The 47442-nt window shown below is 74.5% G+C and carries 25 protein-coding genes and 1 pseudogene; 12 read left to right on the forward strand and 14 right to left on the reverse strand.

The window, feature by feature from the left end:
* Positions 1 to 98 precede the first annotated feature (98 nt).
* Together ACZ38L_RS25600 and ACZ38L_RS25605 are read right to left on the reverse strand one after the other, a co-directional pair.
* Positions 99 to 1001 (reverse strand): hypothetical protein, encoded by a 903-nt coding sequence (locus ACZ38L_RS25600; protein ID WP_465697499.1) that lies wholly within the window; start codon positions 999 to 1001, stop codon positions 99 to 101.
* Between the two features lie 197 nt (positions 1002 to 1198).
* Positions 1199 to 1768 (reverse strand): TetR/AcrR family transcriptional regulator C-terminal domain-containing protein, encoded by a 570-nt coding sequence (locus tag ACZ38L_RS25605; RefSeq protein ID WP_465697538.1) that lies wholly within the window; start codon positions 1766 to 1768, stop codon positions 1199 to 1201.
* 22 nt (positions 1769 to 1790) lie between these two features.
* Here ACZ38L_RS25605 and ACZ38L_RS25610 point away from each other — a divergent pair.
* Positions 1791 to 2948: pseudogene (locus tag ACZ38L_RS25610) on the forward strand (FAD-dependent monooxygenase); the annotation flags it as partial.
* 71 nt (positions 2949 to 3019) lie between these two features.
* Here the strand turns inward: ACZ38L_RS25610 and ACZ38L_RS25615 are convergent.
* The 8 genes from ACZ38L_RS25615 to ACZ38L_RS25650 all read right to left on the reverse strand — a co-directional run bounded on the left by ACZ38L_RS25615 (position 3020) and on the right by ACZ38L_RS25650 (position 11401).
* Complete coding sequence (locus ACZ38L_RS25615) at positions 3020 to 3424, reverse strand: YciI family protein (RefSeq protein WP_465697540.1); 405 nt, start codon at positions 3422 to 3424, stop codon at positions 3020 to 3022.
* A gap of 91 nt (positions 3425 to 3515) precedes the next feature.
* Positions 3516 to 4430, reverse strand: a complete 915-nt coding sequence (locus ACZ38L_RS25620) for a DMT family transporter (RefSeq protein ID WP_465697501.1) — start codon at positions 4428 to 4430, stop codon at positions 3516 to 3518.
* Positions 4431 to 4729: 299 nt separating this feature from the next.
* Positions 4730 to 6013, reverse strand: coding sequence for a hypothetical protein (locus ACZ38L_RS25625; protein ID WP_465697503.1), 1284 nt, complete (start codon positions 6011 to 6013; stop codon positions 4730 to 4732).
* Positions 6014 to 6040: 27 nt separating this feature from the next.
* Entirely contained in the window at positions 6041 to 6280 is a 240-nt protein-coding gene (locus ACZ38L_RS25630) for a hypothetical protein (protein WP_465697505.1), read from the reverse strand.
* Positions 6277 to 8091, reverse strand: coding sequence for an FAD-dependent oxidoreductase (locus ACZ38L_RS25635; protein WP_465697542.1), 1815 nt, complete (start codon positions 8089 to 8091; stop codon positions 6277 to 6279). Before ACZ38L_RS25635 ends, ACZ38L_RS25630 begins: the two co-directional genes overlap by 4 nt.
* Positions 8092 to 8096: 5 nt before the next feature.
* Positions 8097 to 8915 carry a ferric reductase-like transmembrane domain-containing protein gene (locus ACZ38L_RS25640; RefSeq protein ID WP_465697507.1) on the reverse strand — a complete coding sequence of 273 codons (819 nt, stop codon included), beginning with the start codon at positions 8913 to 8915 and terminating at the stop codon, positions 8097 to 8099.
* A 318-nt stretch (positions 8916 to 9233) separates the two neighbouring features.
* The gene (locus ACZ38L_RS25645) at positions 9234 to 10670 is read right to left on the reverse strand and encodes a sensor histidine kinase (protein WP_465697509.1); all 1437 of its coding nucleotides are present in this window, start codon (positions 10668 to 10670) and stop codon (positions 9234 to 9236) included.
* Positions 10667 to 11401, reverse strand: a complete 735-nt coding sequence (locus ACZ38L_RS25650; RefSeq protein ID WP_465697511.1) for a response regulator transcription factor — start codon at positions 11399 to 11401, stop codon at positions 10667 to 10669. The genes ACZ38L_RS25645 and ACZ38L_RS25650 overlap by 4 nt, the downstream gene beginning before the upstream one ends.
* Before the next feature lie 35 nt (positions 11402 to 11436).
* Here ACZ38L_RS25650 and ACZ38L_RS25655 point away from each other — a divergent pair, with 35 nt between their 5' ends.
* Positions 11437 to 12030: a hypothetical protein gene (locus ACZ38L_RS25655; protein ID WP_465697513.1), complete on the forward strand. Its 594-nt coding sequence runs from the start codon at positions 11437 to 11439 to the stop codon at positions 12028 to 12030.
* Positions 12031 to 12046: 16 nt separating this feature from the next.
* Here ACZ38L_RS25655 and ACZ38L_RS25660 read toward each other — a convergent pair whose 3' ends face one another.
* Positions 12047 to 14872, reverse strand: coding sequence for a SpoIIE family protein phosphatase (locus ACZ38L_RS25660; protein ID WP_465697515.1), 2826 nt, complete (start codon positions 14870 to 14872; stop codon positions 12047 to 12049).
* Positions 14873 to 14935: 63 nt separating this feature from the next.
* Positions 14936 to 16138, reverse strand: a complete 1203-nt coding sequence (locus ACZ38L_RS25665; RefSeq protein ID WP_465697517.1) for an AI-2E family transporter — start codon at positions 16136 to 16138, stop codon at positions 14936 to 14938.
* A 156-nt stretch (positions 16139 to 16294) separates the two neighbouring features.
* Between ACZ38L_RS25665 and ACZ38L_RS25670 the strand changes: the two genes are divergently transcribed.
* Positions 16295 to 16726 (forward strand): PPOX class F420-dependent oxidoreductase, encoded by a 432-nt coding sequence (locus ACZ38L_RS25670; RefSeq protein WP_465697519.1) that lies wholly within the window; start codon positions 16295 to 16297, stop codon positions 16724 to 16726.
* 266 nt (positions 16727 to 16992) lie between these two features.
* Here ACZ38L_RS25670 and ACZ38L_RS25675 read toward each other — a convergent pair whose 3' ends face one another.
* Entirely contained in the window at positions 16993 to 17322 is a 330-nt protein-coding gene (locus ACZ38L_RS25675; RefSeq protein ID WP_465697520.1) for a beta/gamma crystallin domain-containing protein, read from the reverse strand.
* Between the two features lie 484 nt (positions 17323 to 17806).
* On the opposite strand from ACZ38L_RS25675, the gene ACZ38L_RS25680 reads away from it, so the two are divergent.
* Positions 17807 to 18520, forward strand: a complete 714-nt coding sequence (locus ACZ38L_RS25680; RefSeq protein ID WP_465697522.1) for a hypothetical protein — start codon at positions 17807 to 17809, stop codon at positions 18518 to 18520.
* A 278-nt stretch (positions 18521 to 18798) separates the two neighbouring features.
* Here ACZ38L_RS25680 and ACZ38L_RS25685 read toward each other — a convergent pair whose 3' ends face one another.
* Positions 18799 to 20232, reverse strand: a complete 1434-nt coding sequence (locus ACZ38L_RS25685) for a PTS transporter subunit EIIC (protein ID WP_465697524.1) — start codon at positions 20230 to 20232, stop codon at positions 18799 to 18801.
* A 433-nt stretch (positions 20233 to 20665) separates the two neighbouring features.
* Here ACZ38L_RS25685 and ACZ38L_RS25690 point away from each other — a divergent pair, with 433 nt between their 5' ends.
* The 8 genes from ACZ38L_RS25690 to ACZ38L_RS25725 all read left to right on the forward strand — a co-directional run.
* A complete protein-coding gene (locus ACZ38L_RS25690) occupies positions 20666 to 21919 on the forward strand; it encodes a protein kinase domain-containing protein (protein ID WP_465697526.1) in 1254 nt (417 codons plus the stop codon).
* A gap of 503 nt (positions 21920 to 22422) precedes the next feature.
* Entirely contained in the window at positions 22423 to 25287 is a 2865-nt protein-coding gene (locus ACZ38L_RS25695; RefSeq protein ID WP_465697528.1) for a helix-turn-helix transcriptional regulator, read from the forward strand.
* A 10-nt stretch (positions 25288 to 25297) separates the two neighbouring features.
* Positions 25298 to 28213, forward strand: a complete 2916-nt coding sequence (locus tag ACZ38L_RS25700) for a helix-turn-helix transcriptional regulator (protein WP_465697530.1) — start codon at positions 25298 to 25300, stop codon at positions 28211 to 28213.
* Positions 28185 to 30923, forward strand: coding sequence for an AAA family ATPase (locus ACZ38L_RS25705; protein ID WP_465697532.1), 2739 nt, complete (start codon positions 28185 to 28187; stop codon positions 30921 to 30923). Before ACZ38L_RS25700 ends, ACZ38L_RS25705 begins: the two co-directional genes overlap by 29 nt.
* 278 nt (positions 30924 to 31201) lie before the next feature.
* A complete protein-coding gene (locus ACZ38L_RS25710; RefSeq protein ID WP_465697534.1) occupies positions 31202 to 32398 on the forward strand; it encodes a cytochrome P450 in 1197 nt (398 codons plus the stop codon).
* A gap of 8 nt (positions 32399 to 32406) precedes the next feature.
* Positions 32407 to 32607: a ferredoxin gene (locus ACZ38L_RS25715; protein WP_396568210.1), complete on the forward strand. Its 201-nt coding sequence runs from the start codon at positions 32407 to 32409 to the stop codon at positions 32605 to 32607.
* A gap of 129 nt (positions 32608 to 32736) precedes the next feature.
* The gene (locus ACZ38L_RS25720) at positions 32737 to 34332 is read left to right on the forward strand and encodes a GMC oxidoreductase (RefSeq protein WP_465697544.1); all 1596 of its coding nucleotides are present in this window, start codon (positions 32737 to 32739) and stop codon (positions 34330 to 34332) included.
* A gap of 103 nt (positions 34333 to 34435) precedes the next feature.
* Positions 34436 to 47442: type I polyketide synthase (locus ACZ38L_RS25725; RefSeq protein ID WP_465697536.1), on the forward strand; the 13007-nt coding region annotated here is incomplete at its 3' end.

Raw genomic sequence — 47442 nt, forward strand, 5'->3', positions numbered from 1 at the left:
CCCCCTCCCCCCCCCCCCCCCCCCCCCCCCCCCCCCCCCCCCCCCCCCCCCCCCCGCCTCCCCCCCCCCCCCCCCCCCCCCCCCACGACTCCTGCCGGCTACTGAAGGGTGACGACCTTGTGCATGCCGAGGACGGCCTGTGACATGCCCGTGGTCTCGTCGGGCACCTCGCTCAGCACCACGTAGTCGCCCGGTGTCAGGCCGTGGGCCTGGACCGCGGCCTGACGGTCGGGCGACAGGCCACCGAGCCCGACACCCGGGCCGGTGAACGGCGACGCCGGGTTCTCGCCGTCGGCGACCTCGTCCAGGTACTGCTGCACCTGGTCGTCGGTGGTCCCCGCGACGACCGGCCGCAGCTCCATCTCCTGGATCTGGCCCGAGCTGTTGTGCACCAGGTAGGCCAGGTGCGCGTGGTCCATGGTCCCGGTCTGGAACCGCGGGCCCTCCTCGGTGCTCTGCTGGATCACCATGCCGTCGGGGTAGCGGATCTGGTTGGCGTTCTGGCCGCTGGTGCCGGCCAGGTTCAGGGTCTTCACCACGGGGTGGGCCGGGTCGGCCCGGAGTGCGGTGAGGTCCACCAGGTAGACCGCGCCGGGGGAGACCTCCTCGGTGAACTGTTCGTGTACCTGCCGGGTGACCATGGCACCGCCCAGCGCCTCGGCCTCGCCGTGGACCGCCCGGATCCCGGAGGCCGCGGTGGACGGCGTGGAGCTGACCGAGTCGGCCAGGTCCCGCAGCACCTGGTCCATGCTGACGCCGTCGTGCGGGCGCAACAGCTGGAGCTGGCGGCCGTTCGGGTCGTCGGTCTGGACCCGGAAGCTGACCAGGCCGCCCTGGTGGCTGTCCGGCGCCTGGATTCCCGCACGGTTGACGCTCAGCAGGACCGGGTGGTCCTCGGGGGAGGCGGCGGTCGCCGTCCCGGCGCCGCTGATGGTGCTCGTGACGGCGAGGGCGGCGATGGCCGCGACCCGGGTTGCGCGGCAGAGCGGATGAGCTGACATGAAGATCCTTTCGATGGGTTACCCCCGGCGCGAAGGATCCCCAGCCGCACGCGTGGCACAGCCGTTCGCGGCAGAACCGATCCGAACGGCCTAGCGCGTGGTGCGCGGCCGGCGCCGTCCGGCTATGGGGGCCTGTCCGGCGGATCCCCTCGGGCCCGCGACGCCGGGCTGATCCGAACGGATCCGCCGGACGGGCCCTAGCGGTGTGCGAGGCCGTCGATCATCAGGGCGAGGGCGAACTCGAACCGGTCGTGGCCCTCGCCGGCGGTGAGCTCGGCGGCGTGGCGGGTGGTGTGGGGGAAGGTCTCGGCGGGCAGGGCGGTGAACCGGCGGAGCAGCTCGTCGCGGTCGACGACCCAGGCGGCGTCATCACGTGCTGACCGCTGGCGCGCGATCGATGTCTCGAGGCAGTAGGCGGCCACGTACAACAGGAGGGCGTCGGCGGCCCAGGCGGCGGCCTGCGGAGCGACGCCACCGGCGAGCAGGATCGCGAGCATTCCTTCGGTGACGCGCACGGTCTCGAGGTCGGTGGGGGCCATGGCGAGCGCGGCGCGGGAGATTCCGGGGTACTTCAGGTACTGGTCGCGTACCTGGGCGCACACGCCGCGGATCTGCTCCCGCCAGGTGGCGGGGTCAGGCTCGGGTAGGACGAGCCCGGCGCACAGCCGCCCGATGAGCAGCTCGTCGAGGTCGGCCTTGTTGACCACGTGGGCGTAGAGCGAGGCGGGGCCGGTGTCGAGCGCGCCGGCCAGCCGGCGCATGGTCAGCGCCTCGTAACCCTCCGTGGCTGAGGAGCTGCTGGCCGGCCATGTCGCGCGGCTCGGCGTACCGGTGCGTCGCGGGGTGGAGGTCACCGCGCTCGAGGACACCGGCGACGCCGTGCTCGTCGGCACCACTGCCGGCACGGTGCGCACCGGGTGGCTGGTCGGGTGCGACGGCGGGCGCAGCACCGTGCGCCGCCTCGCGGGCATCGACTTCCCCGGCACCGACCCCGAACTCACCGGACACCTGCCGGTCGTGGACCTCGCCGATCCCTCGGTGTTCGTGAACGGGTGGGCATGGTCGACCCGGGGGGCGTACCGCTACGGGCCACAGCCCGGGCGGGTGGTGACCGTGGAGTTCGGCGGCGCTCCCGCCGACCGCTGGGCGCCGGTGACCCTCGAGGAGGTGCAGGCCAGTCTGCGCCGGGTCTCGGGCACCGACGTCACGCTGACCGCGCTGCGCGGCACCGCGACCCGCTGGACGGACAACGCCCGCCAGGCCGCGACCTACTGGTCGGGGCGGGTGCTGCTGGCCGGCGACGCCGCGCACGTGCACTCGCCGTTCGGCGGGCAGGGGCTCAACCTCGGGGTCGGCGACGCGATGAACCTCGGTTGGAAGCTCGGTGCCGTGGTCACCGGATGGGCTCCCGAAGGGCTGCTCGACACCTACGACGCCGAGCGTCGTCCCCTCGGTGCCTGGGTGCTGGACTGGACGCGGGCCCAGATCGGGGTGATGCGCGGGGACGCCAAGTCGGCCGCGCTCCGGGAGGTCGTCGCCGACCTGCTGGGTACCCGGGCCGGCACGACCTACGCGGTCAAGAAGATCTCCGGTGTCACGCAGCGCATCGACCTGCCCGGTGACCATCCCCTGGTCGGCCGGTTCGTCCCCGACCTGTGGCTGAGGGACGGCTCCCGTCTGGTCGACCACGGTCACGGCGGCGGGTTCCTGCTGCTAGACCGCACGCCGGACGGCGCGTTCGCCCGCCTCGCCGCGGCCTGGCCCGGGCGGGTGCGCAGCGTGACCGACGACCACGCGACGCCGACCGGGGTGCTGGTGCGCCCGGACGGGGTGGTCGCCTGGGCCTCCGACAGCACCGGCACCGCCGCCGTCACCGGTCTCGAAGCCGCCCTGCACCGGTGGGCCGGCGCGCCGTCGTGCTCACCCGGGCACGAGCCGGTGGGCTGAACCCCGGTCCGCGTCGACCTCAGCGGGGGTACCGCCGGGTGGCGACGAGCATCCGGGTGACGCCGACACGGTTAGTGGCCCCGGCCCTGCTCGGCGGGCGGCACGGCGAACACCTCGCGCACCTCGATCGGCATGTTCAGCGGCCGTCCGCCGGGGCCGGGCGCCGCCGAGATCCGGGCGGCGATCTCGGCCGCCCGTTCGGGGCCCGCGCAGTCCGTGATCCAGTAGCCGGCCAGGAACTCCTTGGTCTCGGGGAACGGGCCTTCGGTGATCCGCGGCCTGCCGTCGGCCCCGGCGCGGACGATCCGGGTGGTGTCCGGCATGGCCAGGCCCTGCGCGTGCAGCAGCTCACCGGAGGCGGTCAGCTCGCGGTTGGTGGCCTGCATGAACGCGACGTGCGCCCGGACGTCCTGCTCGGGCCACTCGGTGATCACCGGGAAGTCGGTGCTCCGGGCGCTGAACTGCATCAGCAACATGTACTTCACGGCCTGCTCCTCGCGCTCTCGGCCCGGTCGCGCCCCGATCGGCGCAGCCGCCCGCTCGGGGACGAGGCCGCTCGAGGACAAGCTAGCGAGCCGTGGGCCGATGCACGCGCGGAGCGGGCCCCTCGTCGGCCGACTGGGCCACCATCCGGGCCAGCGGAGTGCGGGCCAGCGCGACCGCGCCGACCGCGACCAGCGCGGCACCCAGCAGCTCCGGGAGGATCCACCAGCCGCCGCGCACCCGTTCGTCGTACAGGGTCATCCCGAGGGTCAGGCTGACCAGCGCGTCACCCAGGGTGAGCGCGGGCTGCGAGGCGACCAGCGGGCCGGACTGCAGCGCGTTCTCCAGCAGGAACAGCGCGCCCGCCCCGGCCATCGCGAAGGCGTAGGTCTGCCAGGTCAGGAAGAACGAGGTCACCCCGCGGTCGGCCAGGGTGTGCGTCGCGGACTTCATCAGCGCGGCGGTCAGCGCGTAGCAGATCGCCGCGGCGGCGGCCAGGCTGCCGGCCCGGAACCGGCCCGGCGGGCGCTTGATCCCCGCGCCGGTGAGCAGCACCACCGCCCCGCCGCAACCGATCAGCACCGGGATCCAGCGCACCAGCGGCGCGCTGCTGGCCCCGCCGGAGGGCGCGGCGGCCGCCATCGCCGTCCCGAGGCCGACCACCACGCAGGCCACCGCCAGCCAGCCGCGCGGCGGCAGCCGGCGGCGCAGCACCCGGGAGCCGATCACCAGGGCCAGCGGCAGCTCGACCACGAAGAGCGGCTGGACCACCGTCATCTCGCCACTGGCCAGCGCCGCCGCCTGGAAGATCGCCGCACCGATCACCGCCACCATGCCGACCAGCCAGACCGGCCGGTGCAGCAGGTCCAGCAGCAGGCTCGCGCGCAGCCCGGCCGACTGCGGTACGGACAGCGTCGCGAGCCGTTGCAGCACCGTGGCCACGGCGTTGCTGAGGGCTGCGCAGAGCGCGAGTCCGATCGGCAGCATGACCTGCCGCATGGGCTGGGCCTCCGTCCGGTCACCGGCAACACGGCCGCCCGCCCCGTACGCCCGCGCCGGCAGCCCGCCGGCGACGCACCGGCCACGATCATTCCTACCCCATCGGCGGCCGGGGACCACCTGTGGATGATCGGCGGGCCGGGGCCGGCCGCACCGTGTGCGGTGCGGCCGACCAGGACGCCTGCCGGAGCGTGCCGCGGCGCCCGGGGGCCGGTCGGGACGGCCACCACCCGGGTGGCCGGGCGGCCCGACCGGCCGGGTGCGGCGGGGTCCGCGCCCGCCGCACCCGCCCGGGGCGCTCAGGTGTGCACCTGCGCGTCGTCGCCCTGGCCCGGTGCGGGCGGGACGCCGGTCGGGCAGCCCAGGTTGGTGAGCGAGGCGGTGAGCCGCTGGCTGAGGAAGGTGAAGAGGCTCTGGCCGGCCTGCGGGGAGGGTGCCTGGGCGGTGAAGCGGTGGTCGAGCCGGATCCGGCGGGCGCCGATCGAGGCGATCCGCGAGCAGTACGTCCGCGGGTCGCCGTTGTCCGCGTTGTTCAGCTGCGGCTGGTCCACTCCGGCCCGGTAGAGATTGGTCTTGGTCCGGCTCAGCTGGTTGTCCACCAGCACCATCGGGTCGTTGAGCGGGACCAACGCGACCGGGGCCGCCTGGTCGGCGGCGGCCTGGAGCTCGTCGAGCCCGAGTGAGGTGGTCCGGGCGCCGGGGTCGGCCAGGTCGGGCGCGGTCCACGGGGTGCACCCAAGGGCCGGGTCCTCGAAGTTGGTCAGCAGCAGGTTGTCGCTCCCGTTGACCAGTGAAGTGCTGTTCTGCACGCCCGAGTTGGCTGCGGTCTTCTGCGCGGTCCGGCCGCGCCGGTCGACCAGGTACTCGGTGGTGACGTTGTCGCTCTGGTCCTGGTCGACCAGGCCGAAGTCCCTGGTGGTCAGGCAGGGTTGACCGTCCTTGCCGGTGCCGATCGGTGGTACCGGGAGCTTTCCGGCCCGCTCGGCGGCGTTCGCGGTGGCGAAGAAGGCCGGGGCGTTGCAGTAGGCGAACTGGCCGAACGGCTGGCCCGGGGTGCCGTTGACGCAGTCGCCGGCGGCGAGTTGGCCGTTCAGGGTGAGCACGGTGCCGTTGAAACCGAACCAGATCCCGACCACGGCGTGCGCCGGCAGGGTCGGCAGCACCGGGGCGACCGCGGGCTGCCGGCCCGCGTCGGTGACCAGCGGGTCGTAGACCGAGACCGCGCCGGTGTCCCGGTCGACGATGGTGGCCTGGACGAACGCCGACTGGTTGGCGTCGGCCTCGTGGCACGGGCCCTGCCGCGGGTCGGTGGCGGTGAGGGTGTACGGGGTGGCCAGACCGGCCGCGGTGAGCGGCGCGGCCGGCACGGTGAGGGTGCAGTTGGGGTTGGGCTGCGCGGTCGGCGCCGGGGTGGGGCCGCCGGCTCGGGCGGCCGGCGTGGTGGCGGCGAAGGAGACGCCGAGCACCGAGGCGGCGGCGGCCAGCGTGCCGCCGAGGGCCAGCGCGAGGGCGGCGGCCCGGCGACCCCGGAAGTGGGTGCGGTGGCGGCCGGGGCGGGGATCCGGTCGCTGGTGGGAGGCCATCTGACAGTCCTTTACGGGGGAGGGGGATCAGTGCGGGGCGGGGGCCGCCTGGGCGATGCCCGGGCCGGAGTTCGGGGCCTGCTCGGGCGGCATCGGCGGCGCGGTCAGCAGGACGTGCAGGTAGGCGCCCATCGCGAGGGTCATCACGGTGGCGATCAGCAGCCAGCGCACGTGCAGCCGGGCGGGCAGGCCGAGCAGCCAGGGCAGCATCCCGGCGTACGGGGGACGGGGGGAGCGCCGCGTCCGGCGGCTCCTGCGGCGGCTCAACGGCGCCTCCTTCGGTTGCCGGCCCGGCCCTGTCGGGGGACCGGGTGGGGAGCGAGCGGGCCGGGCAACGCCGCCCGGGGGCGGTCGGTCCGGCCGATGAGGTCGCGGTAGGCGAGCAACTGGCGTGGCATGTCGAAGGCGACCGCGGCCACCAGCTGCGGACCCTGCGGGGTGTCACGGGTGTAGGTGGCGACGAAGCTCTCCGAGCGCAGCGAGCCCTCGACGATCTCCACCCGCTCGCCGAGCGCCGGGATGCCGACCGCCTGTAGCCGCCTGCCGTGCTGCTCGGACCAGAACCGCGGCACGGGTGTGAACCGGGCCGCCCGGCCCGGCCCGCGGAGCAGCGAGTCGGCCGCGTGCTGGCCCATCTCGACCGCGTGGATGAGGTGTTCGATCCGGCGTGGCGTGGCGTCGAAGCGCGCGTTGGGCCAGCGGGCCACGTCGCCGGCCGCCACCACTCCCGACACCGGACGGCCGCTCAGGTCCAGCACGTGGCAGGTGGCGTCGCAGAGCACGCCGTCGGCGGCGTCCAGCCCGCTGCCGCGCAGCCACTCGGTGCGCGGCACGCTGCCCAGGCCCAGCACCACGAAGTCGGCGTTGACGACCTCTCCGTCGTCCAGCCGCAGCCGCAGGCCGTCGCCGGTGTCCACCCACTCGGTGATCTGGGTGCTCAGCCGGACGTCCACCCCGGCCCGGGCCTGGATCCGGCCGACCACCTCGCCCAGCCGGCGGCCGAGCACCCGGCGCAGCAGCGGAGCACTGTGCACCACCAGGGTCACGTCCATGCCGTGGTCCCGGGCGGTGCAGGCGAGTTCGCAGCCGACGAAGCCGCCGCCGAGGATCACCACGTGGTGCGCCCGGGCGGTGTGCAGGGCCCGGCGGATCGCCGCGGCGTCCTCCAGGGTCCGTACCGTGCGCACCCGTTCGCTGAAGACCGGGGCCTCGGGCAGTCGTCGGGCGTCCACCCCGGTGGCGATCACCAGTCCGTCGTACGGGAGTTGCTCCCCGCCGCGCAGCTCGATGGTGCGGGCCGCCGCGTCCAGCCCGACCATCCGGGTGTCCAGCAGCCAGTGCGCGTCGATCGGCCCGTCCACCCGGAACTCCAGCTCTTCGGCGGTCAGTTCACCGGCCAGGTACTGCTTGGAGAGCGGCGGACGGCTGTAGGCGAGCCGGGACTCCTCGCCGACCACCACCAGCTCGCCGTCGAAGCCGCGTTCGCGCAGCCGGGTCGCGGCGCTGAGACCGGCCAGGCCGCCGCCGGCCACCACGATCCGGCGCAGGCTGGGACGGGTGGCCGTGCCGCTGCGTCCGGACCGGCGGGCCGGCGCGGGCGGGGCGGCGGTGCGCACCGAGACGGCCTGCATCGGACAGCAGCGGGCCGCCTGGCGGGCCTTGGCGGCCGAGTGGGCGGGCACGTTGGCGGTGTAGTGCAGCGATCCGCTCTCGGCGATCCGGAAGATCTCAGGGGCCTCCTGCTGGCAGATGCCGTAGATGTGGCAGCGGTTGTTGTCCACGCTCACCTTGACCGGCCCGGCCTCCGGGACGAGCTGCGGGCGCGCCGGCGAGAAGGACTCGGCGGGGATCGGCTCCGGCTCGTCGGCGGTTGGCAACGGGCCCGCGGGGATGACTGGTTGAGGCATCGGAGCCGGAACGGGGTACCCGGGTGGCGGCACCGGGACCAGCAGGCCGGGCGCCGGAACCGCTGGCGCGGGCGGCTGTGGGTAGACCGGATAGCCGACCGGTACGTACGGCGTGGGATACGTCGTGGGCACGGCCTGGGCAGGCCACTCCTGCGGCCAGGGGCTCGGCACGGTGCTCAAGCGGCGGTCTCCATCCGGAACGCGCGCTGCCGGAGCCGGGAGCGCGAGGGGAGCAGCCGGATCAGGAAGGCCAGCAGGCAGGCTCCCGCGCCGGCCCCGACGCCGATCGCCACCAGGTCCAGGTGGCGCGGCTCGGGGTGCACGGTGAAGATGTGCAGCCAGATCAACCCGAAGGAAAGATAGGCGAGTTGGTGGAACTTCAACCAGCGTCGGTAGCCCATCGCCTGCTGCAGCCAGACCGAACAGGCGGCCGCGATGGCCAGTTCGGTGCCGAGGATCCCGAAGCCCACCGGGACCCGCTGGAGCCCACCCAGGAACGGGATCACCAGCTCGCGGGTGCTGATCTGCCACACCGGCTGGTAGAGGAAGGTCACGCCGTGCAGGCAACCGAAGATCAGCGCGGAGAGCGCCAGCGTCATGTGGGCGCCGTAGACCGTGGCGCGGTTGACCACCCGCTGGAAGTACCGCATTCGCAACACCACACCGAGCACCACGGTGGCCGTCATCAGTGCGTAGGCGATCAGTGCGGCCAGCCGGGCGATCTTGTGTGATCCCATGTCGTAGGGGATCTGCTTGCGGTAGGCGTCCAGTGGCGAGCCGGGGATCACCGCCTGGTCCGGCGGCAGGTGCGCCGAGACCGTGGTCAGGTCGGCGGCGTGGGCCGGCCAGGCCGGCGGGCCGAGCAGCAGCAGGACCACCAGGACGAGCGTCAGGGCCGTCGCCAGCGCGGGAAGGGCGGCGGCGCGGAGCCGGCTGTCGGGACCGCGTCGCCCCGTGCCCGGCCGGCCGCTGGAGGACGCTGCGTCAGCAACCATGTGTCGTGACTTCCTTGCTTCGTGTCCGCTGCGGGCCGGTCGGCGGACCGAGTCCGACGCCCCGGGTGCCCGCATCTCATCGCCGGACAGGGGGGATTGGCCGCCCGATCGAGTGGGCAGCAGAGCCCTTCGGGGGATCACCGTCTCCGGCATCGCCGAGCGTAGGGGTGCGCGACCCGGCCGAGGTCCGGGAGTGTGGGTCGCTAAGAAAGCCCTAATGTTCCCCTCAGGTGATGCTTGGCAACCCCAACTGGTACGTACCAAAAGGGCGTTCCCCGGATCCCTGCTCGGATCCCGGGAACGCCCTGACCAGCGTGCTCAGCGCGCGGTGCGCCGGCCGAGCCACCTGGGCAGCCCGCGCCGGCGGGCCCGCCCGTCCCGGCCGCGCCGGTGCCGCCAGCGCCGCCGTCCGCCGCCGCCCGACTCGGCGGCCAGTCCGAGCGTCACCTCCACCCGGGCGCCGCCGAGCGGGCCGCGCAGGATCCGCAGCTGCCCGCCGGTGGCCGCGGCGGCCTGCCGGGCGATGTCCAGCCCCAGTCCGGTGGAGCCGCCGACGCTCACCCCACGGGAGAGTGCGCTGCGCGGGTCGGCGATCCCGGGGCCGGCGTCGTCCACCAGCAGCAGCACGCTCTGCGCGGTTCGCTCGACCGTCACCGCGAACGCGGTGCCCTGCGGCGTGTGTCGGAAGACGTTGCCGACCAGCGCGTCCACCACGGCCGCCAGGTCGTCCTCCGGCACCCGCACCGGGGTCGGCTCGTCGGTCGCCGTGAAGCCGCAGCCGCGGTCCTGCTGCTCGGCCAGCACGGACCAGAAGCCGACCCGGTGCGCGGCCACCTCGGTGGCCTCGGTGAACCCGCCGGCCGGCCTGGCCCGCCGGCCGGCGCCGCGGCCCCGTCCGTCCCCGCGCTGCGGCGGCCGGACGGCCAGCGGGGTGCGGGCGGCCAGGATGATCGAGTCCAGCTCGTTCTCCAGGTGGTGCACCGCCGAGGTGATCCGCTGGGCCCCGGCCACCGGACCGATCTGCTCGGCCGCCAGATGCAGCGCCATCAGTGGAGTGCGCAGCCGGTGCGACAGGTCGGCCACCAACTCGCGCTCGGTAGCCAGTAGTTGGGTGATCCGGTCGGCCATCGCGTTGAACGCCAGCCCGGCCTCGTGGAGTTCGGGGGGGCCGCCGGGCGCCACCCGGACGTCCAGGTCGCCACCGCCCAGCGTGTTCGAGGCCCGGGACAGGCTCCGGGCGGAGCGCACCAGTTGGGCCGCGAGCCGGTCCGCGACCAGCACCGACCCGGTCACCAGGCCGAGCGCCAGCAGCGACATCACCGTCCAGCCGGTCGCCACGCCCTGGGTCAACGCGGCCTGCGGGACGAACTCCTCGACCACCGCGACCCGGTCCTGCGCCAGCAGCACCGGTTGCAGGTAGTCCCAACCGCCCGGGACGTCCCGGGCGATCGACTCACGCTGCCCGGTGGCCTGCGCCAGCAGCGCGCCGGGCGCGTGCGAGGTACCGATCAGCACGCCGCCGGGCAGGTGCACGCAGAGCCGGCCGGTCGGGTCGACCCCGCTCACCACCCCGCGCAGGTCGGCCGGTTGGGTGGACAGTGCCAGTACCGGCGCCACCGCGGCGGCCCGTTGCTCGGCCGACTGGGTCGCCTGGGTGCGCACCTGGGTGCGCAGCAACACCGCCAGCGGGATCAGGAAGGAGAGCGCCACCATGGCGGTCACGGCCAGCGCCACCATGGCCAGCGTCCGTCTCACTGAGGCGACACCAGCTTCACACCCACTCCACGCACGGTGTGCAGGTAGCGTGGCCGCACGGCCCGTTCGCCGAGCTTGCGGCGCAGGCAGGAGAGGTGCACGTCGACGGTCTGCTCGTCCACGTACGGTTGGCGCCACACCTCGGCGAGGATCCGCCGGCGCGACACCACCCGACCGGCATTCCGGGCCAGGAACTCCAGCAGGTCGAACTCGCGCCGGGTCAGGCCGAGTTCACGCCCCGAGAGATGCGCGGTACGGGCCAGCGGGTCGATCCGCAGTTCGCCCACGGTCAACTGCTCGGCGGGCTGCCGGTCCGGATAGCCGGTACCCGGCAGACCTCGCGCCGTCGCTCCGACCGCCCCCGGCCCGCGCTCGTAGCGCCGCAGCACCGCGCTCAGCCGGGCGATCAACTGGCCACCGGAGAAAGGCTTGACGAGATAGTCGTCGGCCCCCGCGTTGAGCAGTCTGATGACCTCCAGGTCGTCGTCACGGGCGGTGGCGACCAGGACCGGCACCTGTGACAGGCCGCGGATCATCCGCAGCGCGTCGGCGCCGTCGAGGTCCGGCAGGCCGAGGTCGAGCACCACCGCGTCGGGTTGCCACTGGGTGATCTCCCGCAGCGCGCCGAAGCCGTCGGGCGAACTGCGTACCAGATGGCCCTGGGCACTGAGCAGTTCTATCAGCGAGGTGCGGATGACCGGGTCGTCTTCCACGACGAGGACGGACGTCATGCAGCACACCGTAGCCGATGAGGCAGGATGGCCCGGTGCGACCTGTTCTGCGGTACCCGCTCATCTGGTTGGGCTGCACGGCCGTCAGCGTCGGCGCCGTGATGTTCACGGTGGTCTACGTGGCCGGCACCGGCGCGGCCGGCCTGCCCGTCTCCCGTACGGTGATCGCCACCGCGGTGGCCGTCCCGATCGAGGACACCCCGAGCCCGTCACCCAGCGGGCAGATCGGCGACGCCGTCAGCGGGGCCGCCAGCGCGCCGCCCGCCGCCGCCCCGACGCCTACGCCCAGCCCCACCCCGCCGGCCGCGCCGACCAGCGCCCCGCCACCACCGCCGAGTTCGGCCCCGCCCGCGCCGGGCCCCACGCCCGCGGCCAGCCCCAGCTGCGGGCCGGACGCCGCCGTGCACACCTTCCAGTCCAGCGGCGGCACCGCCACGGTGGCCTTCGGTGAGGCCGGCGTCTGCCTGGTCACCGTGGTCCCGGCCACCGGCTTCACCGCCGCGGCGCGGCAGGTCGACCGCAACACCCTGGTGGTGACCTTCAGCAGCGCACAGGGTCAGTCGAAGATCACCGTCACCAGCCAGTCCGAGTCCGCCAACGCCACCATCGAGAACGCTCCGGCCTCCTGAGAGCAGGTCTGAGCGGTCACTCCGTCGGCAGGTCGGCGAGGAACTCCGCCCGCAGCGCCGCCGCGCCGTCCAGCAGTTGCTCGCTCCAGATCACCTTGCCGCCGGGGATGTACCGGGTGCCCCAGCGCTCGGCGAACTGCGCGACCAGGAACAGCCCGCGCCCGCCCTCGTCCAGGGTCGCCGCGTACCGCAGGTGCGGCGCGGTGCTGCTGGCGTCGGAGACCTCGCAGATCAGGGTCCGGTCGTAGAGCAGCCGGACCCGGATCGGCTCGGCGCCGTAGCGGATGGCGTTGGTGAGCAGCTCGCTGAGGATCAGCTCGGTGACGAACGACGCCTCGTCGAGCCCCCAGGCCTCCAGCTGCCGGCTCACCGCGGCACGCACGCCGCTGACGGCCGCCGGGTCGGAGGGCACGTCCCACTCGGCGATCCGGTCGCGGGCCAGCACCCGGGTGCCGGCCACCAGCAGCGCGATGTCGTCGCTCGGCCGGGCGGGCAGCAGCACGTCGAGGACGGCCTGGCAGATCTCCTCCGGAGTCCGGTCGTACGCGTGGTGCAGGGTGTCCCGCAGCAGGTTCAGCCCGACGTCGAGGTCGCGATCGCGGTCCTCGACCAGGCCGTCGGTGTACAGCACCAGCCGGCTGCCCTCGGGGAGCCGCAGCTCGGCGGTCTCGAACGGCAGCAGCGCGGTGCCGAGCGGCGGTCCGGCCGGCACTGCGGCGAACTCCACCGTGCCGTCCGGGTGGACCACGGCGGGTGGCGGGTGGCCGGCCCGGGCCAGCGTGCAGGTCCGGTCCACCGGGTCGTACACCGCGTAGAGGCAGCTGGCCCCGCTGACCGCGGCCTCGCGCCCGGTGGTGCTCTGCTCCAGGTCGATCCGGCTCACCAACTCGTCCAGGTGGCCGAGGAGTTCGTCGGGTGGAAGGTCGAGGGTGGAGAAGTTGTGCACGGCGGTCCGCAGTCGGCCCATGGTCGCGGCGGCGTGCAGACCGTGCCCGACCACGTCGCCCACCACCAGCGCCACCCGGGTGCTGGTCAGCGGGATCACGTCGAACCAGTCGCCGCCCACCCCCGCCTGGGCGGGCAGGTAGCGGTAGGCGACCTCCAGCGCGGTCTGCTCCGGCAGGCCGCGTGGCAGCAGGCTGTGCTGCAGGGTCACCGCCAGTGCGTGCTCGCGGGTGTAGCGGCGGGCGTTGTCGATGCAGAGCGCGGCGTGCGCGGCCAGCTCCTCGGCCAGCGACTGGTCGTCCTCGTCGAACGGTTCCGGCTGCTCCATCCGGAAGAAGTTGGCCACGCCCAGCATCGCGCCGCGGGCCCGCAGCGGGACGGTGATCAGCGAGTGCAGGCCGTACTCGATGATCCGCGTGGTGTGCGCGGGCTTCTGGGCCCGCCAGTCGGTGGCGTCGGCGAGCACCGGCGCGAGCTTGGCCCGCCCGGTGCCCAGGGTCCAGGCCTGCGGGGTGGCCGGGGCGAAGACGATGCTCCGGCCCACCGGGTAGAGCGGGACGTCCGCCCGGATGCCGCCGACGGCCACCCGTCGCATCGGCATGCCGTGGATGGCCGGGGCCTCGTCGCCGATCAGCACGGCCTCGGCCAGGTCGACGGTGACGAAGTCGGCGAACCGCGGCACGGCCACCTGGGCCAGCTCCTCGGCCGTCCGGGTGACGTCCAGGGTGGTGCCGATCGCCATGCTGGCCTCGTGCAGCAGCCGCAGCCGGCTGCGGGCCAGGTCGGCCCGCCCGGTCAGCGCGAGCAGTTCGGTCGAGTCGCGCAGGGTGGCCACGCTGCCCGGCGGCCCGCCGTTGCGGTCGGTCGGCCGGACGTTCACCGCCAGCAGCAGTGCGCCCGCGCCGACCACGTGGTCGGTGACCGGCGAGCCATGGCTCAGCAGCTCGGCCAGCCGCTCGTTCAGGCCCAGCTCGCCGAGCAGGCGGCCCTCGGCGTCCTTCGGCAGGTCCAGCAGCCGGCTCGCCTCGTCGTTGACCAGCAGCACCCGGTTCCGGTCGTCGACGATCAGCACGCCCTCGCGGACGGAGTGCAGCACCGCGTCGTGGTGCTGGTACATCCGGGTCATCTCGGCGGGCCCGAGGCCGAGCGTCTGACGCCGCAGCCGCCGGCTGACCAGCGCGGTACCGGCGGTGGACAGGCCCAGCGCGACGGCCGCCCCGCCCAGCAGCAGCGGCAGCTCGCGGTCGGCCACCCCGCTGACCTTCTTGATCGTGATACCGGCCGAGACCAGCCCGACCACCTTGCCGTTGCTCGGGTCGTCCACCGGCACCACCGCCTGCACCAGCCGGCCGATGGTCCCGTTGATCGTCTCGGTGATCGGGTGACCGGCCAGCGGTGGTCCGATCGTGCCGACGAACTTGTGGCCGATCCGGGCCGGGTTGGGGTGGGTGTAGCGGATCCCCTGGGTGTTGGTGACCACGATGAAGTCGACCCCGGAGGTGACCCGGGCCGCCTCGGCCCGTGGTTGCAGGATCGCGGTCGGGTCGGGGGAGGCCAGCGCGGCCACGATCCCGGGGGAGTTGGCGAAGGTCTGGGCCACCGCGAGGGAGCGGTTGCGGGCCTCGGCCGTGCTGTCGCGCTGGGCCTGCACGAGGAGTTCCAGCACCGCGAACACGATCAGCAGCAGCACGATGACGACCTGCAGGATGAACACCTGCCCCGCGACACTGCGCACGTTCAGTACCGACCACGGGCGCCGCTGCGCCGGCCGCTGCGGGTCCTGGTGCTGGTGCTGGTCCTGCGACGGGTTCCGACGCAGGTCAGGCCGACTCCGTGGGTGCCGACCTGAGGTACGGGGGGCCGACAGGGCCCAGGACCGGCCCCAAAACCGGGCCATACGCCATGTCTACACTGGTTGCCCGCCGGAGGCCAACGGAGTCCGGCCACCTGGCGGAGGTGGTCAGCGGCCTGCTGGCGGGCCGGGGCAGCGGCTGTCCGGAGGCCCGCGCAGCTCGCAGACCACGGCCCAGGCCACCGAGACCACGGGCACCGCCACCACCGCTCCGAGTACCCCCTCCAGCACCGCGCCGCCGGCGACCGACAGGGCCACCGCGACCGGGTGGATCCGCACCGCCCAGCCCATCACCAGCGGGTGCAGCACGTGCCCCTCGATCTGGCCGATGACCACGATCAGTGCCAGCACGATCAGCGCCACCACCGGCCCCCGGGTGGCCAGCGCGACCACCGCCGCCACGGCCAGCGCGATCGGCGAGCCGACCAGGGGGACCAGGGTGGCGAAGAACTCCAGCAGGGTCAGCGGCAGTGCCAGCGGGACCCGCAGCAGCGCCAGCGCGATGCCGACCAGCGCGGCGTTGCTGGCGGCGACGATGACGATCCCCCGGGTGTAACCCGCGAAGGTCCGCCAGGCCACCCGTCCGACCCGGTCCCAGGTGGACCGGGCAGCGGTCGGCAGCTGGTCCTCGGCCCAGCGCCACATCCGGTCCCCGGAGTGGATGAAGAAGATCGAGCAGAACAGCGCCAGCGCCCCCACGGTGGCGAACTCCACCACCCGGCTGGCCCCGCTCACCGCGGTGCTGATCAGCGTCGAGCGGTGCGCGGACAGGTAGGACGCGATCTTCCCCTGCAGTCCGGTCAGGGCCCCCGCCCGGACCCGGAACGGCGGCCCCTCCAGCCATTGCTCGATCCGCCCCAGCCCGCCGCCGAACTCCCGACCCAGCCGGCCCGACTCACTCGCCACCACCTCGCCCACCAGCGCGAACAGGCCACCCAGCAACACCAGGGCGCCGAGCAGGGCGAAGAGCACCGCGAGCGGGCGGGGCAGCGCCCGGCCCAGCAGGTCGGCGGCCGGGCGCAGCACCGAGGTCACCACCAGGGCCAGGAAGAGCGCGATCGCGAGCAGCTCCAGCCGCTGCACCACCAGGTAGGCGGCGTAACCGGCCACCCCGACGACCAGCAGCCGCCAGGCGTACCCGGCCGTCCGGCGCAGCGCCGGTCCCACCGTCGACGGCGCCGCGCGGGCCGGGCCCCGGGACGGGTGGGCGGTGGCGGTGGTCCGCGCCCGCGGCGGGCGGCTGCCGAGCACCGTCGGCCGCCGCGCCCGTTCCCGTCCGGGCCTGGATCGGCCCTGGTCACGGTCGTCCATCCGGCCTCGCCTTTCGCCGTCGTTCCGGTGCCGGGAGGTGGCGCCACACGTCCAGCGTGCAGCAAGCCCGCCCGGACGGCGGGTCGGATGAGCGGGGCACGGGCCGCTGCCCGGGACATAGGATCCGGAGCGTCCCCGAACGGTGGAGGGAGCGGTATGTCCGGAGAGACCGAGCAGGTGCGACTCGAAGAGCTGCTGAGCGCGGCGCGTGGTGGTGTGCTGGTCACCCTGAAGCGCGACGGCCGACCGCAACTCTCCAACGTCAACCACGTCTTCGACCCGGGGACCAGGCTGTTGCGGATCTCCTCCACCGACGACCGGGCCAAGGTCCGCAACCTGCGCCGCGACCCGCGCGCGAGCTTCCACGTCAGCACCGGAACCATGGGCGCCTACGCGGTGGCCGAGGGCGACGCCGACCTCTCGCCGGTGGCGGCGGCCCCCGACGACCCGACCGTCGACGAGCTCGTCGCCGTCTACCGCGCCAACGCCGGTGAGCACCCGGACTGGGCGGAGTTCCGCGCCGCGATGGTCGCCGAACGCCGGGTCGTGATCCGTATCGCGGTCAGCCGCGTCTACGGCCGTGCCTAGGGTCCGTTCCGGGTTCGGATCCCCGCGGCGCCGGGCGGAGCCGGCCGGGCACGTCCGACCGCGGAACACGGACAGTTCCAGCGCGGTGGGAACGGGGGCAGGACGAGCGATGCCGGCCACGCCCGGAACGGCGTGGCCGGCACCCGCAGGCCGGGCGCGAGCGGATGTGCGCCACGGAAAATCCGATGTTCCCCCGGGAAGCGGTGGCAGCGCGGAATGGACGAGCGGTGGAGACGGCCGTTCCGCGATGTCGGCCCGTCAACTCCTCACAGGATCTGGATGGCGACGACCTTCGGCGGACGGTTCGGGAAGGTGATGTCGTGCCAGCGCTCGATCTTCACCGAGTCACCGTTGGCGTCGTAGTAGATCAGGTCGTTGTTCCCCGTGGAGATCCGGTCGACCCACCACCCGCAAAAGTCCGTCTTCCCGGCGTTCGCGTAGCAGTCGACGCTCTGGCGGTCGTCGAGGTGCGACCAGATCTTCAGGAAGTTCTCGCCGCCGACGCACTGCACGTGGTCGATGGCGAAGGCGGTGCCGCTCGGCACGCCGAGGGTGAACGCGGCGGCCGCGGCGAGCGCCACGGCCACGGAACGCACGACATTCTTCCTCGAGCTCACAATTTCTCCTAAATTCGAATATCGAACCGGGAGGTGAATTCGCGACCACCGTGGACGGCGTCGCACCGGACGGGCATCTCGATGCCCCGCGGTGCGGGAATCACGTCACCGCATCTCGTGCTTACACAAACGAAGATCCCGCACAAAAGCCGCGTATGGCAATCTCTTCACCATTCCTGGCTCGAATTGGCAGCACAATGTCCGTATCGCGCCTATTTGGTGTGATTTGGCAGGATTCGAACCTGCGGTCGACGGCCGTGGCCGCCGTGGCCGCCCTCGTCCCCATGGCGCCGGACGACCCGGTCCGGCCCTGTCGCCAACCCCCGCGGTCGGCACACCCGGGGCCTCTCGCGGCGGTCGGCCGGAAGTGGCTGATGGGTGGGCACGCGTGTGTGGCCTTCGTGTCGCGGGTGGCGGAAAACCGTTCGACGGGCCGGGCCGGGGCGGGCCATGATGCGCACTCGTGACGACGTCGAAGCAGTCCCTGGTCCGCGCCAGCGCCCGCAACAACGCCGCGTGGTGCGCGGCGATGAGCCGATCGCACGGCCTGGTCGGTGAGTTGGGGGTGCAGGCCTGGGTCGCCCCGGCCCGGACGCCGCGGTACCACCCGGACGCGGTGACGTTGGTGCCGGGCGCCGACCCGGCCGCCCTGGTGGCCCGGATCGACACCGCCGCGCCCGGCGCCTCCGTCAAGGACAGCTTCGCCGACCTCGATCTGACCGGGGCCGGCTTCCACGTGCTGTTCGAGGCGCAGTGGATCCACCGCCCGGCGGGTGCGCCCGCCGTCGCGTCGGATCTCGGCTGGGACGTGGCGGGCGACCCGGACACGCTGCTCGCCTGGGCGCTCGCCTGGGACGGCGGGGACGGCAACGCGGATCTGTTCCGGTCCGAGCTGCTCGACGACCCTGACACGTATCTGCTCGCCGGGCGGTCCGCCGACGGTCGGGTGGTCGCCGGAGCGGTGGCGAGCCGCGGTGACCACGTGGTCGGAGTCTCCAACGTCTTCGCTCTGGACGGCGGCCCTGACGCGGCCTGGCCGGTCGTACTGGACGCGGTGCGCCACCTGTTCCCCACCTTGCCGGTGGTCGGCTACGAGCACGGCGACGACCTGGCGGCCGCCGTCCGCCACGGCTTCGAGCCGGTCGGTCCGCTGCGGGTCTGGCTGCACGGCTGGTGAGTGGGCCCCAGCCGGCGGCTGGGGCCCTGGTGTCCGTCGGAGCCGTCCGTCGGCGCCGGACGGTGTGACGCGGGACCAGCGGCCCTCGTACCCGAAGTCGCCGCCCCGGCCGGTCAGGTTGCCGCCGGACATCCAGCCCGTGGTGTTGGTGCCTCCGACGCGGCCGTAGTACCAGGTGTTGCCGTAGTCGTCGCCGGCCGGTGGGGTCGTTGGCATGCGCGGTGTGCCGGTGGCGGCCGGCCCGTCGGGTGGCTGGGCGGGTGCGCTGCTCGGAACGGTCAGTGGACGTCGGTCGGCTCGCCGGCCGGGGTGGCGTTCAGGGTGGTGAGCATGGCGGGGGTGAAGCCGAAGCAGTAGGTGGCCAGGAAGCCCGTCAGGTAGCCGGCGGCCAGGCCGGCCGCGTAGACGGCGGCGGTGGCGGCCGGGCCGTGGCCACCCTTGAGGAGGGGGAACAGGGCCCAGCCGGAGGGGCCGATCGCGGTGGCGCCGACGCCGCTGCCGAGCTGGTCGAAGAGGCCGACCAGGGCGCCGCCTGCCGCGCCGCCGAGACAGGCCGTCACGAAGGGGCGGCCCAGCGGCAGCGAGACGCCGTAGATCAGCGGCTCGCCGACGCCCAGCAGGCCGGCCGGGAGGGCGGATCGGATGGTGGCGCGGAGCGAGGGGTTGCGCGGCAGCCGGAGGTAGATCGCGATCGCCGCGCCGACCTGGCCCGCGCCGGCCATCGCCAGGATCGGCAGCAGCGGGGTGGCGCCCTGCTGCGCGATCAGGGTGGTGTGGATCGGGATCAGTGCCTGGTGCAGGCCCAGCGTCACCAGCGGCAGGAAGAGACCGCCCAGCAGCAGCCCGGTGAACAGCCCGCCGTGTGCCAGCAGTTGGCCGACGCCGGTGCCGACCGCGGCGGAGACCCGGCCGGCGGCGTACATCAGGCCGAAGAGCGTGACCAGCCCGGTGATCAGTACGGTCAGGGTGGGGGTGAGCAGCGCCTCCAGCGCCCCGGGCAGCAGGCGTCGGAACCGCTTCTCCAGCCACACCGCCAGCATTGCCGCGCCCAGCGCGCCGAGCACGCCGCCCTGGCCGGGGGAGAGCCGCGTGCCGAGGACCGAGACGCCGGCCACCCCCGGGTAGACGATCACCGCCGCGACCGCGCCCCCGATGACCGGAGTCCCGCCGAACACCTGGGCCGTCTGGTAGCCGACGAACACCACGATCAGCGACAGGAACGCGGCACCGATCGCACCGAGTACCGGGACCAGGGAAGGCATCCAACCCAGGTTCACCAGAAGCCCGTTGAGGCCGGACACCACACCGCAGCCGATCAGCGCCGGGATCAGCGGGACGAAGACGTCGGCGATCCGGTGCAGCAGCAGCCGTCCCGGGGTGGCGTTGCGCGCCCGCTGCCCGGTGCGTAACGCGGCACCACGGTGGGCCAGTTCGTCGGCGTCGACCGGCCGTGGCCGGTCCGTGAGGAGCTGTGCGAACTCCATGCTGACCCGGTCGACCACGCCCGGGCCGAGTACGATCTGGTACGTGTCGTCCGGGATAACGCCCAACACGGCTGGCAGTGCTGCGAGTTCGGCTTCGCGGACCAACTCGCGGTCGCGCACCCCGAGGCGTAGTCGGGTCAGGCAGTGGGCGAGAGAGGTGACGTTGTCGGGGCCGCCGACCAGGGTGAGGACGGCGGCGGCCGTGGCGCGGTGCGGGCCGTCAGCCACGGCCGGTCCGCGGGATCCGGCGGCGGGCGAAGGCGGTGGCGCCCGCGTGTGCGCGGTGCCTGGAACGGTTGGGCATGGCGACAGCAAAGCATCCACCCGCACCCGTCGCGGCGATTGCGACGGAGTGAGTCACCCGCCTTGAGCAATGGACGTGGGCGTGCGGCGCCGTCGCGGCGCGGGCTCCGGATCCGGATCGGGGCCTCGGTGGTGTCCCGGGTGCGGCCCGGGAGCCGGCCGGCCCCCGCGCGGGGACCGGCCGTCGGGGGGTGACGCGATCTTGGCGAGAAAGGCTCCCCCGATCCCCGCCTCCGTCGATCCGCTCCGCCTTCCACAGGGTTTTCACATGATTGCGCGCTACGGTCCAGCGTTTCCGGTGGGTCCACCGGAGACGGGCCCGGCAGCCGGGGCCCGGCCGGAGAAGGGAAGGCGTGGCATGGAGCAGCAGCAGCCGTTGGGCGGCCGCTACGCCCTGGGCGAGGTGCTGGGGCGCGGTGGCATGGCCGAGGTCCGCCAGGCGCGGGACCTCCGGCTGAACCGGACCGTCGCGGTCAAGGTGCTGCGGGCGGACCTCACCGCCGACCCGTCCTGGCGGGTGCGCTTCGGCCGGGAGGCGCAGTCGGCGGCGGCGCTGAACCATCCCGGCATCGTGGCCGTCTTCGACACCGGCGAGGACGCCGTCGGTGGCGTCCCGCTGCCGTACATCGTGATGGAGCACGTCCGCGGCGCGACGCTGTCGGAGCTGCTCGCCCAGGGTGAACCGCCCAGCCCGGCAAGGGCGGTACGGCTCACCGCCGACATCCTGGACGCCCTGGGACACGCGCACGAGCACGGCATCGTGCATCGCGACATCAAGCCGGCGAACGTCATGGTCGCCCCGGACGGCACCGTCAAGGTGATGGACTTCGGCATCGCACACGCCCTCGCGCCCGCCGCGGGCACCGCGCTGACCCAGGCCGGGATGGTCATCGGCACCGCCGAGTACCTCTCGCCCGAGCAGGCCCGCGGCGAGCCGGTGGACGCCCGCACCGACCTCTACTCCACCGGCTGCCTGCTCTACGAACTGCTCACCGGCCAGCCGCCGTTCAGCGCGGAGACCCCGCTCGCCACCGCCTGGCGCCACCTGGAGGAGGAGCCCGTCCCGCCGTCCCGGCACCGGCCGGACCTGCCGCCCGCGCTCGACGGCGTCGTGCTCACCGCGCTCGCCAAGGACCGCGACCAGCGCTTCCACGACGCGGCCGGGATGCGCGCCGCCCTCGAAGCGGCACTTCCCCGGCCCACCGGCCCGCTGACCGCCGCCGGCCCCGTGGTGGAGCAGGCCGTGACCCTGCCGGAGCCGGCCGGGGACCCGGCCCCGCCGCGCCGTCCGCGCCGCCGGGCCGGCCGGCTGACCGCGGTGCTGGCGGGCGGCACCGCGCTGGCGGCGCTGGCCGTCGGCTACACCGTCCAGCACCAGAACAGTGCGCCGACCTCGATCAAGGCTCCCGACCTGACCGGCGTGACCGTCCTCCAGGCCCGCAGGAGTGCCCGCGACGCCGGTCTGCGGATCGGCGACGTCGCCTACGGTGGCTGCCCGGTCCCGGTTCTGGCCGGAACGATCTGCGAGCAACAGCCGGCCGCCGGCACCCCGGTCGCCCAGGGCAGCGCCCTCACCGTCCACCTGCCGGTCCCCCGCCGGGCCGTCCAGTAGCCGCGCCGCCCCGCCGGTCCTCGCCCGGAGCGGCGGAACGACCCGCCGGACCGGGGACGTCGTCACCTGACCGGCCGCGCGGTCGTCTGACGGTGTGTCGGGTGTGACGGGGGCCGATCCCCGGCGGCCGACGCGCCAGCACCCCGCGCAAAGTACCCGAGCCATGTGACGGGAGTGTGTCCCGCGTTCCCGACACACTCGTTTTCGGCCTCAATCACGGTGGCAGAGGCGGGAATCGGGCACTCCACTTGCCTGTCGACGGTCCGTCGGCTACGCCTGGTCGGAGTCGGGACCCAGCGTGTCGTCGTGATCGCCACCTCGCGCCGTCGCGCCAAACGTGACCCATTCGACACTCGTGAGCCCTCAGACATTAGCTCAAAGCTGATGGGCGATCACCAGCGGTGATGTTACCGTCGATCCTGATCATGCTTGGTCGGCTCCGCGACGTGAGCCGAGCAGTGTCGCGTCAATCACTCGGGGGCGGGGGATGTCGGGTTTCGGGGATGGGAGACGTTGTGGGCGTCAACAGCGCCATGGGTCGGGGGGCCGCTGGGCGCAGGGCCGGGCGGGCCGGTGAGCTGGCGGACCTGCTGAGACTGGCGAATCAGGCGCGCGGGGGCGCCGTGCAGGCGGTTCTGGTGCGCGGTCCCGCCGGGATCGGACGGACCAGCCTGCTGAACGTGCTCGTCGGGCACCTGTCGGGCGACGGGGTGACGGTGCGCCGGACCACCGGCCGGGCACCGGGGGGAGTGGGCGCGGGCGGCGGACGCGGATACCCGTCCGTTCGTGAACTGTTCGGGCTGGACCCGGCCACCACCGGGAGCGGGGCGGGGGCCGTCACCTTCGCGGCCCAGCGCGGGGTCTACCGGCGCGCGGTGGAGCTGCTGGCCGCCGGACCCCTGGCGCTCGTCCTGGACGACGCCCACTGGTGCGACGAGGAGTCCCTGCGGTGTGTGCACTTCCTGCTGCGCCGCGCGGCCCCGCGCCCGCTGCTGGTGCTGCTGTCCCAGCGCACCGCGTGCGGGGGCCCCGGCGCGGCGATGCTCAGCGAGATCCTGGCGCTGGACTGCTGCACCGTCCTGGAACTCGGTCCGCTGAGTGAGGCCGAGACCGGCCAGGTGGTGGACCGCGCCCTGGGCGGCCCGGCGGACGAGCGGTTCGTGCGGCGCTGCTCGGCACTGTCCGGCGGCAACCCGCTGCTGCTGGAGCGGCTGCTCACCGGGCTGCGCGCGGCCCGGGTGCGCCCCGATGTCGAGGGGCTGCACCGCCTGCGGGTGCGGGGCGAGGCGGTCGTCGCCGAGTCGGTCCGCACGGTGCTGGCCGGCCAGTCGCGCCAGGTGCGCCAGGTGGCCCGGGCGTTGGCCGTCCTCGGCCACGCCGATCCCGACCTGCTCGGGGCGGTCTGCGCGGTCGGCGGCACCCGACTGGCCCTCGTGCTGGAGAGCTTGCGGGGCGCCGAGGTCATCGGCTCCGCCGCCGGGCGCCCGATGGGCGAGGCGGTGCGGGCGGCGGTGCTGGCCGACCTGCCGGCAGCGGAGCTGGAGCGGCTGCGCGCCCGCGCGGCCCGGGTGCTCAACGACGCCGGGCGCCCGGCGGCCGAGGTGGCGGACCAACTGGCCCTGCTCTCCGAGCTGACGGAGCCGTGGATGCTCACCGTGCTGCGCGAAGCGGCCGCCGAGGCGCCGGGCCGGGCGACCGCGCGGGCGGCGGTGCGGTACCTGCGCCGGGCGCTGGCCGCCGAGCTCACCGGGACCGAGCGCAGGGACGTGCGGATCGAACTGGCCAGGGCTTCGGCCCAGGTGGCCCCGGCCACCGCGCTGCGGCAGCTGCGGCAGGCCCTGCAGGAGAGCACCGGAGTCCGGGAGCGGGCCTCGCTCGCCGTTGAGTACGGGCAGACCGCCCTCGGCACGCGCTACGTCCCCGAGGCGGTCCGGGTGCTCGACGCGGCGCTCACCGAACTGCGGCGCGAGCTGGGCGCCGAGCCCACCCCGGCCGACCGGGAGCTGTGCACCACGATCGAGTCCGCCCTGCTGGTCACCGCCGTGAACGAGAAGTCCACCATGGCGCCGGCCGGTGAGCTCGCCAGGTCCTGGCCGGTGCCCCGGGGGGACAGTCCGGCGGAGCGCCAACTGCTCTCCGTCATGAGCGCCTTCGCCGCGCTGGACGGCAGGCCGGCCGGGCAGGCCGTGGCGCTGGCCCGGCGGGCGATGCGGGTCGAGGAGACCACGCCCGCCGGGTGGGAGGTGCTCGCCTCCTCGCTGGTCCTCGGCCTGGCCGACGAGGTCGAGGAGTCCATCGCGGGACTGACCCGGGCGCTCTCCAACGGCCTCGCGCACTACGAGCCGTGGCTGCACCTGTCGGCACTGTCCGGGCGCTCCCTCACGCTGCACGGCGTGGGCGACCTCACCGGGGCGGCCACCGATGCCCGCGCCGCCGTCGCCTTCGCGGCGCAGGGCGAGCTGGCCTCGGCACGGCCACTGCCCGCCATCGCGCTGAGCACCGTGCTGCTCTCGCAGGGCGAGACGGAGCAGGCCGGCGCCGTGCTCGACCGGATCCGCCCGGCGAACCTGGACCGGCAGATCTGGGAGTGGCACCACTACCTGTACGCCAAGGGCAGGCTCCGGCGCGCGAGGGGCGACCTCGACGGCGCGGTGGAGCTGTGGCGGCGGTGCGGCCGGAGCCTGGCGGAGGCCGGCGTGACCAATCCGGTGCTGACGCCGTGGTGGCTGGCCGCCACCACCACGCTTGCCGGCCAGGGCCGCGCCGCCGCGGCGGCCGACATCGTGGCCCAGGTCGAGGAGACGGTGACGGGCTGGGGGACCCCGCGCGCCCGTGGGCTCGGCCTGGTCGCCGCGGGGACGGTCGCCGAGGGGCGGGCCCGGACCGACCTGCTCGCCGAGGCGGTGGAGGTGCTCGCGGGCTCCCCGGCCCGCCTCGCGCAGGCCGAGGCGGAGTACGGGCTCGGCCGCGAGCTGTTGCGGCGCGATGACCTGCGAGGAGCGCGCCGGCACCTGCGGCAGGCGATCGAGACCGCCACCCTCTGCGGCTACCACCTGCTCAGCGGCATCGCCCGGCAGCTGCTGGCCGACGCGGGCGGTCGGATGCCGCAGATCGCGGCCTCCCCGCTCGACTCGCTCACCCGCAGCGAGCGCCGGATCGCCACGCTCGCCAGGACCGGGGTCAGCAACCGGGAGATCGCCGAGGCGCTGTTCATCACTCCCCGGACCGTGGAGATGCACTTGACCAACATCTACCGGAAGCTCGACGTGCGGGGACGCACGGGCCTGGCCCCGGCGCTCGGATCCTCGGGCGCCTCAAGACACCGACCGAGGAGCTCAGCGGCGAACATCCACGCACCGAGTTGCTAGGGGACGGGCAGTGTCGAAGGGGAAAACCGAAGAAGCGGCGCGCTGGGCGCCGGCCGACACAGGCCGGCGCCCGGCCGTGCGCCTCGTCGAGCGGGACCGGGAACAGCGGTTGCTGCGCGAACTGCTGTCCGGGCTGCGGGCCGGGCGCTCGGCGGTGGTCGAGGTGCGGGGCGTGCCAGGCATCGGACGCAGCGCGCTGCTGCGCCGGGCCGAGGAGCTCGCCACCCTGGCCGGGGTGCGGGTCGCCGCCGCCGAGGCGTCCTGGGAGGAGACCGGGGTGTGCCACGGCGTGGCCGCCCAACTGCACGCGGCGATCGCGCCGCCCGCCTCGCCACTGGCGGAGGACCTGCTGCGCCTCGGTGGCGCGGCGCGCGGCGCACTGTCCGGGCGGCTCTGCCGCGCCTTTCTCGCGGCGGCCCGCGCCCAGCCGCTGCTGGTTGTCGTGGACGACGCCCAGTGGGCCGACCCGATCTCGGTGCGCTTCCTCCAGATGCTGGCGCGCCGCCTGGCCGGCGCGCCGCTGCTGCTGCTGACCGCGCGCAGCAGCGCGCTGCCCGCCGGGCCGGACGACCGGGTCGAGCTGTGCCCGCTGGCCGATCCGCGGGCCGTCACCGGCCACACCCTCGACCTCGCCCCGCTGTCGGTGGTCGGCACGGGCGAGGTGCTGGCCGACGCCTGCGGGGAGCCGGTCGACCCGGAGTTCGTCGCGGCCGTCGCGCGTGCGGTGGACGGCAACCCCGCGGTGCTGCGCTCGATGGTCGACCGCGTCGCCCGGCACGGCTGGTCGCCGACGCCCGACCAGGCGGCGCGGCTGCGCGAGAGCGTGGCGGAGGCGGTCCGGGAACGGGCGGTGCGCACCTTCGCCGCTCTCCCGGCGGAACTGCTGGACGTGCTGCGGGTGATCGCGATGTGCGGACCCCACTGCACTCCGAGCCTGATCGCCACGCTGGCGCCGCCGCGGAGCTTCAGCGTGGCACGGGCACTGGAACTCCTCTCCGGCACCGGTCTGTTGACCGAGGGGGAGCGGCCCGTGTTCCGGGCGGAGCGGGCCGCCGAGGCCGTGCTGGCCGGGCTCGACGCGCAGCGGCGTGAGGAACTGTTCGCCCGCGCGGCCGAGTTGGCGAACCGGGCGGCGATCCCGGACGGCGCACTGGCCAGGATGCTGCTCGGCGCCCGGGGGATCGGCGGATCCTGGGCGGTGGAGGTGCTGCGCCGGGAGGCGGCGCGCCACCGGGCCGTCGGCGACCAGGAGGCCTCGGCCCGGCTGCTGCGGCGCGCGCTGCGCGAACCGGTGCGCCCGCGGCTGAGGGTGGAGATTCTGACCGAACTGAGCGCCCTGGTGCTGCCCCGTTCGCCAGAGGCCAGCGACCGCTACCTGCGCCAGGCACTGCTCGTACCGGTCGACGCGAGTGCCGGGCCCGCCTGGGTGCGCGCCGCCGACCTGCTGGTGGCGCGGGGCGACTTCGCCTCGGCCGTGCCGTTGATCGCCCGGGCCTGCGCCCACCCGGGGATCGGCGACCGCGACCGTGCCGCGCTGCGGGCGCTGTACTGGCTCGCCGACCACGGCCAGCACGGGGCGGCGCAGGAGCTGAACCGGCTCGCGATGACAACGTTGTCCGAGCGGCCCCTCGAGCCCGCCGAGGCCGGCGCCGCCGCCTGGCGGACGGCCCTGCGCGGGCAGGACATCGCCCGCACCCGGGAACTGGCCCGCGCTGCCCTGGCCCCCGCGGCCCTGGCCGGGACCTCGCTGACCGCCCAGGTGGCGGCCTGTTACGCACTGGTGCTCGCCGACGAGGTGGCCGAGGCGCACGCCGGGCTGGACGCCGTACTGGTGCGCGCGCAGCGGACGGACGCCCGCGCGGTGGCCGCCCTGGCCCTGCTGGTCAAGGCCTTGGCGACGTTGGGCGAGGGACGGACCGAGGAGGCGTCCGCCCTGCTGGAACGGGCCGAGGAGGCGCTGCCGGCGCGGTGTTGGCACCCGCTGATGGCGCCCGGCCTGGTCGCGCTGAAGACCATGGTCTGCTTGGCGCGGGGCGACCTGGCCGGGGCCGAGCGGTCGGCCGCGGCGGCGCGCCCGGAGGAGGCCGAGGGCAGCATGGCCCGGGCCTACCTGATGTACGCCCGCGGCCGGGTGCGGTTGGCCCGCGGCGACGGCGCGGGGGCGCTGGCCGACCTGCGCGAGTGCGGCCGGTTGCTGCTCGCCAAACAGGTGGCCAACCCCGCTCTGCTGCCCTGGCGTTCGGTGGCCGCGCGGGCCCACGGCCTGGTGGCGGACGACGCCGAGGCCGCCGACCTGATCGCCGAGGAGCGCCGCCTCGCGCTGGTCTGGGGCGCGCCGCGCACGGTCTCCCGGGCGCTGCTCGCCGCGGGCGCGGCGGAGCGGGACCCGGCGCCGGTCGGACGTCGGACCGAGGCAGGGGCGGCATCGGGATCGGTGCTCGGGCCGGGGCCCGAACTCGGGTGCCTCGCCGCGGGTGAACCCGCGAGCTGGCAGTACCGGCAGGCGCTGGTCGTGATGGGAACGGCGGCGGTGTCCGGTCAGGAGACCATCGACGGCCTGCTGAGAAGTGGTGCCGCGCCGGCCGCACCGGTGGCGTCGGCCGGCCCGGCCGCGCCGGTCGCCGGACCGCGGAGGACGGCGCGGGGTGCCGACCGGACGCCCGCGGCGGGGCCCGCGGCAGGGACGGCGCAGGGGCCCGCGCCGCACGGCCTGACCGGCGCCGAGTGGCGCGTCGCCGTGCTGGCCGCCGACGGCCTGGCCAACCGCACCATCGCGGCCGACCTCTCGGTGACGCTGCGCACCGTCGAGCTGCATCTGACCAAGGCGTACCGCAAGTTGGGCATCTCCGGGCGTCCGGAGCTGGCCCAGGCGCTGGGACGCGACGAAAGGAACGACGATGGCACCCCTGTTCGACCGGCGGCGTGAACTGGCCGCACTCACCGCGGCGATGGAGGCGGCCGCGCGGGGCCGCGGCTCGCTGCTCGTCGTCACCGGGGGGATCGGGACCGGCCGGACCGCCCTGCTGCGGGCCCTGCCCGCGCTCGCGCGGCAGCGGGGCGGCCAGGTGCTCAGCGCGAGCGGAGCGCTGCTGGAGCAGGACCTGGCCCTCGGGGTGGTGGGACAGCTGCTGGAGCCGCTGCTGTCCGAGACGGCCCTCGAACCACCTCACGACGCCCGGCTCTTCGCCGAACTCCTGGAACTGGTGGCCGAGTTCGGTGCTCGTGGGCCGCTGCTGATGCTGCTGGACGACCTGCAGTGGGCCGACACCGCCTCGCTGCGCTGGCTCGGTTACCTGGCGAAGCGGCTGGCGAACCTGCGCGTCGCGCTGGTCGTCGCCGTTCGCGAGGGCGATCCCGGCGCGGAGGAGCCGCGGATCCACGAGATCACCGACCGCGCGGCGCTCGTGCTACGGCTGGGCCCGCTGTCCGCGGCGGGCACGGCGGCGCTGGTGGCCGAGCGGTTCGGCCAGCTCGCGGACCCCGCGTTGGCGGCGGCCTGTCACGAGGCCGGCGCCGGCAACCCGATGCTGCTGACCGCGACGCTGGCCGAACTGGTGAAGGCGGGCGAGGCGTTCGCCGACCCGGCCGAGGCGGTGGCCGGGCTGCGGTTGACGTCCCTGCGCGAGCGGCTGATCGCCGCGCTGCGCGTCCAGCCCCGGCCGGTGAAGGACCTGGCCAAGGCACTCGCGGTGCTGGACGACCACGCCGACCTGGATCTGGTGGGACGGCTCGCCGGGCTGGACGAGACGGGCTGGGCCGAGGCGGTCAGGGTGCTGCGCCGGCTCGGGCTGCTGGCCTGCGGCCCGGTGCCGCGCTTCGTCCACCGGTGTGTGCGGGAGGCGGTCGAGGAGTCGATGACGCCGGTCGAGCAGGAGGACATCCGCCTCTCCGCCGCCGTGCTGCTGCACGACGGCGGCTATCCGGCCGAGCAGGCGGCGGCGCAGTTGCTGGCCGCGACCTCGTGCCGGGACGGCTGGGCGATCGAGATCCTGCGCTCGGCCGCGACTGCCGCGGTGCGTCGCGCGGCGCCCGAGGAGGCCGCGCGGTACCTGCGGCGGGCTCTGCTGGACAGCTCGCCGACCGGGCCGGAGCGGGCCGCCCTGCTGCTTGACCTGGCCGCCATCGAGCGCGCCTTCGACCCGGCGGCCACCATGCGGCACCTCGTGCAGGCGCTGCTGCTGCTCCCGTCGCCCGAGCAGCGGGCCCTGGCGGTGGGGCGGATCCCGCCCGCGCTGCTCGGCGGCTGCCCGCCGCCCTCCGTCGAGTTGGTCGCGAAAGCGGCCGAGGAGTTGGCCGGGGCGCGGCCGCGGGCCGGCGCCGACCGCGAGCCGGGACTGCGGATCGAGGCGCGGCTGCGGCACGCGGCGGTGGCCGGGCCGGGGCTGCTCGCCGGGTCGGTCGACCGGCTGCGCTCGCTGGGCCCCACGCTGCCGTTGCAGACCGCGGCCGAGCGCGAGCTGGTCACCGTCCTGCTGCACGGCGCCACCGTGGCACAGCGGTTGTCGGCGGCGGAGGTCACGCCGCTGGCAAACCGGATCCTGCGCTACGAGCCCGCCTCGCCGAGCCATGTGTACACCGCCCTGCCGCTGTTGACCGACACGCTGATCGCGGCGGATTCGGTCGAGACCATCGGCCCCTGGCTGGAGGCCGCTCGGGAGGCGGCCCGCCGCGAGCGGGCCCCCGTCCCGCGGGCGTTGATCGGCATCGAGCTCACCCACCTGCTGCTGGCCCGGGGCCTGTTCGCGCAGGCGCGGACGCAGGCGCACGAGGTGCTGGAGCTGGGGGCGGCGGCCTGGACGCCGATCCAGTCGATGAGCGCCGTGGTCCGGGTCGCCATCGAGACCCGGGACGGCGAGCTGACGCGTCGCCTGCTGGAGGCCTACGGCGAGCGCGCCGACCATGGCTACAGCCCGTCGACGCTGCAACTGGTGCGCGGTTCGAGCGCGGCGATGCGCGGCGACCTGCCGACCGCCCTGGAGTACGTGCTGGACTGGGGGCGTTCGGTGGAGCGGGCCGACTGGCGCAACCCCGCCGTCGTCCCCTGGCGGACCTGGGCGGCGGGTCTGCGGCTGCGGATGGGCCAGGCGGCGCAGGCCCACGACCTCATCGACGAGGAGTTGGTGCGGGCGCTGGCCTGGGGGGCGCCCGGGCCGATCGGCCGCGCCCAGCGGATGAAGGGGGCGATCACCGAGGGGGAGCGGGGCGTCGCCCTGCTGCGGGCCTCGCTGGCCACCCTGGAGGGGGCGGTCAACGGGATGGAACGGGCCAGGACCTGTGTGCTGCTCGGCCGGCGGCTGCGGGCCGCCGGGCAGCCGGAGGCCGAGCAGCACCTGCGCCGGGGCCGGGAGCAGGCGCTGGCCTGCGGCGCGCCCTGGCTGGCGGACCGGGCCGCGCGCGAACTGCGGGAGCTGGCCCAGTCCCTGGGGCCGGCCACGCTGACCCGGGCCGAACGCCGGGTCGCCGCGCTCGCCGCGCACGGGGTGTCCAACAAGGAGATCGCGACCAAGCTGAAGGTGAGCACCCGGGCGGTCGAGAAGCACCTGACCCAGGCCTACCGGAAGCTGGACGTGGCCGGCCGGGCCGAGCTGGCCGGTGTCGCCCACCTGTTGCCGAGCGAGGCGGGGACGCCCGGCTGAGCCGGACCGGACCGGGCCCGGCCGAACCGAAGCCGACCGACCAGAAGCCGACCGAACCGAAGCGGACCGAACCGAACCGAACCGAAGTCGCCGCGAAACCTGCGGCAACCGAACCCTGGTCCCGTCTCCACAGGGTTAGCACCCCGGGGATTCGATTTCGTTGACAGTCTTCACGCCACCTTCATAGCGTCATGTTCGCGGCCAGCACGGCCCTATGAAGCGTGCGGTGAATGGCCCTGCGCGCGTGCAGAGTTTCGGGAACTCCTGGAAGGCGGGACATGACCGCGGCACAGCCCACTACTTTCTCCACGGTCCGCGAGGACTTCTTCAATCCGCCGGCCGGGATCCGGAAGTTGCGCGAGGAGGCACCGATCTCCCGGATGGCCTTCGCGGACGGTCACCTCGGCTGGCTGGTGACCGGATATTCCACCGCGCGAGCGATACTGTCCGATTCCCGTTTCAGCGCCCGGGGAGAACTGAAGCACCCGCCGGTTCCCCGCGCGGCCGTCCTGGAGGAATCTCCGGCGGCCCCGCCCGGAATGTTCATCCAGCACGACGCCCCCGAGCACCAGCGCTACCGCAAGCTGCTCGTCGGCCAGTTCACCGTCCGCCGGATGCGGCTGCTCACCGAGTGGATCGAGAAGATCACCGAGGAGCGGCTGGACGAGATGGAGCGGATCGGCTCCCCGGCGGACCTCTTCGAGCACTTCGCGCTGCCGATCCCCTCCATGGTGATCAGCGAACTGCTCGGCGTGCCCTACAAGGACCGCGAGAAGTTCCAGCACGACACCGCGGTCTGGAGCAGCTTCGGCGCCTCCACCGAGGACGTCATGGGGGCCTTCGCCAGCCTCGGCGCCTACCTGCACGGCCTGGTGCTGGCGAAGCGGGCCGAGCCCGGGGACGACCTGCTCAGCGGTCTGATCACCGGGGAGGGCAACCTCACCGACGAGGAGCTCACCTCGATCGCGTTCCTGCTGCTGGTCGCCGGGCACGAGACCACCGCCAACCAGATCGGTCTGAGCACGTTCGCCCTGCTCAACAACCCCGAGCAGTTGGCCGCGCTGCGGGCCGACCCCTCGCTGATGGAGGGCGCGGTGGAGGAAATGCTGCGCTACCTGAGCATCGTGCACCACGGCCCCACCCGCGCCGCGCTGGAGGATGTCGAGATCGACGGCCAGCTGATCAAGGCGGGTGAGGTCGTCATGGTCTCGCTGGCGGCCGCCAACCGCGACCCCGAGCGGTACGCCGACCCCGAGAAGCTGGAGGTCACCCGGCAGGTCGCCGCCCACCTCGCCTTCGGCCACGGCATCCACCAGTGCCTGGGCCAGCAGCTGGCCCGGATCGAGCTGCGGTCCGCCCTGACCGCGCTGCTGCGGCGCTTCCCCAACCTGCGTCTGGACGTGCCGGCCGAGGAGGTCAGGCTCCGCCACGACATGCAGGTCTACGGCGTCTACCAGCTCCCGGTGGCCTGGTAACCCGGCCGATGCGGATCGAGATCGCCGAGCAGCTGTGCTGCGGCTCGGGCATGTGCGCGCTCACCGCGCCCGAGGTGTTCGACCAGGACGACGACCACGGCACCGTCGTCCTGCTCGACGCCGAGCCGCCCGCCGGCTGCCACCCCGCCGTCCGCGAGGCCGCGCACCGCTGCCCGTGCACGGCCATCACGGTGCACGAGAGCGGCTGAGACCCCAGCCCCCGCGACCCCAACCCCGCCGTGCTCCTCGGTACATGAAGACCCATCCCTCGGGTCGGAAGGTCAGGTACAAACAGCGTGTCAGAAAACCAGAACCTGTCGCGTCGTCGTCTCCTCGGCATGGCCGCGCTGAGCGCGGCCGCCCTCACCGGGACGACCACGATCGCAACCGCCCGGCGCGCGTTCGCCGCCGATCCCGGCGACGGTGCCACGTTCGTGCCGGCCGTGGTGATCGGCACCGGCTACGGTGCGTCGGTCTCCGCGCTGCGCCTGGGCGAGGCCGGGGTCTCGACGCTGATGCTGGAGATGGGGCAGCTCTGGAACCAACCCGGTCCGGACGGCAACGTCTTCTGCGGGATGCTCAACCCCGACAAGCGCTCCAGCTGGTTCAAGACCCGCACCGAGGCCCCGCTGGGCACGTTCCTCTGGCTCGACGTGGTCAACCGCAACATCGACCGGTACGCCGGCGTGCTGGACCGGGTCAACTACGACCAGATGTCGGTCTACGTGGGACGCGGCGTCGGCGGCGGCTCGCTGGTCAACGGCGGCATGGCCGTGCAGCCGCGGCGCACGTACTTCGAGGAGGTCCTCCCGCAGGTCGACTCCGGCGAGATGTACGACCGGTACTTCCCGCGCGCCAACACCATGCTCAAGGTGAACAACATCCCGCAGAGCTGGTTCGAGCAGACCGAGTGGTACCAGTTCGCCAGGGTCTCGCGGGACGCGGCGGCGAAGGCGGGCCTGGGCACCGTGTTCGTGCCGAACGTCTACGACTTCACCTACATGCAGCAGGAGGCGGCCGGCACCGCGCCGAAGTCCGCGCTGGCCGGCGAGGTCATCTACGGCAACAACCACGGCAAGCAGAGCCTGGACAAGACCTACCTGGCCGCCGCGCTGGGCACCGGCAAGGTCGTGATCCAGACCCTGCACCAGGTCAAGACGATCCGCCAGCAGTCCGACGGCAGCTACCTGCTGAGCGTCGACCAGATCGACGCCAACGGCAACCTCCTGGCGACCAAGCAGATCTCCTGCCGCTACCTGTTCCTGGGCGCGGGCAGCCTCGGCTCCACCGAACTGCTGGTGCGCGCCCGGGACACCGGCGCGCTGCCGAACCTCAACGGTGAGATCGGGGCGGGCTGGGGCCCCAACGGCAACATCATGACCGCGCGCGCCAACCACCTCTGGAACCCCACCGGCGCTCACCAGTCCTCGATCCCCGCGCTGGGCATCGACGACTGGGACAACGCCAGCGCCCCGGTCTTCGCGGAGATCGCGCCGCTGCCGGCCGGCCTGGAGACCTGGGTCAGTCTGTACCTGGCGATCACCAAGAACCCCCAGCGCGGCACCTTCGTCTACGACTCCGCCACCGACCGGGCCAAGCTCCAGTGGACCCGCGACCAGAACGCGCCCGCCGTGGCCGCCGCCAAGTCGCTGTTCGACCGGATCAATTCGGCCAACGCCACGATGTACCGGTACGACCTGTTCGGCAGCACACTGAAGAACTTCGCCGACGACTTCTGTTACCACCCGCTCGGCGGCTGCGTGCTCGGAAAGGCCACCGACGCCTACGGCCGGGTCGTCGGTCACAAGAACCTCTACGTCACCGACGGTTCGCTGATTCCGGGATCGATCGGGGTCAATCCGTTCGTCACCATCACGGCACTGGCGGAACGCAACATCGAGCGCGTTATCCAGCAGGACGTCACCGCCTCCTAGGCGGTCGTCCGACGTCGCGCGGGTTCCACCGGCGCGCGGCGTGCCGCTCCGCGCGGCAAAAGCACGGTTCCGGCTGTAGTCATCGGGTCGATGGAGCATGGTAATGAGCGAGTTCGAGTCGGTTGTGCCCGAGTTCGACGTGATGACCGAGAACGCGATCGCGGTCATCGGCGCGGCTCAGCGTCCACCGCGGTCGTCGAGCGAGATCGACGCGGAGTTCTTCGGGCTCCCGTCGACCGGGGCCGCCGTGCCGGGCCCGGGTCGGGCCGTGCTGCTGGAGCCGCTCTGGGAGGCCCTGGAGGACGCCGGTGTCGTTCCCGCGACGCCGGCGGACCGCGGGATCGCTGTCTTCCTCGCTGTGCCGTCGGCCGAGGAGGCGTCCGCACCGGACGCGTCCGACACCGACGACGCCTTCGCCGCCCTGGTGGGCACCGCGCTGCGGCTGGCCGACGGCGGCTCGGGTGTCGCCTTCGCGCGGTCCTCGCCGGCGGCCGTGCACGCGGCCTGCGAGAGCCTGCGGCGCGGCGAGCACGGCCTCGCGCTCGCCGCCGGGCCCGACCTGCAACTGCCGGACTGGGAGCTGAAGTTGGAGTCGGGTGGGCATGGTGCCGTGCTGCTCAAGCCGCTGCGCCAGGCGGTCGCCGACGGTGACCGGATCCACGCCGTGCTCCGCGGGGACGGCGGCCTGGCGGCGGCCGAGGCCCACCACCCGGCCGAGGCCGAGAGCACCGCCGTCGCCGCCGGGACCGGGTCGGTCTCGCTGCCCTGGATCATCTCCGCGGCGGACCCCGAGACGCTGCGAGCCCAGGCGCAGCGCCTCCACCAGCACCTGAGCGCCCGGCCCGAACTCCAACCGGCTGACGTGGGACACACGTTGGCCACCGGGCGCTACCGGTTCGCGCACCGCGCCGTCGTCCTCGGCGACACCCGCGAGGAACTGCTCGCCGGGCTGGACGCCGCGGCGCGCGGTGACCTCGCCGCCAACCTGGTGCGCGGCACGGCCGCCGCGGCCGGCACCGCCTTCGTGCTGTCCGGCCACGGCTCACAGTGGGTCGGCATGGGCGCGGAACTCCTCGACTCCTGCGCCGAGTTCCGCGCGGCCGCCGAGGCCTGCCAGGCCGCCCTGGCCCCCCATCTGGACTTCGACGTGCTGGACGTGCTGCGCGACGCCCCGGGCGCGCGGGCCCTCACGCGGGTGGACGTCGTCCAGCCCGCGCTGTTCGTCGTCCAGGTCGCGCTGGCCGAGACCTGGCGCGCGTCCGGGGTGCACCCGGGCGCCCTGGCGGGCCACAGCGTCGGCGAGATCGCCGCGGCCCACCTCGCGGGTGCGCTCACCCTGCCCGACGCGGCCCGGGTGGTCGCGGGCTGGAGCCGGGCGGAGGCGACCCTGTCCGGTCGCGGCGCGATGGTCGCGGTGTCGTTGCCCGCCGCGGAGGTCGTGCCGCGCCTGGCGCGCTGGGACGGCCGCCTGGTCGTCAGCGCGCACAACGGGCCCGCCGCCGTGGTGGTCTCGGGTGACGCCGACGCCGCCGACGAGCTGCTGGCCGAGCTGACCCTCGACGGGATCCGCTCCCGGCGCGTGGCGATGGACGTGGCCGCGCACTCGCCGCACATCGAGGAGATCCACGACCGGCTGCTGCGCGAGCTGGCCACCGTCCGCCCGCGGACCGCCCACACCCCCCTGTACTCCTCGCTGCACGGTGGCCGCATCGACGGCCGGGAGGCGGACGCCGCCCACTGGTACGCGGTGCTGCGCCGGCCCGTCCGCTTCGAGCAGACCACCCGTGCGCTACTGGCCGACGGCCACGAGCTGCTGATCGAGGTCGGCCCGCACCCCTCGCTGACCGCGGCGATGCAGGAGAGCGCGGCCGCCGCGGGCCGGCCGGCCGTCGCGCTCGGCTCGCTCCGCCGAGACCAGGGCGGGGTGCGCCGCCTGCGCACCTCGCTCGCCGAGGCGTACGTCCAGGGCGCCGACGTCGACTGGGCGACGGCCTTCGCGGGCTCGGCACCGCGCCGCGTGGCGCTGCCCGGCTACGCCTTCCGGCGCCCGGGCGACCGAGCTGCCCAGCCGGGCGCGGAGCCGGGCCTGCGCGGTCGGCTGCTCACCCTGCCCGAGAGCGAACACGAGCGCGTGGTGGGCGAGTTGGTCCACGCCGCGGCCGCCGCACTGCTCAACCGGGGCGGCTCCGGTGAGATAGTCCCGAACCGCTCCTTCCGCGACCTGGGGCTCGACTCGGTCGGTGCCGTCGAACTGCGCAACCGGCTGGTCGAGGCCACCGGACTCGTCCTGCCGCACACCGTGGTCTTCGAGCACCCCACGCCCGCCTCCCTGGCGCACCGCATCCTGGCCGAGGCGTTCGGCCGGGGCGAGGAGGCGGCCGAGGACGGCACGGTGGCCGAGTGGGACGAGCCGATCGCGATCGTGGCGATGAGCTGCCGCCTGCCCGGCGGGGTCCGCACGCCCGAGGAGCTGTGGCGGCTGCTGAGCGCGGGCGAGGACGCCGTGTCGGCCATCCCGCGTGACCGCGGCTGGGACGTCGAGGCGCTCTACGACCCCGAGCCGGGCCGGGCCGGGCGGTACTACCAGCGCGAGGCCGGCTTCCTGCCGGACGCCGCCGACTTCGACCCCGAGTTCTTCGGGATCTCGCCGCGCGAGGCGCTGGCCATGGACCCGCAGCAGCGCCTGCTCCTGGAGACCGCCTGGGAGGTGTTCGAGCGGGCCGGCATCGTCCCCGGGACCCTGCGCGGCAGCCGGACCGGCACCTTCGTCGGCGTCATGACCCAGGACTACGGCCCGCGCCTCCACCAGGCCGACGAGGAACTCAGCGGCTACCTGCTGACCGGCAACACCGCCAGCGTCGCCTCCGGCCGCCTCGCCTACTCCTTCGGCCTGGAGGGGCCGGCGGTGACGGTGGACACGGCCTGCTCCTCCTCGCTGGTCGCCCTGCACCTGGCCGTACAGGCGCTGCGCTCGGGTGAGTGCTCGCTGGCGCTGGCGGGCGGCGCCACCGTCATCCCCTCGGCGGGCATGTTCATCGAGTTCAGCCGGCAGCGGGCGCTGGCCCCCGACGGCCGGTGCAAGGCCTTCTCCGCCGACGCGGACGGCTTCGGCCTCGCCGAGGGCACCGGCATGCTCCTGCTGGAGCGGCTGAGCGACGCCCGCCGCAACGGGCACCCCGTGCTGGCCCTGGTACGCGGCAGCGCGATCAACCAGGACGGCGCCAGCAACGGGCTGACCGCCCCCAGCGGCACCGCGCAGCAGCGCGTGATCCGTCAGGCCCTGGCCGGCGCGGGCCTCAGGCCCGCCGACGTCGACGTGGTGGACGCCCACGGCACCGGCACCAAGCTCGGCGACCCGATCGAGGCGCGGGCACTGCTGGCGACCTACGGTCAGGACCGGCCCGAGGACCGGCCGCTCTGGCTGGGTTCGCTCAAGTCGAACATCGGCCACACCCAGGCCGCGGCGGGCGTCGCCAGCGTCATCAAGATGGTCCTCGCGCTCCAGCACGGGATCCTGCCGAAGACCCTGCACGCCGCCGAGCCCTCGTCCCAGGTGGACTGGACGGCGGGCGCGGTGCGGCTGCTGAGCGAGCCCGTCGCGTGGGCGGAGCACGACCGCCCCCGCCGGGCCGGCGTGTCCTCCTTCGGCATCAGCGGCACCAACGCCCACGCCGTCCTCGAACAGGCACCGCCGGCCGACCAGGACGCGGCCGGTGACCCGCGAGCCGGGGCCGACCCGAGCCCGGCGGCGGAGCCCCTACCGTGGCTGCTCTCCGCCCGCACCCCCGAGGCGCTCGCCGCCCAGGCCCGGGCCCTGCTGGCGCACGCCGAGGCCCACCCCGAGCTGCACCCCGCCGACCTCGGCCACTCCCTGGTGCGGACCCGGACCGACTTCGAGCACCGGGCGGTGGTGGTCGGCGCGGACCGCGAGGAGCTGACCGGTGCCCTGCGGGCGCTGGCGAACGACGGCGCGGCCCCGGGCACGGCCCAGGGCCTCGCCGCCGACGGGCGGCGCGTGGTGTTCGTCTTCCCCGGCCAGGGCTCGCAGTGGGCCGGCATGGCGGTCGAACTGTTGGACACCTCGGCGGTCTTCCGCGAGCGGCTGCGCGCCTGCGGCGCGGCGCTGACCCCGTACGTGGACTGGTCGCTGGAGGCCGTCCTGCGCGGCGCGGCGGGCGCACCGACGCTGGAGGCCGCCGCTGTCGTCCAACCCGCGCTGTGGGCCGTCATGGTGTCGCTGGCGGAGCTGTGGAGCTCCTACGGCGTGCAGCCGTCGGCCGTCGTCGGCCACTCCCAGGGCGAGATCGCCGCGGCCTGCGTGGCGGGCGCCCTCTCGCTGGAGGACGCGGCCCGCGTCGTCGCGCTCCGCAGCCAACTGCTGGGCAGGCTCGCCGGACTGGGGGGCATGGTGGCCGTGCCGCAGCCGCTGCCCGAGGTCACCGGGCGGCTGGCCCGCTGGGGCGAGCGGATCGGCGTCGCGGCCGTCAACGGTCCCCGCTCGGTCGTGGTCTCCGGTGACGCGGACGCGCTGGACGAACTGCTGGCCGCGTGCGAGGGCGACGGCGTGCGGGCCAAGCGGGTGCCGGTGGACTACGCCTCGCACTGCGCCCACGTCGAGGTCATCGAGGACGAACTCGCCCAGGCGCTGGCGGGGATCACCCCGCGGGCCCCGCGGGTGCCGTTCTACTCCACGGTCACCGGCGAGGTGGTCGACAGCGCCGCGCTGGACGCCGCCTACTGGTACCGCAACCTGCGCCAGACCGTGCGATTCGAGTCCGCCACCCGGCGGCTGCTGGCCGACGGCCACCAGGTCTTCATCGAGGTCAGCCCGCACCCGGTGCTCGCCATCGGGGTGCAGGAGAGCGCGGAGGCCGCCGGGGTGCCCGCCGACGTGCTGGGCTCGCTCAACCGGGGACAGGGCGGATCCGCCCGCTTCCTGCTCGCCCTGGGCGAGGCCCATGTCCGCGGGGTGCGCGTCGACTGGCCGGCGGTCTTCTCCGGCCGTGCCGCCCGCACCGTCGCGCTGCCCACCTACCCCTTCCAGCGCCGGCGCCTGTGGCTCGACTCCGGGGCGCCCGCCACCGGGGCGCCGGCGGTCCGGGACGCGGCCGAGACGCGCTTCTGGGAGGCCGTCGAGAGCGAGGACCTCCAGGCCCTGGCCGGCACGCTGGGCCTGGACGCCGACGCCTCGCTCGCCGGCGTGCTGAGCGGCCTCGCCGCCTGGCGCCGCCAGGCCGACGAGACCTCCGAGGTCGACGGCTGGCGCTACCGGGTCAGCTGGCAGCCGCTGCCGCGTACCCAGGCGATGGTGAGCGGGACCTGGCTGGTCGTCGTCCCCGCGGCCCACGCCGAGCGGGAGCAGGTCGCCGCGATCCGCCGCGCGCTGGCCGAACACGGCGCGCGTACCGAGCTGTTGGAGGTCGAGCCGACCGAGGAGCGGCGGCAGCTGGCGGCCCGGCTGGGCGAGCTGGACGCCACCGCCTGCACCGGCGTGCTCTCCCTGCTGGCGGCCGACGAGGAGGCGCTGCCCGGTCACCGGGTGGCGGCCGGACTGTCCGCGACCGTCGCCCTCGTCCAGGCGCTGGGCGACGGAGGCGTCAACGCCCCGCTCTGGTGCCTCACCTCGGGCGCGGTCTCCACCGGTCCCGCCGACCCGCTGCGCAGCCCGGCGCAGTCCCAACTGTGGGGGCTCGGAAGGGTCGTGGGCGCGGAGTACCCGCAGCGCTGGGGCGGTCTGATCGACCTCCCCGAGCAACTGGACGAGCGTGCGCTCGCGCTGCTGACCGGCACCCTGGCCGGCTCCCGGGGCGAGGACGAGCTGGCGATCCGCGGCGGCGGCGCGCTCGGCCGACGGCTGGTGCGGGCCGCCGTGAGCGCGACCCCCGTCCGTGCAGGCCTTCGCCCGCGCGGCACCGTCCTGCTCACCGGCGGGACCGGCGTGCTCGGCGCCCACGTGGCCCGCTGGCTGGCGCACAGCGGCGCCGAGCACCTGGTGCTGACCAGCCGCAGCGGCGAGGCAGCGCCGGGCGCCGCCGAGCTGCGGGCCGAACTGGAGGCCATCGGCGCCCGCACCACGATCGCCGCCTGCGACGTGGCCGACCGGGCCCAACTGCGCGAGCTGCTGGACTCGCTGCCCGAGGCGCTGCCGCTCACCGGTGTCGTGCACGCCGCCGGTGTGCTGGACGACGGCGTGCTGGACGCCATGACCGTCGAGCGCCTGGAGCGGGTGCTGCGTCCCAAGGTGGACGCCGCGGTCAACCTGCACGAGCTCACCGCCGACCGCGACCTGGACTTCTTCGTCCTGTTCTCCTCCATCTCCGGCGTCGTCGGCAACGGCGGCCAGGGCGGCTACGCCGCGGCCAACGCGTTCCTGGACGCGCTCGCCCACCAGCGCCGCTCCCAGGGCCTGCCCGCCACCGCGGTCGCCTGGGGCTCCTGGGGCACCGGCGGCATGATGGGCAGCGCCGCGGAGCAGCACCTCAGTCGCCGCGGCATCGTCCCGATGCGCGCGGACCTCGGCATCCGGGCGCTGGGCCGGGCCATGGAGCACGACGACACCGCGGTCACCCTCGCCGACATCGCCTGGGACCGCTTCGTGGCGGCCTTCGCCGTCACCGGCGACTACCCCCTGCTGCATGACCTCCCCGAGGCGCGCCGACTCCTCGACAGCGGCAAGGCCGCGGCCGGCCCCGCCACCGCGGCCGGCCCGGCGCTCGCCCAGCGCCTGGCGGGCCTGTCCGAAGCCGAAGGGGCCCGTGCGGTCCTGGAGTTGGTGCGGACCCAGGCCGCCACGGTGCTCGGCCACGTCGGCCCGGAAGCGGTCCAGTCGGGGCGCGCCTTCCGCGAGGTCGGCTTCGACTCGCTCACCGCCATCGAACTGCGCAACCGGCTGGCCGCCGTGACCGGCATGCGGCTGCCGACCACCGTCGTGTTCGACTACCCGACACCCACGGCCCTGGCCGGTTACCTGCACGCCGAGGTCTCCGGGCAGCAGGGCGGCCAGCCGGTCGTGCCCGCGCCCGGCTCGGTGGACGCGGGGGCGGCTCCCGGTCTCCCCCAGCCTTCGGCCGGGGGGACGCCCATCGCCGGGGAAGAGCCGATCGCCATCGTCTCGATGAGCTGCCGCTTCCCCGGCGGGGTCCACTCGCCCGAGCAGCTCTGGCAGCTGTTGGTGGACGGCACCGACGCGCTGACCGGCTTCCCCGAGGACCGCGGCTGGGACCTGGACACCATCTACCACCCCGATCCCGAGCACCTCGGCACCACCTACTCGCGCGAGGGCGGCTTCCTGCACGACGCCGCCGAGTTCGACGCGAGCTTCTTCGGGATCTCGCCGCGCGAGGCACTCGCGATGGACCCGCAGCAGCGCCTGCTGCTCGAGACCTCCTGGGAGGCCTTCGAGCGGGCCGGCATCGACCCGGCCACGCTGAAGGGGACCCCGTCCGCCGTCTTCGTCGGCTCCAACGGCCAGGAGTACGCCGCCGGCCTCGGCCAGGCCCCCGAGGGGGTCGAGGGCTACCTGCTCACCGGGCGCGCCGCCAGCGTCGTCTCCGGCCGTCTGGCCTACGTCTTCGGCCTGGAGGGGCCGGCGGTGACGGTGGACACCGCGTGCTCCTCCTCGCTGGTCGCCTTGCACCTGGCGGTGCAGGCGCTGCGGCAGGGCGAGTGCTCGCTGGCGCTGGCCGGTGGCGTCACGGTGATGGCCGGCCCCGGCATCTTCATCGAGTTCAGCCGCCAGCGCGGGCTGGCCGCCGACGGTCGCTGCAAGGCCTTCGCCGCCGCGGCGGACGGCACCGGCTGGGGCGAGGGCGTCGGCATGCTGCTCCTGGAGCGGCTCTCCGACGCGCGGCGCAACGGGCACCCGGTGCTGGCCGTGGTGCGCGGCTCGGCCGTGAACCAGGACGGTGCCTCCAACGGCCTGACCGCTCCCAACGGCCCCTCCCAGCAGCGCGTGATCCGTCAGGCTCTGACCGGCGCGGGCCTGTCCGCCGCCGAGGTGGACGTGGTGGAGGCGCACGGGACCGGCACCAAGCTGGGCGACCCGATCGAGGCGCAGGCGCTGCTGGCGACCTACGGCCAGGACCGCCCCGAGGACCGGCCGCTGTGGCTCGGCTCGTTGAAGTCCAACATCGGCCACACCCAGGCCGCGGCCGGGGTGGCCGGCGTGATCAAGATGGTGCTGGCCATGGAGCACGGCCTGCTGCCACGCACCCTGCACGTGGACGAGCCGACCCCGCACGTGGACTGGACGGCGGGCGCGGTGCGGCTGCTGACCGAGCCGGTCGCGTGGGCGGAGCACGACCACCCCCGCCGGGCCGGCGTGTCGGCCTTCGGCGTCAGCGGGACCAACGCCCACGTCATCCTGGAAGCGGCTCCGGTCACGGCCGAGGGCGTGGTTGCGGAGGCGCGGCCCGAGGCGGCGGCCCTGCCGCTGCCGTGGGTGCTGTCGGGCAAGGACGCCACCGCGCTGCCGGCCCAGGCCCGGCGGCTCGCCGCCCACCTCGACGAGCACCCGGACCTGGACCTCGCCGACCTGGCGCTCTCGCTGTCCTCGCGGGCGGCGCTGGAGCACCGCGCGGTGATCGTGGGCGTGGACCGGGACGAACTGCTCGCCGGACTGGCCGCGTTGGGGCGCGGGGAGTCGGCGACGCAGCTGGTGCGCGGCGGGGTCGGGCCCGACGACGCCCGAGCGGCGTTCCTCTTCTCGGGGCAGGGGAGTCAGCGGCTGGGGATGGGGCGCGAGCTGTATGCCTCGTTCCCGGTGTTCGCGGCTGCCTTCGACGCGGTGTGTGCTGCGGTGGACGTTCACCTTGGGCGGTCGTTGCGTGAGGTGGTGTTCGGTGCGGATGCCGGGCTGTTGGAGCGGACGGAGTTCGCGCAGCCGGCGTTGTTCGCGGTGGAGGTGGCGCTGTTCCGGTTGGTGGAGTCGTGGGGTGTGCGGGCGGACTTCCTGGCGGGGCACTCGATCGGTGAGTTGGCCGCCGCGCATGTGGCGGGGGTGTTCTCGCTGCCGGACGCGGCTGAACTCGTGGCGGCTCGTGGGCGGTTGATGCAGGCGTTGCCGAGTGGCGGTGTGATGGTGGCGGTGCGGGCCTCGGAGGGCGAGGTGTTGCCGCTGCTGGCCGGGCATGCGGACCGGGTGGGGGTCGCCGCGGTCAACGGGCCGTCGTCGGTGGTGCTTTCGGGGGCAGAGGACGCGGTGGCCGAGGTCGTGGCGCTGTTGGCGGCCGAGGGTCGTCGTACGAAGCGGTTGGCGGTGTCGCACGCGTTCCATTCGCCGTTGATGGAGCCGGTGCTGGCGGAGTTCCGCGCGGTCGCGTCGGGCGTTGCCTTCGCTGCTCCATCCGTTCCGATCGTCTCCACGTTGACCGGACGGCCGGCCACGGCCGAGGAGTTGGGTGACCCGGAGTACTGGGTGCGTCATGTCCGCCATGCGGTCCGGTTCGCCGACGCGGTCCGGACGTTGGCGGCGCAGGGGGTGACGGCCTTCCTGGAGGTCGGCCCCGGCGGGGTGTTGACGGCGATGGCCCAGGAGAGCCTGGCGGACGAATCCGCCGTCCTGGCCTCGACCCTGCGCACCGACCGCACCGAGGCCGCGGCCTTCACCACCGCCCTGGCCCAGCTGCACGCGCACGGCGTCACCCTTGACTGGGACGCGGTGCTCGACGGCCGCGGTGCCCGGCGCGTCGACCTGCCGACCTACGCCTTCCAGCGTCAGCACTACTGGCTCCAGACGCCGGCCGCCGCCGCCGACGCCGCCGCGATCGGCCTCGTCGACGCCGAACACCCCATGCTGGCCGCCGTGGTGGGCCTGCCGGACGGCGGGACGGTGTTGACCGGCCGGCTGTCGCTCGCCACACACCCCTGGCTGGCCGACCACGCGGTGTCCGGCGTGGTACTGGTACCCGGCACGGCCTTCGTCGAGCTGGCGATCCGCGCGGGCCAGGAGGTGGGCCACGACCGGGTCGAGGAGCTGACCCTGGAGGCCCCGCTGGTGCTGCCCGAGCACGGTGGCGTCCAGCTCCGGCTCACCGTGGGCGCCGAGGACCGCACCGGTCGGCGCGCGCTGGCTCTGCACTCCCGCCTGGAGGATGACCTCGCCCAGCGGGAGTGGACGCGCCACGCCAGCGGGACGCTCGCCCCGGAGCCCGTACGGACCGAGCCCTTCGACCTGACCGCTTGGCCGCCACCGGGCTCGACCCCGGTGGCCACCGACGACATCTACGACCGGCTGGACGACCTGGGCTTCGGCTACGGCCCGGTCTTCCGCGGTCTGCGCGCGGCCTGGCGGCAGGGCAAGGACCTGTTCGCCGAGGCGGCCCTGCCCGCGGTGGCCGCCACGCAGGCGGGTGCCTACGGCCTGCACCCCGCCCTGTTCGACGCCGCGCTGCACGCCTCCTGGCTCGGCCTGCTCTCCGGCTCCGAGACCGGCCAGGGCCTGCTGCCGTTCTCCTGGGGCGAGGTGAGCCTGCGGGCCGGCGGCGCCGCCGTCGTCCGCGTCAAGCTGAGCTCGGCCGGACCGGACACGGTGTCGCTGCTCGTCGCCGACGGCTCGGGCCAGCCGATCGCGTCGATCGGCACGCTGGTGCTGCGCCCGGTCTCGGCGGACCAGCTGCGCGTCGCCGCTAAGTCCCGCCAGGACTCGCTGTTCCGGCTCGACTGGGTGAGTGCCCCGCAGGGCGAGGCCCTGCCCGCGTCGGCGGTGCTGACCCTGGGCGGCCCGGCGGCTCCCCTGGACCTGGCCGCGTTCGCCGACGCCGTCGAGGCGGGTGCGCCGGTGCCCGCCTACGTGGCGGTGGAAGCCGCGGCACCCGACGGACCCGAGGACGCACCGCCGGCTCCCCTGGCCGACGTCGTCCGCGGCACGAGCCACCACGCGCTGCGACTCGTGCAGGGCTGGCTGGCCGACGACCGGTTCGCCTCCTCCCGCCTGGTGCTGGTGACCCGTCACGCCACCGCCCCGGACGGCGCACGCGAGGCGCTCGACCCGGCCCAGGCCGCCGTCTGGGGCCTGTTGCGCTCGACGCAGTCGGAGCACCCGGGCCGGTTCGTCCTGGTCGACCTCGACCGGGGAACCGACGCGGCCGCGGTGCTGCCCATGGCGCTGAGCACCGACGAGCCGCAGCTCTCGGTGCGGGCCGGCCAGCTGCTGCTGCCCCGCCTGGCGAAGGCCGTCGGGAGCGGGCCGGACGAGAGCGGGTCGGACGAGAGCGGGTCGGACGGCGACCGGGTGTTCCCGGCCGAGGGCACCACGCTGGTCACCGGCGCGACCGGTACGCTCGGCCGGCTGGTGGCACGTCACCTGGTGACCGAGCATGGCCTCCGGCACCTCCTGCTGGTGGGTCGCCGTGGGCTCGCGGCCGAGGGAGCGGCCGAGTTCGAGGCCGAGCTCGCCGCCCTGGGCGCCGAGCCCGTCACCGCCGCCTGCGACGTGGCGGACCGCGACGCGCTCGCCGCGCTGCTGGCGACGATCCCCGCCGAGCGCCCGCTGACGGCGGTGGTGCACGCGGCGGGCGTGGTGGACGACGGCATCGTCTCCGCTCTCACGCCCGAGCGGGTGGACCGGGTGCTGCGCCCCAAGGTGGACGCCGCGCTGAACCTCCACGAGCTGACCCAGGACCTGGACCTGTCCGCGTTCGTGCTGTTCTCCTCCGTCTCCGCCACGCTCGGGGGCGCGGGGCAGGGCAACTATGCGGCGGCGAACGCCTTCCTGGACGCGCTCGCGCAGCGGCGCCGGGCGGCGGGGCTACCGGCGGTGTCGCTGGCCTGGGGCCTGTGGGCCGAGGGCAGCGGTATGACCAGCAAGCTCGACTCGGCCGACCTGGCCCGCATCCGGCGGATGGGTCTGGCCGCCATGGACTCGGCCGACGCGCTCGCCCTGTTCGACGCCGCCTGTGCGAGCGATGGCGACGTGCTCTTCCCGGTGCGGCTGGACGCCGCCGGGCTGCGCGGCCGAGCCGCGGACGGGGAGGTCCCGACGCTGCTGCGGGGGCTGGTCAGGGCCGGCGCCCGCCGGGCCCAGGGCGGCGACGGCACGGCCACCGGCGAGGCCTCCACGCTGGCCCAGCGCCTGGCCGGTCTGGCCGAGGCCGAGCGGGACCGCGTCCTGCTGGACCTGGTACGACTCCAGACCGCCACCGTGCTCGGCCACGCCTCCCCGGAACAGGTCGATCCCGAGCGCGCGTTCAGGGACCTGGGCTTCGATTCGCTCACCGCGGTCGAGTTGCGCAACGCGCTGAACGCGGCTTGTGGGACCCGGTTGCCCGCGACCCTGGTGTTCGACCACCCGACGCCCGAGGCGCTTGCGCGCCACTTGTTGGTGGAGTTGGTGGGTTGGTCGTCCGGTGTGGTGGATGAGGTCGCGACGGTGTCGTTGGCTGTTGACGAGCCGATCGCGATCGTGGGTATGAGCTGCCGTTACCCGGGTGGTGTGCAGTCGCCGGAGGGGTTGTGGCGGCTGGTCAGTGAGGGTGGGGATGCGATCGGTGGTTTTCCGGCCGATCGTGGTTGGGATCTGGACGGGCTGTACGATCCGGATCCGGATCACGCTGGTACCAGTTATGCCCGTGAGGGTGGGTTCCTTTACGGGGCTGGGGAGTTCGATCCGTCGTTCTTCGGGATCTCGCCGCGTGAGGCGTTGGCGACGGACCCGCAGCAGCGGTTGCTGTTGGAGACCTCGTGGGAGGCGTTCGAGCGGGCGGGGATCGATCCGACCTCGGTGAAGGGGTCGCGGACCGGGGTGTTCGCGGGTGTGATGTACCACGACTACGGCTCACGCCTGTCCGTCGTGCCTGAGGGCTTCGAGGGATACCTGGTCAACGGCAGCGCGGGCAGCATCGCCTCCGGGCGGGTGGCTTACACCTTCGGTCTGGAGGGGCCGGCGGTGACGGTGGACACGGCGTGCTCGTCCTCGCTGGTCGCGTTGCACCTGGCGGCGCAGGCGCTGCGGCAGGGTGAGTGCTCGCTGGCCCTGGTCGGTGGCGTCACGGTGATGGCGACGCCGAACATCTTCATCGAGTTCAGTCGTCAGCGGGGTCTCGCCGTGGACGGTCGTTGCAAGGCGTTCGGCGCTTCGGCGGACGGGACCGGGTGGGCCGAGGGCGTCGGCAT

This window comes from Kitasatospora sp. NPDC024654, from assembly GCF_055559155.1.

Excerpts from the sequence above, each read along its gene's own strand:
- ACZ38L_RS25695 (WP_465697528.1), top strand. The coding sequence starts at position 22,423 with ATGGGAGACGTTGTGGGCGTCAACAGCGCCATGGGTCGGGGGGCCGCT.
- ACZ38L_RS25650 (WP_465697511.1), bottom strand. The coding sequence starts at position 11,401 with ATGACGTCCGTCCTCGTCGTGGAAGACGACCCGGTCATCCGCACCTCG.
- ACZ38L_RS25670 (WP_465697519.1), top strand. The coding sequence starts at position 16,295 with ATGTCCGGAGAGACCGAGCAGGTGCGACTCGAAGAGCTGCTGAGCGCG.
- ACZ38L_RS25625 (WP_465697503.1), bottom strand. The coding sequence starts at position 6,013 with ATGGCCTCCCACCAGCGACCGGATCCCCGCCCCGGCCGCCACCGCACC.
- ACZ38L_RS25705 (WP_465697532.1), top strand. The coding sequence starts at position 28,185 with ATGGCACCCCTGTTCGACCGGCGGCGTGAACTGGCCGCACTCACCGCG.
- ACZ38L_RS25690 (WP_465697526.1), top strand. The coding sequence starts at position 20,666 with ATGGAGCAGCAGCAGCCGTTGGGCGGCCGCTACGCCCTGGGCGAGGTG.
- ACZ38L_RS25615 (WP_465697540.1), bottom strand. The coding sequence starts at position 3,424 with ATGTTGCTGATGCAGTTCAGCGCCCGGAGCACCGACTTCCCGGTGATC.
- ACZ38L_RS25640 (WP_465697507.1), bottom strand. The coding sequence starts at position 8,915 with ATGGTTGCTGACGCAGCGTCCTCCAGCGGCCGGCCGGGCACGGGGCGA.
- ACZ38L_RS25720 (WP_465697544.1), top strand. The coding sequence starts at position 32,737 with ATGGCCGCGCTGAGCGCGGCCGCCCTCACCGGGACGACCACGATCGCA.
- ACZ38L_RS25710 (WP_465697534.1), top strand. The coding sequence starts at position 31,202 with ATGACCGCGGCACAGCCCACTACTTTCTCCACGGTCCGCGAGGACTTC.
- ACZ38L_RS25660 (WP_465697515.1), bottom strand. The coding sequence starts at position 14,872 with ATGGCCCGGTTTTGGGGCCGGTCCTGGGCCCTGTCGGCCCCCCGTACC.
- ACZ38L_RS25620 (WP_465697501.1), bottom strand. The coding sequence starts at position 4,430 with ATGCGGCAGGTCATGCTGCCGATCGGACTCGCGCTCTGCGCAGCCCTC.
- ACZ38L_RS25715 (WP_396568210.1), top strand. The coding sequence starts at position 32,407 with ATGCGGATCGAGATCGCCGAGCAGCTGTGCTGCGGCTCGGGCATGTGC.
- ACZ38L_RS25665 (WP_465697517.1), bottom strand. The coding sequence starts at position 16,138 with ATGGACGACCGTGACCAGGGCCGATCCAGGCCCGGACGGGAACGGGCG.
- ACZ38L_RS25600 (WP_465697499.1), bottom strand. The coding sequence starts at position 1,001 with ATGTCAGCTCATCCGCTCTGCCGCGCAACCCGGGTCGCGGCCATCGCC.